The organism is Marinithermofilum abyssi (genome assembly GCF_014641195.1).
In the GTDB taxonomy this organism is placed as follows: Bacteria; Bacillota; Bacilli; order Thermoactinomycetales; family DSM-45169; genus Marinithermofilum; species Marinithermofilum abyssi.
The window spans coordinates 1-56212 of sequence record NZ_BMHQ01000001.1 but is presented as its reverse complement, the minus strand read 5'-3'; the positions used below and the strand labels follow the sequence as shown (position 1 = coordinate 56212).

Below are 56212 nucleotides of genomic sequence, written 5' to 3'. Positions count from 1 at the left end.
CCCCGTTTTTTTGCGTTTTTGTTTGCTGGAAGACGGGAACAATTTTGAAAACTCAGTCCGTCCTAATGCCCGGTTTGCAGCCGGTTGCGCCGGGAGACAAAATCATAGCACTGGTTCATCGTTCCCCGAAATTCCACCCGATGATCCCCTTTCATCGGGTTGTACCACTGGAAATATTGGTCCTCATGCAAGATGGACGGGGGATATTTGTCGGAATCCAGAATGACATAGTACATCCTGTCACACCTCCTATGGTGCAGTATTGTCTAAACAATCGAGAAATAACCTCCTTCTCCCGGAAATAATAAAAAACGTCCCGAAGAACGGGACGAGAAAATGGAATCAGTCTTCCGACTCCTCATGATCCAGCCATTGTTCCGCCCAAGCTTGCACTTCATCCATGGCGGGCTTCAAGGCGGCTCCTTTCTCTGTCAATTCATATTCGATCCGTACAGGTGTCTCCGGGTAAATATTCCGGGTCAAAATCCCGGCAGCTTCCAGCTCTTTGAACCGTTCCGCCAGCATTTTGTCGCTCATTCCCGGAATCATTGCGGATATTTCTTTGAAGCGTTTGGGACCGTCCAACAAGGCCCGGATAATGAGGCCTGTCCAACGTTTGCCGAGCAGTTCAAAGGCACTTTCAAATTTGGGACATAATTTATGGTTGATCATGGTTACCATCTCCTGCGGATATTTTACCACAAAACACTTGACAAAAGTAAGTGATTCTGCGTATGATTCAAACATAAAGTAAATGACTTACCTATTTATATTTCATATACAAAAGGGAGGATATTTATTATGGGAAGTGTTGTGGTGGCAAGTATCGGACTGTTCATCATTCGTCTGGTGGTAGGTTTGACTTTTGCCGGTCACGGAACACAGAAGCTGTTTGGATGGTTCGGAGGTCATGGATTGAAGGGTACGGGCGGCTTCTTTGAGTCGATTGGCATTCGCCCCGGCGTCACGATGGCGTTTTTGGCCGGTGCATCGGAACTGGTGGCGGGTTTGCTCTTTGCCGCAGGTGTATGGGTACCGGTTGCAGCAGCTTTGATCGTGTTGACCATGTTGGTTGCTATTGTGAAAGTACACGGTCAAAACGGCTTTTGGATTACGGAAGGCGGCATTGAGTATAATGTGATTCTGATTGCTGTGGCTGTGGGTGTTGCATTGACCGGCCCCGGCGAATATGTTCTCTTTTAATCATGCACAAAAACAGCCCTCCTGAATGGGAGGGTAGAGCTGTTGATAAAGGCTTTACAGATCGATAGGAATGGCTGATGCCCTTCTACCAACGACTTTTGACGACGTGTCCAGCGACAAAACACGGACCGAGAAAGCATTTCCTTCGGCTTGCGCCTCGGTCATGGACAGTCTCCCATCTGCGACGTCGGAAAGGGAGCGACGGGTAGAAGGGGTTTTTCTGCTTTTCTGGACAGGTCTGTCATCAAGCTGGCCTTCTCCTTGTTACTGGGGAGGGCTGTTTCTTTTTTGCACAATGGCTTCGATCTCGGACAATACCGGCATCGCTTCGCGCTCTTCTTGAGTGACTAAATGCCAGTCAATGCCGGAAGGCTTGGGATACGAAGTATTCGTTGCGAGGGTTTCTCCTTCTGTCACAATCCAGTCCACCGGCAGGTCGAAGGGGTCTGGTTCCCATTCCTCGTCTACGATTTGCATGGAATGGACGGTGGAGATCACAGGAACCTCTGGATTGCCCAGCTCCCGCAATATGGCATATTCCCGGTCGGCATAGCCCTCCCCTTTACCCAAGCGGCGCCCGTCGGGATGAATCGCTACAGCCCCGATCACGATGAGATCGATCGGGGGGAGCTCTGTTAACGGGATTTCTTTGCCGTAACGGAGAATATGGGACAGGCTGGCTGCTTTACGCTCTTCGCCCGGGGGGACACTTTCCGGATGTACCCGGATAAATCCGGCTCTTAAGCGCGGTGTGGGAACCAGGAGCGTTTTTCCGTCTTTAAGCACTTGTGCCCGCAACGGCAGCTGGGGAGAATCTGGGTTTACTTTGACGGTGCGTGCCTGTTGATACACGTCCATTTGGGTGACGCGGTTCGCTGCCCGTTCCGCTCCCTTGAAGTTGGGAATACGTCCCGTCAGGGGAAAAGGAAACCGGCCGACTTTTTCCCGGGTCATCCGATCCCATACTTGCTTACGGATCTTCGATTTTCGATCAGTCACAAGCGTCCCTCCCGATTACTCACCCATCGCAGGGCGTTTGATCGATCATCAGCCTGCCGATGGGGACGGCGGTTTTTATCCGTTCGGATTCCCAGTATCCCCACGCCATGACGCCGTTGAGATATTCCACAGTGAAGCGGTCATCCGTTCCTTCTGCCGGATAACTGCTCCCCGGCTGAACGGCATCGGTATCGACGAGATACGATTTGGCAAGAAGCCGCTTTTGCTGTAGGACATCCAAATGGCTTTGGTTGCCCCAACGCCGGGCATAAGTCATTTCTTCTTCCAGTTTGCGAATTTCTTGCTGCAGTTCTTCCCGGTCCATTTGACTGTATCTACCCAAATTAGAACCTCCTCAGGTTCGTAGGATTACCCGTATTATAACAACTTTCATGATAAGGATGCTCATCGACTGGGAGCTTAACGCCCTGGGGATTTCGGCTGTATTCTGGATGAGGAGAACTGCACTGTTGGCGTTTGGAGGAAAGATCCGTAGCAGGATGAGACGTTTGCCTATGTTACAATGAAAAAAGCGTTGCTCATTCGTACGGGAGTGATGTCTACTTGGCGGTCGTGCTACTGTTTATCGACGGAGTCGGTTTGGGAGAGGAACAAGACCATAACCCTTGGTTTGCCTGTCCAACCCCTCACCTCGAAGGCTTGCTCGGCGGGCGGTCTTTGGTAAGAGGAGCAACGGGACAACATCGTGAGGATGTTTGGCTTGTGGAAACCGATGCCCGGCTGGGTGTACCGGGCTTGCCGCAAAGCGCAACAGGTCAGGCGGCCATCTTTACCGGGAAAAACGCACCGAAGCTGATGGGAGAACACCAAAGCGGGCTCCCGTTTCAACGGCTGCGCCGGCTGGTTCGCGCAGATAATCTGTATCTGCAATGTGAAGCACGAGGTTATCGGGGAACCTTTGCCAACTGTTATACCCAGGATTATTTTGACCGGCCCTCCACCAAGCGGGGGTGGGTCTCTGTATCTACCGTAGCCATTCAAAGTGCACAGGAGCCGATTCGGATGATGCCGGATCTCCTTGCCGATCAGGCGGTTTACCATGATTTGACCCGATGGACGTTGGCGCGCAAGGATGCAGCGGTTCCGGAAATTCAGCCGGAGGAGGCTGCGGAACATCTGCTCTCCTTGGCGGCTACTGCCGATCTGGTGGTACATGAATACTTTCTCAGCGACTTGGCGGGACACCGGCAGGATCGGGAGTTGATTCGTCGGGTTATCCAGGATGTCGATCGCTTTATCGGTACGTTGGCGCAGTACAAACACCGGGAAGATGTGATCGTGCTGGTAAGTGATCATGGGAACAGTGAGGATTTTCGGGTTTCAACCCATACATCCAATCCGGTGCCCACATTGATCATCGGACCGGCGGATGTTCCGCAGTCAACAGAGGGATGGAATCTGACCTGTATTACACCATGGCTGCTGGAGCAAGTGGAACGGGATCGGAACCGAAAAGAGAAAAAGGGAGGAATTTCCCATGGCTGAACGTTATGTACCGCAAGTAACCGCCGCATCGATTCCGGAAGACGGCGGCTGGGTTGAACTTTCCGGAGAGAACGTGTTAATCTTGTCCATCCCCGAATGGAAGGAAGTAGTGGAGAAATCCGCCAAGGGATACCGATACGTGTGGATGTATGACAGAGAAGGAGACGCTTATATTTTTTGTTTCCGCTTGGCGGACGGAACGGAACGGGCCGTGGCTTTTGCCAAGGAACATGCGGGTGTAATGCTGCAAGACGGTCGGGCTTTTGATACCTTTGCCTTTTTGATCACCACAGAAGAACTGAACGAAGTCAAAGAAGATACGCCGATGCTGCTGCTGCAAAAGGTTCGCCTGAAGCGGCACCCCCAGGCAGGCTGGTAATCGGTATACGGTGATTACCTTAGCACCCTAGGCATAGGCAGAAAGAAGTACCCTTATGATGGATCACGGCCAACATGAAAAATTGGACTACTCCGTAGACGATGTGAAGCAACAGTTGCGCCAGCTGGGGTGGTTTGACATCGATAAAGTCCAGACAGCCATATTGGAACCCTACGGCGGTCTCAGCATACCGCCTAAATCGGATTACCGTCCGCTTACCCGCAAAGACTTCGGATCGCCTTATCCGATGAAGCATTACCCGGTAGAGTTGATTATTGAGGGAAAACTGTTGGAAGGTTCCTTGCAGGAACGGAAATATCAAAGGAATGGCTGATGGAGGAGCTGAAACGGCGGGGTTATCACTCATTGGATGAGGTGTTTTATGCGGTGATCGGTACGAGGTGGATGCGTATCGGGATGAGCTGAAACAGCCGGTGGATCGGGAGTGAAGGGGGAGGTGTGTCTGGACCGGCAACGGGGATTTTACTGGCGGATGATCACGATCGTCCCGATGCCTACACGTCGGGCGAGATCCTCCACATCTCTGTTGTACATACGTATACATCCTCTGGAAACCCTCTTTCCGATGGAAGAGGGCCTATTTGTGCCGTGAATGCCGTACCCTCTCCGGGAGAGCCCCATCCAGTAGGTGCCGTAGGGCGTCAGGGGACCACCGGGACGAGTATAGGGGTAGGGCACTTTATTGATGATGCGATAAATCCCGACCGGCGTTCTCGATAATATCTTTCCGATTGCAATAGGATAGGACCGCAACACACGATTTCCCTCCATCAAAAACAGACGGCGCTCGGACAAATCCACCAGGATATTAGGCAATGCTGCATCCTCCTTTCTTTCCCTATCCTATGGGGAATCGATGGATTTGTTGTAACCATACTATCTGAAAAGGAGGGAGAAGATGAACGGGGCTTTGAAATGGATCATGTATTGGACCGTGCTCAACTGCCTGTCTGTGGTTACCGGAGGCCTTACCTTCAGCAGTCCATGGGTGCCGGCAGGGGTGGCGGCATTTTGGGCGGTGGTCGGTCACCTGGCCGACCAGTGGATCGTGCCCCGTTGGGGAAATCTCCTCGCTACACTGGCCGGTGCCTCGTTTATGGCTGTCACTTTGTGGACGATACCCTGGTGGGTTGCTGGCACGGAAGTTCGATGGTGGGCTGTTCTGTTGACGGTTTTGATCTTGGGTACGGTGGAGCTTGTCATGCACCGGTACATTTTGCGATACCGGGTTTATTAGAAAAATCCGGAGAGAAGGAATGAAAACCCTTCATATCCTTTGAGGAAACATGGTTCAGCTTTCCTTAGAATGGGATCTGCCGGAAAAACCGATGTCAGCCGTCGTCACTCCCATTGCCTATATGGAAATGATTTCTATAAAATGAAATAGGAATGATGGAATCGCTGGCATAAAAAACGGATCCGAGGAGGAAGGCATGAATCAAAGCATACTGACATCCGTCAAGGAACTGGAATCGTGCAAAGTCGAAGTGGATCCCCATAACAGCCGCGTCAAGCTGCTGGAATATCCTAAACAAGAAGTCTCCCGTCTAAGTCGGGACCTGGTGGAGGAAGCGGAAGAAAAGCAATTGGGGAAAGTGATTGTGTATGCTCGGGAACAAGATGTGGAGGCATGGAAAAACGAAGGGTTTCGGTTGGAAGGAACCATCGACGGTTTTTTTAACGGAGATAGTGCGTGCATGATGGCCAACTTCGTGGAAAAAGAACGCGCCCTCTCCGAAAAGTGCGACGAATTGGATCGCATCGTCAAGCTGGCCGAGCAGACGAAAAAGATCGAGCAACCGCCTGAATTGCCTGCGGGGTATGCTTTGCGGGAGGCTCAACCGGAGGATGTTCCAGAGCTTGCCCGATTGTACCGGCAGGTGTTTACTACCTATCCGACTCCGATCCATCATGAAGATGACATACGAAGAGCAATGGAGGATGATGTCTACTTTTCAGTGGTGACACATGAGGAGTGGATCGTGAGCGCCTCCTCGGCCGATGTGTTTCCCGAGTATCAATGTGCGGAATTGACCGATTGCGCCACCGATCCGCAATACCGGGGCAAAGGGCTGGTCAGTGCCTTGTTCAGCCATTTGGAGCAAAAGCTGTCCAAGATGGGGATCGGTCACGCCTTTTCTCTGACACGGGCGATTTCAGCAGGAATGAATATTGTGGCTGCCAAACACGGCTATCGATACCGGGGACGGCTGGTTCAAAACTGTGAGATTGCCGGTGGCTTTGAGGATATGAACATCTGGGTGAAAGCTTTTTGAGACTCCACACGCCTGAAGGCGTAGGATTCTTGGGTAGTTAGCGTCCTCCATTCATTTCTGCTTCGGACAACTCCCAAGTTCAGGGCTGTCTCATCAGCCCATCCCATGCAGTTAGAAATGTACCCGCATGGGCGGCGTACCTGCGACCAACGGAAGTGCCCGTGGTATTACCAGTACGCTAGTTCCTTCATCTCACTCTCATGGTTTACCCAGCAGGAGAGATTGGTGCTTTCTTCTTTCCCGAAGATAAACTTTGGCAGAACCTCAGGGTGCCGTGCAGGCACCCCGTTTTTCATGAAAATGCATCACATTGGGGCGGCTGAATACCGGTGGACAGTGCCAGCTTGGTCAGGTAATAACACTCTTCACGAGCCATATGATCGGCCATCAAGGGAGTCAGCGTGCCCAATGCTTCCCGATCCAACCGCAGCTCTTCCAGTTCGTTCAGAAAGCGCCGAAACAGTGCCAATTCCAGTTTCACCTGACGGTTGAACCGGTGCAGGGCGGGAAACTGGGTTACGCAGGTACGTAAGTACCCCGCCATTTCCACTGCTTTCAGATAAAACTGTTCAAAGTGTTTGTTGAAGCGCATCCCCCGTTTTTTCAACTCTTTTTCCACTGTATCCATGGTATCGGTGATGGCACCGGCGTGACCTGCCGCGTCCAACAACCAAACGAAGTGGTGGTGCAGGGCATGTTCTGCCGGGGGGCATTTACCTTTCATTAAATAACACAACACACGCAAGTATTCTTCCGCTTCGTTCACCATGTGGTTGATAAAGGTGGGCGTAAAGCCGATCGAGATGGATGAAGTGAGTTGACGATGGAGCAGATACAGTTTGAAACTCCGGATCGATTGTGTCCATTGCCATGCTTGGCGGGACAGTAACATATAGGATTGGACGGAAGCGGCTTGTTTGGCTTCATTGCGCAGTTGGTCAAATACCTGTACGTATTGCACAGCTCGCGTCCATTCCCGCTGTTCTTTCGGAGCGAGAGCGTCAGCCAAAAAACGGCCGTGGTCCCCTAATACCTGCAACCAAAAGCGGTGTTCAAAAGCCGCACATGTTTCATAACCGGAACTATCCAAGGAGATCCCCCCTTCCAGGCAGTCACCAAATGGTATGACGGAAGGGTTCCGGTGTATGCCCACTCAGATGATGGATTTCTTCATACAGCCCCCCTCCCATTACAAGGGGCGGGCTTGGATCAATCCACTTCGGCGCCGACGATCTTCCAGTTGCCATCCTAGGTTGCCTGCTCCGAGTCTTTTTCGCGGGTTCGGTCATCGGCTCGAACACTTCCACATTGATACCCTTGACATCGGCTTCTTCTTTTTTCTTTGACCGTCGGTAAAAAATAGAGCCAGTGCCAAGGTTACCGACAGACACAACGCAGGAGTTCAAGGTTTTCTCCATAAGGCTATGCAGACTTTCCCCCTTTTTAAAGTAGACAAGCTAGGAATATTCCTTCCCTGTTTTACAAAATATGAAAGAAAAAACGGCCTTTCTTTCACGGATCAAGAAGGAATCCAGGCTTTTTATCTATAAGAGTAGGCAGAAACGAAAAGGTGATGGTGAAGGGATTCAAAACTTGGGCGAAATCGGATTGATTGACATTGCTCCGGTTTTTCGATAATCTGATACCTGGATATAGTAGCAGGTACTAATTTGACGAAACATGGCATTGAAACATCATTTGGAATTTACATAACGGAAGGGAGTCCAGACTAATGAAGTTGATGGAAGGCAAGCGCGCGCTGATCATGGGGGTAGCCAATAAACGGAGTATCGCGTGGGGGATTGCCAAAGCCCTTCATCGAGCAGGGGCGGAACTGGCTTTTACCTATCAAGGTGAACGTTTGGAGCAGATGGTGAAAAAGCTGGTGGAAGAGGAGATGCCGGGATCTCTCTGCATCCCCTGTGACGTGACATCTGACGATGACATTCAAAACGCCTTCGGCACCATCCGGGAAAAGTGGGGACGGCTGGATACATTGGTGCACGCCATCGCCTTTGCCAAAGGGGAAGATCTGGAGGGTCCCTTTGTGGAAACCTCCCGTGACGGGTATGCACTGGCCCACGATATCAGCTCCTACTCCCTGGTGGCTGTGGCCAATGCGGCCAAGCCCCTGATGACGGAAGGCGGCAGTATCATTACGATTACCTACATGGGAGCGGAGCGGGTTATCCCCAACTACAAGGTAATGGGCGTGGCCAAAGCCGCTCTCGAAACCAATGTGAAGTACATGGCGTATGAGCTGGGCGCCGACAACATCCGGGTCAATGCCATTTCTGCGGGTCCCATCCGCACATTGGCCGCCAAAGGGGTCAAGGATTTCAACCAGATCCTGCACATTATTGAAGAAAAGGCACCGCTGCGCCGTACGACCGATGTAGCGGAAGTGGCAGATACTGCCCTGTTCTTAGCCAGCGATATGTCCCGGGGCGTGACGGGCGAAGTGATTCACGTAGATTCCGGGTACAACATTATGGGAATGTAAATTTTTCTACGGCCTGAAAATGGTTATTGCAACCCGTAATAAAGTGTGATACGGTATTGTTTGTGAAATTGCGCTAGAAGGATCCAAGATTCACTTAAAGGGTTGGGACCTCTAAGGACTAACCTTCCCCCGTGGTGAACGAGCAGATCCTAGCGGAATATTGGCTTAACACCAAATATTTCCTAGGAAGGGGGCCGGAAGGGGATGGAATACTCTACTTTCGGACGGCATGTAGCCATGGATGCTTGGGGTGTCGATTTCGATCTGCTCAACGACGCCTCAAAGCTGGAGGAGCACATGAAGATCGCGGCGGAGAAGTGTGGTGCTACGGTTCTCTCGTCGCAGAAAAAGTCGTTTGAACCGCAAGGGGCCACTGTGTTGGTGCTGTTGTCGGAAAGCCATCTGTCGATTCACACCTACCCGGAAAAAGGATTCGCTGCATTGGACTGCTATACTTGCGGTTACGACGTGGATCCCATGGTTGCTATCCAGTATATGATGGAAGTACTGAAGCCCACGCAAGCTTTCCCGAAAGTGATGCGTCGCGGCGACGGTCCCATCGAGGTAGTCCAACCTGACGACAAACTGGTCAAAAGTGCAGTCTGACGACTGAACAAAATGACACCTCCGCTCATGCGGAGGTGTTTTTATGGGAAGAGCAAGCCAAAGGAAAGGGTTAGGGTGAAGAAGTCTGATACCTATATTCCCCGATTTCCGGGAGATGAAACCTTATAAAAGCTCCGACCTATTCGGTCGGAGCTTTTATTGTGGGTGGATTATTTTCCTTTTGCAGCGACGGTGCGCACTTCATCGGGATTTTCCCGAGTTAGGGCGTGGTCAGCCAGTTCGCGTGCATCCGTGGAGTTTACCCCACGCACTTGCTCTTTCACTTCCGGGATGGTTCCGGCGCTCATGGAGAGCTCTACCAGGCCCAGGCCGACCAGCACTTCCGTCATTTTGGGATCGCCGGCCAGTTCGCCGCACATACCGACGGGGATGCCTGCTTTTTGACCCGCATCGCAGGTTTGGCGCACCAAGCGCAAAACAGCGGGGTGAGCCGCATCGTACAGATGGGCCACGGCTTCATTGCCCCGGTCGGCAGCCAGAGTGTACTGGGTCAGGTCGTTCGTGCCGATGCTCATAAAATCCACTTCTTTGGCCAGGAGGTCGGCGGTAACGGCAGCGGCGGGCACTTCCACCATAATGCCGACCTTCAGCTGTTCAGCCGTTTGAACGCCTTCTTTGTGCAGCTCCTGACGGCACTCTTCCAACAGGGCTTTGGCTTCTTTCACCTCGGACACGTTCTCCACCATGGGGAACATAATCCACAGGTCTCCGTAGACACCGGCTCGAAGCAGGGCGCGGAGCTGGGTTTTAAAAATGTCTTTGTTGGCCAAACAGAAGCGGATGGCCCGGTGGCCCAAAAAGGGGTTTTCTTCTTTGGGCAGTTCAGCATAAGGGAGATCTTTGTCTCCGCCGATATCCAGGGTACGGATGATGACCGGGCGTCCGTCAAAAGCTTCCAGTACCTTGCGATAGGTCTGGTATTGCTCTTCTTCCGTCGGCCAGTGATCGTTTTCGAGGTAGAGGAATTCCGTCCGGAACAGGCCGACGCCTTCGGCGCCGTTGTTCAGCGCGGTTTCCACGTCGTTCAGGCTGCCGATATTGGCGAAGATCTGGATCCGTTTTCCATCTTGGGTAACGGCGTCTTCTCCGGCTTTTTGGAGTGCTTGATCCCGAAGCTCTTGTTGCCGTTTCATTTCCTTTTCGGCTTTGGCTTGGGTTTCCGCATCGGGATTGAGATCAATCCAACCCGCTTCGCCATCGGCAATGATGGTATCGCCGTCCTGCACCTGCTCGATGGCTTTGCCCAACCCAAGCACGGCAGGAATTCCCAGCGTACGAGCCATGATGGCTGCGTGGGCCGTTTTACTGCCCCGGGCCGTGATCATAGCCGCGATTCCGGGAGGAAACTGGGCGGTATCGGAGGGAGCCAGTTCTTCGGCCACCACTACGCTACCCGGTTGCAACAGGGAGGGATCAAAGGGCTGTTTGCCCGATAAAAGCAGCAGCAGACGATCGCCTACATCCCGGATATCATCTGCGCGGGCTTGCATATACTCATCCGGCAGGGAGGCCAGCATTTGGCTCATTTCATCCGTTACAGCGGAGCAGATGGATTCGGCGTTCTTCTTTTGCTGCTGAATCCGGTTTTTCATTTCCCCGACATAGGCGGGATCATCCAAAAAGGAGAGGTGGGCGTCAAAGATCCCGGCTTCTCCTTCACCCATCCGCTCGGCTGTTACTTCCCGCAAGCGGGAAAGTTGTTCTTTTGCTTGGCTGACCGCTTGTTCCAGGCGGCGGGTTTCTTGTTCTGTATCGGAAATGGAGCGGGTCTCCACAACGGGCCGTTCTTTGCGCCACCAAACAGCCTGTCCGATGGCCAGGCCGGGAGCGGCGCCCACTCCGTTCAGGCGAACAGTAGTAGTCATGGTCATGCTACCCCTCTTTCTGCAGTGCTCTCAAACTTACTCCAAACCGCTTTCAATCAGGCTGCGCAGACCGTTTACAGCAGCTTCTGCGTCGTTGCCCTCTGCGCGGATGGTGATTTCATCGCCTTTACGGACAGAGAGAGACATCACACCCAACAGGCTTTTGGCGTCCACTTGTTTGCCCGCTTTTATCAGCTGTACTTGGCTTTCGTATTTACCAGCTTCTTGTACCAACAGAGCAGCCGGACGAGCATGGAGTCCGCTTTCATTTTGAATGACGATGGTGGTTTCTTGCATAAGTATCCCTCGTTTCTTCTAAAATTTGCAGTCGTTGTTCCAGGTTCTGAATGGACTGTTGCTGATGTATGATGCGCCGGATCAAATTCAATTCGGCTTGGGCAGTCATCAGGTGGTCCTGGGCATGCATCATGAGCAGGCCGCTCAGCTGATCGTCACCCGATTGAAGAAGGGTGGTCAATACTTGATGTCCTTCACGAAAAGCGGCTTCCGCTTCTTTCAAATGCTTTTCGGCCGATTTGAAGTCTCCTGACTCTGCGGCATCCATTGCTTCATATGCACAAGATCGTGCATTACCGCCGTGCAGTACCAACTGCCACACCTGCTGTTCAAAATCCATGGATCTCTCTCCTTGTCAGGCATCCCGCTTCAGGAGGTCCAACATTTGTTGCAGCACCCGATCGCCGTTCATGGTGGCAAAAGCACGCGGCTCCACCACGGCCAATGGTAAACCGTAAAGAGCGGCCGTTTTTGCAAACGATTTTTGGTGGTGGCGCACCTGTGGCTCCAGTAATAGGACATCCAGTTCCGGAGCGATCTCCTCAAACTCCGCCACACTGGCAGCGGATATTTGCAAAGGAATCCCGTGGGCACCGGCAGCTGTCTGTATCTTTTCCGCGAGACAGCGGGAGGTGGTGCCCATCGTGCACAAGATGGCAGCTCGAATCGGTCGGTCCATGGCTGTAAAACGGTTTCCCCTTTCCACGAGGTGACTTGGCCAAGCCGGTTTGCTTCCGGCAAAATTTCAGTGCCCTATCTAATCCTAAGCAAAAAATATGCCAATGTACAAATGTATTGCCGGAAAAAATTGTGTGTATTTTTTTCTGCACAGTTTGCACACAAAGTTTGCCTTATTCATCTCATTCTTACCCTGTATAGGGCGGCTGACACAGGAAATATCAGGGGATTGCCGATGACAAGCCAGCCGAAAAATCGATCAGGAGTCTGACAAGGTGTCAGAACAGAGGAAGTCTGCCAAGTTATGAAGGCGGGTTTTACTTGACTGAACCGGTTTGTCATCAATCGGAATAAGAGGGCTCATGACACCCTTGTTCAAGTTTTTCCGAAGAGAGAAGGGCCAATTCTTGAGCGGTCCCCGCCGGAAATCGCAGGGCAAAGGTATTTTCCAAAACAAGCAGCAACTGTTGCCACAAGTGGAGTACGTGATCGGCAGGGTGCCGCTCATGATGGTTCCGGTCTGCAGACGTCTCGGATGAAAGGATATGCTCTTTCAGGGTGTTTTGCAACAGACGGTCCGTCATGACACCCAGGTGCATCCACAGTCCCAGTTCCCGCTCGGGATCCAGAGACAGGGCTTCACGAAGCGGTGGCATGTGTTCCTGCATGGTACGGCAAAACCGCCGTGGATTCAGATGAGTAACGGTTTCAGCCAATCCCTGTTCGACGAGGGTGGGAATTTCCGCGAAAGTGACCGGGAGCTCTTCCGATGCCAGTACCTCCGTCTCTTTGGCGTTGTGTCCCGGATGGCTGAGATCCAGCAGCCGTTGTAGACGGGCAATTCCTTCCGGTTGTAGCAACTCCCAGGCCGGCAGATAAGGAACGCCTTCCAAATCAGGTTCCACGGTGCCCACTACGGCAATCAAGTGATGTTCTTTTTTTAGATGATCGAGCAGGGGCGAGCTCCGGCTTTGCGGGTCGATGCGCACCGAACGGATCAACACATCGGGATTTTTCTGCTGTAAATGCTCCCGAAGCCAGCTTTCCAGGGTGACAGCTGCCCCTTCTCCGGTCAGACAGACGGTGGCGATTAGGCGCTTGCTGCCTTGTTTACTGGGGATTTTCCCTTGTGATGTGCCGGCAGTTTCGGAAGGAGAAGCCATCAGACGGGCGGCATCCGCAACCGATGACAGGTCATTTTCCGGAAGCAGAGATTTTCGGCCCGCTTCGATGACCATCGGGAGATTCACGTGGCTCAAGGTTTGGATGGGAATGCCGCAATCCCGGCTGAGCGCTTCTCCCATGGTGGTCAATGACCCGATGTCCACCAGCAGCAAGACCCCGGCACCCTCGTCCAGCTTCCGGACCATTTCTGCAACGCGTTGATAGGTGACGGCAGCGGGCTGGTTTAACGGCATATCGATCGCTTGAATCACGGGTGTGCCCAGCAAGGAATTGGTCACTTCCGCCATGGATCTGGCCGCAGATGGACCGTGGGTGACGACCAGCACCGCGACGCGCTTTCGATTTTGAGGCCGACGGGAACGGGAGGCGAGGAGCAGGGCGGTCAAATCGATCTCTTGCTCTGGCAAATCGATGTCCAATGCCCGCTTCAGTTTTTTGGAGATTTCCACCGCTGCCTCCCGGTATATCGGCTGTACGCCTTTTAAGTCGGGAAGGTGCTCCCTTCTGTCCATGCTTCTAGGACGCTGTAAAAAAGACTGGATGTGCAAGGCCAAAGCAGTCAGCTGATAGATACTCAAGGGCTCAGGAAGGCGCGGATTCAACCGTTCCGCTTCCTCTTGCAGTACAGACATCAATTCCGGCTGAATCAGCCAGACTTTATTCGGCATTTCTTCCACCTGTGTCCGGGAGGCTTGCAGAAGGTCTTCCACATAGTCATCCACGACTTGCTGCAATTGTTTCTGCATGTCCGCAGGAGTCATCCCCTTTTGTGCCAAGCGTGCTTTTTTCCGTGTCAGCTCTGCATACACATTGGGCACATCTTTCCCAGCCTGTCGGGCGGGATGGGGAGATTCCGCCTGAATAGAGGAAGATTCAGAGGAAGCATCGTCCGGGTGGTTTCCCTCCGTCTCCGGCAAGGCGCGGAAAACGGGCTCCGGCAGGTCTTCCGGCAGTACCAATACATGATCCTGTCGCTGATTCAGATGGCGCAAAAAAGCACGGGCGCAGGCAATCTGGATGTCGCTTTCCAGCTGTCCGATATTACCCGGGCAATCATAGGTGAGGAATGCTTGTCGGCAAGATTCCGTGATGGACAAGGGGACTCCCATTTGCTCGCCTTCCCGGTGGAAAAAATGGTCGAGCAGGCTGGCTCGCTCTTCTTGACTCCGCTGACGCAATGGAGGCAAGGAGAGTTTAACGGAAAAACGCCGATACAAGGTGGGCAACAGCGCTTCCTTGGGAGATTCCGTAGTGGCACCGATCAGCCGCACCCGTGCGGTTCGATCCATGGAAGACTCCCCCAAGCGCCGGTACATTCCCCGATCGATCAGATAAAACAACATTTCCTGTCCGGCAGGGGGAAGCCGGTGAATTTCGTCTAAAAACAAAATGCCACCGTCAGCCCTGTCCACCAACCCGGAACGGTGGTTAGTCGCCCCGGTAAACGCTCCTTTTTGAACGCCGAACAGCTGACCCATCAACAATTCGGGATTCTGGGCGTATTCGGCGCAGTTAAAGACTACATAGGGGGCATCCGGTTTCAATATGCCTTCTTCAGTCGCAGTTTGATACAGCATGTTCGCCAAATAACTTTTCCCTACGCCGGTTTCGCCGGACAACAGGATGGGTAGACCGTGAGGCGGGTAAAAAAGGGCGGCCAAAGCTTCTTCCAGCAAGGGTTTCAGGCTCTCTCCAGTACCGACAATATTGGAGAAGCGTCGGAACAAGCCGGAGTGATCGGTGATCCGACGGGGATGAGCTGACACCGGACTTCCCCCTTGGATGAGGATACGGTCATTCTGGTTTTCAGCGGTAGCGGGCAGGTATCGTACTGGTCTGCCCGGTACTTTGACAGCCTGTTCCGCCTTGACCAGCTCGTTTAGATAACGGCTGACTGTAGAGCGTTCCAGATATAAAACGCGGCCCATTTCACCGGCAGACACACCTTCCGGGTTGCGGCGGCATAGTTCTTGAAGGGTTTGAAACACATGATCCAACTTTTTCACGATGAATCCTCCATTTCTCCCTTTCTATGATACACACTTTGCACACAAACAGGGCAGTAAAATCCAGGAAAATGGAAGGAGAAACGTTGAGGATAAAAATCTGGAAAATGATAGCGTATTTTTCATAGTCCATACAGGGGAATGACGGGAGAAGCCTTTCGTTGAGCGTTTTTGCCGGAGAGCAGCCGAGTCGGAGAATGTCTGTTAATCTAGTATGTATAAAAATGGAATTAAATAGTCCTTTAGAACTATGTTAATATAACCATGTATTTCAATATCAAGCAAAAAAGGAGGATACGATGCGTACCAATCATAAATGGAAGAAAGTTGTTGTCGCTTCTGCAGCCTTGTTAATGAGCACTTCGATTTTGCCGCTGACCGGTCAAGCCGATGCAGCTGCTAAACCGGTTACCAGTTCCCAAGCTTACTCTATTGTCGATTCCATTTTCGGTAAAGTGGGACTGGAAAATCCGTTGAAATCCCAAAATACCCAAAACACTCAAAACACCCAAGACACCCAAAACATTGGTGTAAAAAAAGCTTCCGCTGCTTCGGAAGAGTCCAACACCTGGGGTGACAAAATCATCGCCACCGGTGAGAAATACTTGGGAACTCCGTATAAATTCGGTTCCCCTTCTACTACGACCAAAACCTTCGACTGCTCCTCGTTTACTCAGCGCGTCTTTGCTGAAAACGGGATCAAACTTCCCCGCACCGCAGAACCTCAAGCTGAAGTAGGCAAGGAAGTTTCCCGTGACCAACTGCAAAAAGGCGACCTGGTCTTCTTCAAGCTGAAAGGTAAAGAACACTTATATATCGAGCACGTAGGCATCTACGCCGGAAACGGCAAAGTGCTCCACACCTGGGGTCCCGGCGGGGTCCGCTATGATGATATGAGCGACAGATGGCTGGATTGGGGCTTTGTGAAAGCAACCCGTGTCACCCCGGAAACCGTGAACCAATAAAATGAGAACGGAATGAAAACCTGCTCTGCGGAGCGGGTTTTCTTTTTGTTAAAAAGTTGTATCTTCGCGGAGGGGGTTAAGTGAAGAGTTGCTTCTTTTTTTACCCAAACCTTTTGTTCGGGACGAACATAGACTATTGGGACGCGAGTGCTCGCACTTGCTAAGGTTCGGGAGGTGAAGAGGGTGAAACGCTGGATGTGTAAAGGAAAAGTTCATCGGGCTACCGTTACCGAGTCCGATCTGGATTATGAAGGAAGTATCGAAATTGACGAAACTTTGATGAAAGCAGCCCATATTCTGCCCTTCGAAATGGTCCAGATAACCAGCCTTCGCAATGCATCCTTGTGGAAAACCTATGCCATCCCATCGAAAGAAGAGGGGAAAATCGGGTTGAACGGACCCCCTGCACTCTTGTTCCAACCAGGGGATCAAGTGGTGATTTTGAGTATGTCTTTGGTGGATGAGGAGGAGGTGGAGCGCCTTCAGCCTCGGGTGGTGTGGGTTGATCAGCGCAATCGGATTGTGAAAATCAAGGAAATCAATAACCTGCTCAAGGACTGTGGTGGATTATGACTAAGATAGGGTACAAATGGGGGGTTCACCGGACGTTGATGGGGGACCGCCGGGTAAAATCGGCGTTGCCGGAAACTGTCTGGTTCAGTGAAGAAAATCTGTGGTCGATGCTAAAAAGGCACAAAACCGTAATTTTGAAGCCGTCGGGCGGGACTGGCGGATGGGGGGTCATCCGAGTGCGGGACTTGGGAGGCCATTGGTTCGAGATTCACTCCGGCCCGCGCAAAAGGATCGTTTCCAACAGGAAAACGGCATTTACATCGATTTCTTCCATTACCCGTTCAGCCTCCTCCCGATATTTGATTCAACGGTGTATCGATTTGGCTACCTTTCGCGGTGCACCCATCGATATCCGGGTGATGGTGCAGCGAAAGCGGAGTACCCCTTGGACCGTAACTGGGCACTTGGCTAAAATTGCCGGCAAAGGGTATATTGTGACCAATGTAGCATTGAGTAAAGGATTTGTTCTGCCGGTCCGACAGGCGCTGAAGGGCTCCAATATGTCCGGAAGGCCGGTTCAGGCTGTCATCCGGGACCTGTGTGATACGGCGCTGTGGTCCGCACAACGGTTGGGCCGGTTTAGTACAGTGGTCGGCTTTGACATGGGGGTGGATGTGAACGGGCGGGTGTGGATGATCGAAGCCAATCCCAAGCCAGCCATTTCCCTCTTTTTAAAACTGAAGGATAAGAGCATGTACCGAACGATTATGGCCTATATGAAAAGATGAGGCAAACCTCCCTTTGGTTTGCTCTTTTTACGTAAAAGGGCTGATTGCGTAGAGGGAGGGGATCGGCCATAATAAACCTACAAGATCAAGAGGAATTAAGGTAGTTTTTGATGTTGGTCTCTCCGTTTCTTTTGTAGTGCCAACCAATGGCTTGTTTTTCTCTCGATGACAGGGTCTTTGACCATTGCGTGTGAGCTGTTGCCATTGCCATTGGTGATCGGGGTGTATAGTCTGCTTTTAAAGCGTAATCCAGTAAAGTTCGTCCATTTTTGCGCCGGCCCCCTGCACCCTGTCCGATGGAGGACCCGGCCAGCAGCGAGGGGATTGCGGTCATTTGCCTTACGATCAGTCTGACGGCGTATTTGGCAGGCTGTATCATCATGGGAGACCTTTTTTCCCTGATGGTGGCCCTGGCATCCCTGATGGTCCTGTTCGGGTTTTGCATCGGATGTGTCGTACGTGAGCGCTGGCTGGAGTGGAAAGCTCGCTGTCGATTTGGTACGCTGTCAGCAGACGGCTGTGCTATAAACGAGCCTTCACTTTGAAATACGAGGGTGATTTTTGTGGCGCGAAGTGGGTCAGGATGCATCTGGGCTGCGATTTTTCTTCTGTTGGTCGGGGGGTGTTCCCTCAAAGGTGGTGAGCGGCAAGAAGTACATGTATTGGCGGCTGCCAGTTTATCACAAGGGATGAAACAGGCAGAGAGATTGTATGAAGCGAAACACCCCGATGTGGATCTGGTGTTCAGCTACGGATCTTCCGGACAGTTGCAACGGCAAATCGAGCAAGGAGCACCTTGCGATCTTTTTGTGTCCGCCGGCCAGAAGGAGATGCAAGCATTGGTCCGGCAGGGACGGATAGATCCCGACGATGTGGAACAATGGTTGCGAAACGACTTGGTGGTTGTCATACCCAAGGATCACAAAATCGATATCAACAGTATACGCTCCCTCGCTTTATTGTCAGGCAAAGTGGCAGTGGGACAACCGGAGACGGTTCCGGCCGGTACATATGCCCGCCAATCCCTTCAGCATTTCGGTGTGTGGAAACAGATGCAGGATCGCCTAATCTTTGGTAAAGACGCCCGTCAAGTATTGGCCTATGTAGAAACCGGTAATGTACAGGCGGGCCTTGTGTACCTCACGGATGCCCGTTCCACTTCCCGCGTTCGCATTGCTACCCATATTCCTTCCAACAGTCACCAACCGATTATTTATCCGATGGGTTTGATAAAAAACGGTGATCAGTCGGAACAAGTTCGTTCGTTTTACCGTTGGTTACAAGGGGAACAGGCAAAAGCGATTTTTTTGAGAGAAGGATTTAAAGGAGCGGCGAACCATTGATGACGGCGATGGAGTTTTGGTCACCGGTGACCGTTTCCTTGCAAGTTACCGTTGCGGCCAGTTGGTTCAGCTTTTTGCTGGCATTGGCGGCGGCTTGGGCGAGTACCAGGAGGCGGTGGGCCAACCATGTGGCCATGGAGACCCTGTTTATGCTTCCGCTGGTATTGCCGCCTTCCGTAGTGGGTTACGGATTACTGGTGTTACTGGGGAGAGAAAGCTGGTTTGGCCAGTGGTTGGAAACCCTTTGGGGACAACCTCTCGTTTTCACTTGGTGGGCGGCTGTGATCGCGGCAACCGTTGTGGCTTTTCCGCTGATCTACCAAACGTTGAAAAGCGGATTCCACAGCCATGATCCGGAACTGGCGGATGCAGCTCGGACCATGGGTGCACAAGAGTGGCAAATTTTCCGTTATATCATCTTGCCGTTATCCTGGCGCCATTTGGTTACCGGATATATCCTGGGTTTTGCCCGGGCCTTGGGTGAATTTGGTGCTACCTTGATGGTCGCGGGGAACATCCCCGGAAAGACGCAAACACTGCCTACAGCCATTTATCTGGCGGTGGAAGCGGGGCAGGAAGAAACGGCGTTATCCTGGGTGCTGATGGTTGTTCTGTTTTCATTCCTGCTGATGGCTGTATCCCGTGTGATGCTTCGAAAAGCATGAAAAAAGGGCTTGCGCCCAAAATTACATCAGCAGGTAGCGTCCGGCGGCCATCAACAGCAACAAGAATCCCAGCAGTACCAACAGGATGAAATAAATATTTTCACCGATAAAGCGTTTCATGTGTTTCCCCCCGGTAACCAAAGTCTAGGTGCTCTCTGTCTATCCTATCACTCTTGCCTGAGCGGAAGCGAGAGGAAGATGGAAATTGTTTCACAGCCGAAACTGTTACGGTTTTATGACATAGATCGCAATTCTTCTAAATAAGCATTATTTTCCTAGCCAGATCATAAGGGCATGTTACACTGAGGATGGAGGTGGTCTGTGTGTGGACCGAAATCGGAAACCAGCTCAGACAAGCACGCGAGTCCAAAGGAATTTCGCTCGATGAGATGAAAGATTTGATACAAGTAGATAAAGTATCGCTCCAATACTTGGAGAACGGCGAATTCGATAAAATTTCCAGTCCTTTCTATGTGCGTTCCTGGATTCGGGCGTATGCCAAGAAGGTGGATTTGGAACCGGCTCACCTGTTGAAAAAATACCGGCCGATACCCGCCGATGGGGATCATGCCGGTAAAGGGGACGGGGACTTTTCCCAAACGACAAAGATGTTGCCTGCATTACCCCAAGGGGATCAGGAGCCCTATGATCCCTATGCCACCCGTCGCTTCGATACCCATGCGCTTAGCAAGACTAGCAAGTTCAACACGCGGGCCATGAAGGCGCTGCAAGAGCCTTCGTCGCAAGCATCGGAAGCGGGAAAAGAGGCAGATCAAGGGGGATACGACCCGTACCGTTCCGCCGCTGATAAGGGGATGGGAAGATACGCTTCGTATTCTCCGGATGTGTCCGTTGAGAAAGAGGATTCCCATGATACCGGATCTTATTCCCGCAGCTCCCGGGTGACAGATCAGACTGGGCGGTATACCCCTGCCTCCCTTTCGGATGAGTATGACCCTTATCATTCCATGCAGGGGTCGATGTCGAAGGATCATGAAGAGTGGGATGACATAGAACCGGAAAGCGGGACATCGGAGGAATCGGCTTACGATGATGCGGGGCCCTCTCTTTCCCGTACGCAAACCTATAGTTCCGGCCGTCATCGCGCTCTGTCCCGCACTCGCAGCATGCGGGCGGTGGAGCTGGAGGAAGAGTCGGGACATACCCCGGATGCAACCGGAGTTTCGGCATTGCCGGCCACCTATGTGGGTAATCAAGAGCTTGGCAGGAGAAGCCGCCGTTTCACCCGCCGGAAGAAAAACGGCAAAGGCAGTTTGAGCTCCTGGGTTTCCAAACACGGTCTGAAATCCCGCTGGGCGCGTTTCGCTGTGGCCGGGGCGATTCTTTTGGTTCCGATGACCATTTTCAGCGCTTATGCGATGATGGATAAACCTGAATCCGCACATCAGACGAGCGGAGGTGCTTCCAACAATGAGCCCCAAGTGGGCATTCAAAGCCAAGGCGGCAGCGGTGGAAGCGCGGAACTGGTCCCCGTCAACCAAGGTTCCTCCCACGGGATCAGCGAATATGAAGTAAATGGCCGGGGAGACCTGAAATTGGAGTTTTCCGCCAAAGACACCTCCTGGGTACAGGTGCGGGAGAGCAACCAGCCGAATGCCGGTTATCTGAAGGATTTCACCCTGCACAAAGGGGAGAGCTATCCGTTTACCCATGCTGGGAATGTCACTACCGACTTGTGGATTACACTCGGAGTGCCGGACAATGTACATGTGAAAGCAAACGGTAAAACCCTGCGGTCCGCCAAGACGATTCATATCAAGAAGTAGGACAACACCCTCCCCAAAGCCGGGAGGGTGTTGTTCGAGCGAGGATATCGGAACATTCTTTCTTTTTTGACTTCCCTTCCTCCTGCGTGATATACTCATATCGTATTTGTTAACCGATTTATAAATAAGGTTAACATAAGGAGGGAGAGTGTATGAATCGGCAAGCTGCGGTACCCGCGGGAACGCGCTATGCAGAGCTATTGGAGAAAAATCGGCGTTATCTGTGGAATCCGTTTACGCAAATGCAGGAGTATCTTCGGGAAGAGCCTCTGATCATCGAGCGGGGAGAGGGGGTTCGGCTGATCGATGTGAACGGCCGAGCTTATTATGACGGCAATGCGTCGGTGTGGCTCAATGTACACGGTCACAACCGAAAGGAACTGAATGACGCAATTCAGGAGCAGCTGGGCAAAATTGCCCACTCCACTTTGCTGGGGATGGCAAACGTTCCGGCGATCGAGTTGGCGGAGAGATTGGTTCATATCACCCCGGAAGGGTTGGAGAAAGTTTTTTATTCGGACAGTGGGGCAGAGTCGGTGGAGATTGGCCTGAAAATGGCTTTTTTATATTGGAAGCACCGGGGACGTCCGGAGAAAAACACCTTTCTCAGCATGAAAAATGCATACCACGGGGACACCGTGGGAGCGGTCAGCGTCGGCGGAATCGACGTCTTTCACTCGGCCTTCGATTCGCTGTTGTTTCCCACGGAAAAGGTGACATACCCGCATCCCTATCGTTTTCCGGGAACAGAGGCGGAGTGTGCCCAGCATTGTCTGGATGAGCTGGAGCGAAAGCTGCAGGAAAAAGGGGACCGAATCGCCGGCTTGATCGTGGAACCTCTGGTGCAGGGTGCTGGCGGCATCATTACGATGCCGGACGGGTTTTTGAAAGAAACGGAGCGCCTCTGTCGCCAATACGATGTGCTGCTCTTGACGGATGAGGTAGCTACCGGGTTTGGGAGGACGGGTACGATGTTCGCCTGTGACCGGGAAGGAGTGAAACCGGATATCCTGATGGCAGCAAAGGGTATTACCGGCGGTTATCTCCCGATTGCCGTTACGTTGACCAAGGATGAGATTTATGAGGCGTTCCTCGGGGACTATGCCGAAGTGAAAACGTTTTTCCACGGACACTCTTATACGGGAAACCAGCTGGGATGTGCCGTCGCTCTGGCCAATCTGGATCTGTTTGAACAGGAGCGGTTGCTGGATCACATCCAGGAGAGCGACAGTTTCCTCCATACGGCTTTCCGTCCGATCGAGGATCTTTCCCACGTGGGAGAAGTGCGCCGCCGGGGATTGATGGCCGGGGTGGAGCTGGTGAAAGACAAGGATGAGAAAACACCCTATTCCTACGAGGAGCTGATCGGTGTCCGGGTTTGCCGCCGCGCGAAAGAGCTGGGACTGATTACCCGCCCCTTGGGCAATGTGATTACCTTTTTGCCGCCGTTGTGTGCGACGCAGGAGGAATTGTCCGCGATGCTGACGATCTTGCACCGGGCGATCCGTGAGGTGACCGAGCGATGAAGGGAAGCGGCTTCTTTATTACCGCTACCGATACGGAAGTGGGCAAGACGGTGGTGACAGCCGCATTAGCAACGGCCATGAAAGCCAAAGGGATAGATGTCGGAGTGATCAAACCGGTTCAAAGCGGCCATACAGCCGGGGATCCTGACGGAGATGCGATGCGGTTGAAGCGCTGGGCCGCGTTGGAAGAAACGGCGGATACCATTGCGCCATATAGCTTTCAAGCCCCATTGGCTCCCTGGATCGCAGCCCGGATGGAACAGCGGACGATCCCCAAGCAGCAACTGTTGGAACGGGTTCGAAATCATATGACCCGACATGCCGTCACTTTGGTGGAAGGAGCGGGCGGGTGGATGGTTCCGCTGGGAGAGGACTGGACGATAGCCGATCTGGCCCGGGAGCTGGAACTACCGCTTATCATTATCGCCCGTCCGGATCTGGGTACAGTGAACCATACCGTGTTGACGGTGCGGGCGGCCCGTGCCGATGGATTGACGGTAGCGGGTGTTGTTTTCAACGGATGCCGATCGGAAAATCAAGCCCGGATCGAGGAAAACGCAGCGATGATCCGGCGGTTTGCCGATGTGAAGGTGATCGGTAACCTGCCCTGGATCGATGGGCCTCTCGATGGAACGGGCTTGCGGGATGCGGCGGAAAACAGGGTGGATTGGGATGTTTTGCTTCATTTCATACAAAGAGAGGGGAACGTCCATGTCTGATATGACCGTGAAAAATACAGCCGTGCATCGATGGGAAGCCTTGGCGGACAAGGCGTTGGCGGGAGAGCGCCTGACTGTGGAGGAAGGAGTGTCGGTGCTACAAGCGCCGGACGAGGAGCTTCTGCCTCTGCTGTACGCGGCTTACCGGGTACGTCATCACTATTTTGGCAACAAAGTAAAGCTGAACATGATCATCAATGCAAAAAGCGGCTTGTGTCCGGAGAACTGCGGTTACTGCTCTCAGTCGATCGTATCGGAAGCTCCCATCGACAAGTACCCTTTGATGAAAAAAGAGGTACTGGTGGCAGGAGCCCGTGAAGCGTTGGAGCGAAAAGCGGGCACCTACTGCATCGTTGCCAGCGGCAGGGGTCCGACCGACCGGGAAGTAGCGGAGATCGCAGCAGCAGTCAAGGAGATCAAGTCGGAGCTGAAGATGAAAGTGTGCGCCTGCCTCGGCCTGTTGACGGAAGAGCAAGCCCGTCGACTGAAAGAGGCGGGAGTGGATCGATACAATCACAACCTCAACACCAGCCGGGACCATCATGCCAATATCACGACGAGTCACACTTTTGAAGACCGGGTGCGCACGGTTCAGGCGGCGAAAGCCGCCGGGATCTCTCCTTGTTCGGGTTGTATCGTGGGCATGGGAGAAACCGATGAACAAATCGTGGACATTGCCTATGAATTGCGGGAGCTGGATGCAGACTCGATCCCCGTCAATTTTTTGCATGCAATCCCCGGCACTCCGCTGGAAGGAATGGATGAGTTGAATCCGCGCCGTTGCCTCAAGGTGCTGGCTTTGTTCCGCTTTATTTGTCCCAGCAAAGAGATTCGTGTCTCCGGCGGACGGGAAGTCAACCTGCGCTCTCTCCAGCCGCTGTCTCTGTACCCTGCCAACGCGTGGTTTGTAGGGGATTATCTGACGACGGAAGGACAGGTGGCCGCGGAGGATCATCACATGCTACAGGATTTAGGATTTGAAATTGAGGAATGTGCGCTGGTATGAGCGAAGTCTGGCAGGCTCATCTGGAAAAAGAACTGGCACAGTTGGAGCGGGAAGGAAACTTTCGCTCCCTCCACCCGGTGGAGGAAGCCCAGCAACCGGTATTGATTCGCGGGGGGCGCCGCCTGGTTAACCTGTCTTCCAACAATTATCTGGGGCTGGCCGGACATCCGGACGTGATTCAGGCAGCGCAAACCGCTGCCCGGCGGGGAGCGGGATCGACGGCATCCCGTTTAATTACGGGGGATGACGAAGCGGTGGAATCCCTGGAACGGCGGCTGGCAGATTGGAAAGGTACGGAAGCTGCCATGGTGTTCGGTAGCGGATACATGGCCAATGTCGGGATCTTATCGGCGTTGCTGGGGCGGGAAGATATGGTGTTCAGCGATTGGCTCAACCATGCCAGCATCATCGACGGCATCCGGCTGAGCCGGGCCGCTTGCCATCGTTACCGTCACCGGGATCTGGATCATTTGGAGGCCGGGTTGAAGCGGGCCGTACAACAGGGAAAACGGCGGCTCTTGATCGTGACGGACTCTGTGTTCAGTATGGATGGGGATACGGCGCCGTTGCAGGATCTCGTGTTTCTCAAGGAAAAGTACGGTGCTGCGCTCATGGTAGACGAAGCCCATGGAAGCGGCGTTTTCGGCCCTCGCGGGGAAGGATTGGCCGCTTCCTTGGGACTGTCGGATCGGATCGATCTCCAGATGGGGACCTTCAGCAAAGCCTTTGGTGTTTACGGCGCTTATGCCGCAGGCAGGGAAACATGGATCCGCTATCTTGTGAATAAATGTCGCAGTTTCATTTTTACCACGGCACTGCCTCCGGCTGTGATCGGGTCGATACACGCTGCTTTGGACCATGTCATTCGCGGAACGGAACTGCGGCAGTCCCTGAACGAAAAAGCGAAACGATTTCGCGAGGGATTGCAGCAGCAAGGATGGGATACATCCGGGTCGGAAACACAGATTGTGCCGATCGTGATCGGAGGAAGCCGGGAAGCATCGGCATTCAGCCGCTACTTAGAAGAACGGGGGATTTTGGGAGTGGCGATCCGTCCGCCCACGGTGCCGGAAGGAACCTCCCGTATCCGATTCTCGCTGATGGCGACTCATCGGGAGGAAGATTTGGAGCAGGTGATAAATCTGTTGAAAGAGGCGCGAATCTCGTGGGAGGTGGGCCGATTTGCATAATCAAGCAAGCCCGCCTTGGGATATGTTGTGGATTCCCGGTTGGAGCGTGCCTCCTTCCGTTTTTCGGAACGTGCAGCAAGGGTTTCCCGCCCGACATCATGAGGTGAGCTTTTTGCACGCTGCACGGGGAGAGGAAATCCTCTCCACTGTCGTGGAAGCGGTGGAAAATGTAAAAGAGCCTGTCCATTTGGTGGGATGGTCCATGGGCGGGATGGCCGCATTGGCCGCGGCAGCATGCTTGCCAGAACGGGTGGCCTCCCTGTGCCTGATCGGCGCGGTTCCCCGGTTTGTGCGAACGCCGGACTCTTTATGGGGATGGGATCTGCGCGTGTTGGAGAGGATGAAGCAGCAGCTCCGGAGGGATGCGGCCGGAGTGTTGACCGCTTTTGATAAACGCATGTTTTCCCGGCAGGAGCGAGGGGAAGAAACGTACCGCCAGTGGCGGGAGAACCGTGAGCTTTTGCCTGTGGAATCGTTAGAAGCGGGATTAAACTTTTTAGAGCACTTTTTGTTGCCTTCCCATCTCCGCAGATGTGCCCTCCCCATTCATCTGCTGCACGGAGAACAGGATGGTGTTTGCCCCGTTCAAGGCGGAAAAGCTTTGGCGGATCTCCTGCCCCGGGTCACCTGGACGGTGTGGGAGGGGACGGGGCATCTTCCTTTTTGGACCCAGCCGGTCCGTTTTCAGCAATGGTTGAAGGAGAGAATGGAGGTTGGCATTGGACAAACAGAAAGTAGCCCGACAATTTAACCGGAATGTACATACCTATGATAATGTTGCCGTTGTACAAAAACGGATGGCTCATCGAATCATGCAGACGTTGGAAGAAAAGCGGGTCAGACCTGCAGAGATTTTGGAGATCGGCTGTGGGACGGGTTATCTCACGATGTTGTTGGCAGAGGCATTTCCCCTTGCCAAACTTACCGTGGTGGACCTGGCTGAGAACATGGTGGATATGACCCGGGAGCGGATGGGGGAAAAGAGCGTCCGCTATCTGGTGGGAGATGCGGAAACGATCACTTGGGATGCCAATCGCTATGATCTCATCGTTTCCAATGCCACCCTCCAGTGGTTTTCCAATCCGAAGGGCACGCTCCGGCGGATGTATGAGGCTTTGTCTCCCGGCGGTTGGTGGGTGGCTTCCACTTTTGGTTCAGATACATTCAAGGAACTCCATGCGGCATTTCGAAAGGTGGAAACCGAGTATGGCTATCCGGCTGTACAACATGGATTGCCGTTACGCTCGCCGGCTTCATGGGAGCAGAGTCTTAAGGAAGGCGGATTTTCCCGGGTTCACACCCTTACCTGCTGGCACCGGCTTTCTTATCCGGATTGTCGGTCTTTTCTCTATGCCGTTCGCTATATGGGAGCCAGCTACAGTGACTCCGGACATCTCAGTATCGGTGAGCAGCGACGTCTTCTTTCCGAAGTGATCCGGCTGTATGATCGCAGTTACCGCGAAAAGAGGAACGTGTTCGCCACCTACCAATTGGTGCAGATGTACGGACAAAAGGAAATGTAGAGCGGGTAGACGCCTTTCCTTTCAAAGGATCTCCGGCATAGTGTGGGGGATAAGAGGTGGATGAGGGAGGAATCCCCATGTTCCTGCCGGGGTGGGCGTGGCTCAAGGCATTGTTTATCGCTTTTTTTACCTGGCTGTCGTTAAAGACGATCGGTCCGTCTTTCCAGTGGTGGTTTTGAGAAGACGCCTCCAGCTTGCTAAGGTTTATCTGATCATTCGTTATAGGGGGTTCGGTGTGGGCGTCTCCAGAAGCTTGCTTCTGGAATTCGGACAGCAAGCTGTCCGACTCCACAATTTGTAATAATGGGGACGGAGGGAATCGAATCCTCACGCCTTAACCCCGAATCTGCAGGAAAAGACCGAACCCGATTAACAAAGTCCATTGTGCTGGCGATCCGTGAGCTGGCAAAACAGCAGGACGTGACAGACGAAGCCAGGGACTTGGCTGCCTTTATTTCCCTGGCGTTACAGACCATTTACGATGTGTCCGTGCTGGCGTGGGAGAAGCGCGGCTACTGGGTCAAAGCGGACCGCTTCCTCATGGAGTGGATGTGGACCGGGCAGTACGCCGATAAGATCAAGGTGGCTATCTTCACCAATGACTGGGGCACTATCGCCATGTCAATGCCTATATCGCACAGAAGTTGAGCAAAGTCGAGGTTTCTGATAATCACAGGCTGGGTAACAATGAGACTCAATAAAGAAAATCTCCGAATAATATCGGAGATTTTCTTTATTACTTCTCAGCGTTTTCCAGTAGCTTTGAAAGGTGTAATTCAGTGTTGTTCAATAACTGAATCATCATCTCACGGATGTGCCTATTGAGATAATGGTTTTCCAGTGTGGAAAGCGGTAGGAAGCGTGCACCCGCCACCACATGGATGCAGTTGGAGGATCCGCACAGGCAGATAAAGGGTGCATCCATTTCCCATTCAGTGGAGGGATAGAAGAAGGAAAGTTCCTCACCTTTATCAATATCGCGGCGGGCGACCATGATTAATCTTTCGGTGTCCAGAATCACATTGGGATCGCAGGAATGGTTGAGGGCGGAAAGTTTGCCGACTTCCGTGTGTTTGTCCTGCGCAATTTGAACCGTGTAACGGTTGGCTTTGTCAAACAGTTTCTCTGTTGGGATCTCGCAGATGATTTCCCCTTTGGAGTAGGCTTGTTTCGTGATCAAACTTCTAAATTTATTTTCAGTCTTAATTACAATCGTATCCATGGCAACCATATTAAAGCTCCTTTCCTGGGTATTGGAATTATTTTATATTATTGGCTCACATCTGTTCACATACCTACTTCAATGCAAACATGCCACACATTGAAAATCATCATGAGACGTATGTCACTTTCAAATCCAGTATCTTGGAGGACCCCTTGTTTCAGGAATTAAAGGGGATTCCACTGCATTTGTATTTGTTTATCAATTTGTATTCACCGAAAAAAAAACGGGGCAACCTATTCCCTTCGCCGATATGGTTACAATGCTGCCTTACTCAGAGAAAGAGATAAAAGGTGGGTTCAATGAATTATTCGAACTCTCGTCGAGATATAGACTAAGCGCGTTTAATCGAGGGATCACTTTTCAAGATAATGTTCCTCCGAAGTATTTCATGATAGATCGGGAAGAGGCAGCAAAGAAGCTAAAAGCAGAACAGACCCGTCAAGTTTTGCAAGAAGAATTTGAGGTGATGGCGGAATTACCACAATCTTCAGGAGACCTTTATGGAAGCAATGCGACTGAGTGCGATCAAAAATCCTATGCTCAAACAGTACTTCTTTGCTACTTCATAAAAACCAATCGATCGGTTCCCGTCTCATTTCCTGAAAAACCCTGCCAGATAGGCAGGGTTTTTCGGCTGTTGCTTTTCCTGTTGGTGATCGCAACCATTTTCGCCCTGGTCGGCGTCATTAATGGGTACTAATTTCTCGAAGGTGCCCTGTTGAAAGAGTGAATACCACTGGTGTAGATCCCCCCTTTTTCTCAAAAAATACAATCTTTTTACAACTTTTTCCTCCTTACTTTTCCGGAACAAATGTTCTCTGCATGTCATCATACAATGACATTGAAACGGCCACCAGGCTCATGTGAGATCACTACAACATTCCAGAAAACAATTTAGTAAGCTTCGAGGGCACGGAAAAGTTGACGACTTCGAGCCTTATGATTGGGTTAACAATTAACGCTCGGCCCCCTCTTGTGCACTTTGTTACACAAGAGGGCTTTTATTTTTTCACGTCCGGAGGGCGTCCCGCCGTACCCCTTTACGTCCAAATGATTACGATCGGGATATGTGTTTATATCAGGCCGGATATTTATTTTATATAAATATAGAAAGGATAGAAAGGAGTGTCAATCGATTGGCTGTCAAGACAAGTCAAACCAGAAGAGCCGTTTTTGGACGGACCCCCCGGCGCATCATCAATGTGCGTCCCGGCCGTACTTTCAGTCTCGCATGCGTCTTCTTCGGAATTCGGGTGGCTAGAATCCGGCTGAGGCCCGGTGATTTCGTCACAGTGACCTGTCGGGGAAGACGCGTGGTTGTGTTCAACTCTTTCTTCGCTTTCAACCGGGGTACTATCAATCTCCGCAGGGGTGAATTCGTAACCTTCTTCGGAACCTTCTTCTAGCGTGTTAAGGAGCGTTACAATGCTTCTCCATAACGAAGCCCCCAACTCTCTCATTCCGGATGGGCCCCTAAGGGGCCTTTTTATTTTGTTATAAGATACGATTAAAAAAAGCCCACGAATCGTGGGCTTCATATTAACTGTTTATAATAGAAAATAGTTGCATGTAATTCGCCATTTGCAGATTTCGCATAGTTAGGAATCCGTCCAGCCCGAATATAACCCATTGAAGTATAAAGGTGATTAGAAGGGTCTCCTTCTCTTGTATCAAGAACGAGTAACGACCTACCCTCCTGCTTTACTCTTTCTTCAGCCTTTTGCATTAGTGAACGACCGACTTCTACAACCTGTATCAGAAGTTCCGAAAGCTCATCGATATGTTCTTCAATTGATTTTAATTGTTCGATTTTCACATCACTAACCAACACAATCACCTCAATTAAGTATGTACCTTCCTTCATTTAAACGTAAAGAACTGTTTTCTCACTAACAACTTCCAAGCAGCCAAAGGCTGTTATTTCTACGCAAAAAAAGGCCCTCTTAATGAGGGCGATAGGTCAAGTAAGAGGTAATGATATGGATTCTCCTCTAATTTACAAGGGTGAGCTCGCTTGTACAATCCAACAAAAGTGGCGATTTTCATCCATTCCCATGGACTATTTACAGTAAGCGAATGGGTGAGAAATATTGATAAAACGGATTATTGTCCTATTGTTTACCCTAGTGACAGCTTCGGTGCGCCCATGAGGTCTGGATGTCTCTACTGCCGAATGGCAGTCTCACTGGAGTAACGTGAGTAAAGCAGCGTCTTACCTTNCGCAAGGGATATGGTCACGGAGCGGCCATAGTACCCAAACACCTGCCCTAACAGGTATGACACGGGGAAGGGCCGCAGGGAACAGCTTCTACGAGGAAGGGGGTAACCCGGATGGGGTCAACCAGCCCCCAAACGACTGGAAGTGCTACAACGGTTAATAACCGATGTAGGTTCCTGGAGAGCCGTATGCGGTGAAAGCCGCACGTACGGTTCGGGAAGGTGGGGTTGACGCGTCCCAGACGCTTGGCCCCCTACTTCACCTGACTGCTCTCGTCTAGCAATCCAGACAGTTTTTCAGGGCTTTAGCGACATAAAATAGCAAAAACCCCCCTTCAAGAAGGGAGGAGAGATAGGTAATAGGATCTTCCCAGTGGAGGCAACCACGGCGACACGGCAAATAAGCGGAGCTACGGTTATTTTATTCTTAGATAAATCAAAGGTGCCATGTTTTTTCCTAAAACAAATGAATCTCAAAGGATCATTTGGAGCTGTCAGCGGCCCTCAGAATTACTCTCAGTGGTTTCTTCACCCGCTACCAGCGAACGTCCCATCAGGGGGAAGTAAATCCCATTTAATGGCGTCTACCTTACGGTAAACGGAAGCTATGCTCTCTTTGGGCCAACATGGCTTCATTAGAAAAAAACCTGCTTTGGCAGGTTTTTTTCACTGTAAGAAAGATCGGTTGCTATCATTCTTATACAAGTTTTTAGTGGGTATGCTTTTTTGTTGAGTGTTTTCCCTCTCTCTATTTATAACTTAAACAACCCGTGACGGGCTGGGATATGGGGTAAGCATACAAGGAGGGGTAAGTAAGGATACAGAACATCGTTTGGCTTGATCTGTTGTTATCGTACAAAACACTAGCCATTTAACCAATCAACCAATGGATCAAATTTCTTTTTCCTACTTTCATATGTACGGTGGTCAGAAGAAGGGGCGGTACACCTGTAATGTTTGCATTGCCACTACCTTCATAGGTCGAGGCAAACGGGAACTCATCACATTGTTCGTTCAGAAGCGGGTATGGAATGCAGTATTCACTCAGCTAGGTCACCAATTGTCACCATCGAAAATGTAAGGGCATATAACTGGAAAAAAGATGTTGGCATAAAGAAAGGTGGGGTCCTGGTGTCCTGCTCAGGTTTGTGGAGTACCGGATGTCACCAGTAACTTTTTGCACCCCAAGTAAAATATCCATCTTATCTACGGTGGGTTTTTTATTTTGACGAATATTTTACATAAAAACGTTGAATCTGCTTCCATATGACCTCAAAGCACTTCACCGGCTTTTTTTCTGCTCCATCTGCATAAAAGTCAAGCAGTGGTACAATGGAGACAAAGCGTTGCCTTAGAAACCACGAAAAAACCCCGGAGTGCCGTCCGGGGAGATGAGAGATTTTCATCCGTCCTGGTCTTTCTTTTTGAGATAGGGAGTGATGTACCTCTTGAAAAAGAACGCTACAAAGTAGGTAGTGATTCCAACTTTGATAGTAAATGATACAAGATCAGCAGCCAACGGAATAATCAGCTGATTCAATAGATCCGGTTGTTGGATCATGAAAACTTCCTCCTCCATGATTTTCTGTTCTTCAGGGATCAAGCCTCCTCCCTTCACAGCTTGACCCAGACCGCCGCACATTCGACGGGTCTCTCGCCATACACCTTCGGGAGTTCGACTTTAAATCCCTGTAACGACCATGTAAGGGTTTTATAAAAAAAGAGGCGGTCAATTCATACGATCAAATTATGGATTGGAGGGGTTCTGTGTCTTGGACAACGGAGAAATTGGGGTCCCCGACGAAAAACCGTCCCAAACCCTTGGTATAGCAGGGGAGAGGGCGGTTTTTGCATAAGGTTTTATAAGACTTTGGAGTCTGGAACGATAGTCTGAAACAGATATCCGTCCCTGTACTGAAGCATAAAAAGCCTCCCCCTTCTACAATGAGAAAATAGAAGAAAGGAGGAGGATAAAATGCGTTTATTTGAACAACATCTTGTGGTGTCGGATCTAAAAAGGTCAGCGGTATTTTATGAAGAAATCCTTGGGTTTCAATTGGGTCTAAATGCTGGGGAAATCCTTTTTTATTGGATAGATCCTTCACACCATTCGATGTTGGGGCTATGGCAAAAAGGGAAATCTAATAACCCTTTTGGCCCGGATACAAGCCAGGTCCTTCGCCAGCACCTCGCGTTTGAAGTTCCCAAAGAACGCTTTCATGAAACAGTTCAAATGCTGAAAAATTCTAATGTTCAAATCAATGATTTTTTTGGCGAGGAAACGGAAGAAGGCTCGGTTCATCCGTGGACTCCTATCGTATCCGTTTATTTTTCCGACCCCGATGGACACGTATTGGAAATATTATCAAAACTTCCTGATGAACCACGGCCTAACTGGAATCCAATGAGTTTTTCTGAATGGCGACAGCGATTAGAAAGTGAGTAAGCTGCCACAAAACCCATTCCCTGTTCGAAAAAATATCCTGCTTATGACAAAATGGAGTAAAAAAAGAACAACAGAAGCGGAGGAATCGGTGTGGAACTGACCTTTTTAGGAACGGGGGCGGGGGTGCCATCCAAGGAGCGCAATGTCTCTGCCGTCGCCCTTCGGTTTACGGATGCGGGTGGAGAAACTTGGCTGTTTGACTGTGGAGAGGCGACACAGCATCAGGTGTTGTCTTCGCCCGTCAAGTTGACGCGGGTGACCCGGATTTGGATTACCCATTTGCACGGAGATCATATTTTTGGCCTGCCCGGACTGTTGGGCAGCCGGTCCTTTCAAGGAGCGGAGACCCCGCTGATCCTCTACGGCCCCGCTGGGTTGAAGGAGTATGTGGAGGTGTCGCTGAAAACGAGCGGCACTTACTTGCGTTACCCGCTCACAGTGGAGGAAGTAACGGACGGGAGGGTGCTGGAGGAACACAATGGCGTACGGGTGCGAGTGCAAGCATTGGATCACACCCTGCCGTGTTATGGTTATCGGGTGGAGGAGCCGGACCGTCCCGGCCGGCTGCAGGTGGAAAGGTTGAAGCGGGAAGGCGTGGCCCCGGGTCCGCATTTTCGTGATCTGAAAGCAGGCAAGGAGGTGATCCTGCCCGATGGACGCCGATTGTACGGCTCCGATTACCTGGAACCGAACAAGCCTGGCCGACAGGTGGTCATTCTCGGGGATACGCGGGCGGTGCCGGAGATCACCGACTTTGCCCGCGGCGCTGACGTGCTGGTGCATGAAGCCACCTTTGGCGAGGGCGAGGAGGAGATGGCCACGAGGCACGGCCACTCCACCACGGTACAAGCGGCGGAAATGGCAAAGCGTGCCGGAGTAAAGCGGTTGATACTGACCCACATCAGTGCCCGGTATCGATTGGCTAACGAGAAGGAGCTCCTGGCTCAGGCCCGGCGCGTGTTCCCTCACACGGAACTGGCACGGGACCACGAGGTTGTTGTTGTCTCGTCCCCGTGAGTCTGTTCGCGGATAAGGCAACAAAGAAGGTTGCTGAAGCTGCTGACAAAAGTCCCTCGTCGAGAAAGAGAAAGCAACTCTTTCCAGGAGCGACTTTTGAATAAGTGGGACCGGGGCAAAAAGCGAACCATAGCGCGACCGAGGAGTATAGCGACTAAGGCGGACGTGTGCCCTGCGGGCGCTTATGCCCGTAGGTGCAGAAAGATTTTCCCTTTGTCTCGCGTCTCGGTCATCGCAATTAAAGAGCACACGTCTGCTTTTTGTCGGACACACCGTTTGACATCCGTGACGTCGGAGAGGGAGCGGCGGGTAGAAAGGCATCTCTGCCGGAGTGCGGGTCTGTCCGGTTATCGTATCATTATTCGAAATTCAAAACCTTTTCAATCTGTAGTACCATATTGAAAAGGAGGGAAACCCATGAGCCGAGCTTTATTGGTGATTGATGTGCAACAGGAGTTTTTTACCGGAAAATTGCCGGTATCTTATCCCCGGGGAAGTTTACACCGGATCACGGAAGCGATGGATGCCGCACGTAAGAACGGAGTGCCCGTCGTCGTGATCCAGCATACGTCGCTTTATCCCGATTCTCAGACTTTCCAACGATGGTCGAACGAATGGGAGCTTCATCCGGAGATTGCCCGTCGCCCCCATGACCTGCATATCGAAAAAAACCGACCGGGAAGTTTTACCGATACTTCCTTGGAGGGATGGTTGCGGGAAAAGGGAATCGATACGGTGGCGATCACCGGATATATGACGCAGATGTGTTGTGATACTACGGCTAAGCAGGCACTCCATCTCGGGTTTCAAGTGGAGTTTTTATCGGACGCGACCGGCACCTTGTCTCTCGGCAACGCCTTCGGCAGCATCCCGGCCAAGGAGCTGCACCGGAACATTCTGATCATCCAATCGGCTTTCCGCTCCCGAGTGATGACGACCGCCGAGTGGATCAAACAACTGGGGGCAGAAGCAACTGTGCAGACAAAATAGGAAAAGTTTAGAAGCGGCTTTTCTGTGACACCGGTTAAGGAGTACGGGCAGAGTCAACCACCTGCTTTTTTGTTCGGCTTTCGATGATGAAGAGGAGAACATTCCTGATGGGGGTGAAGTTCACATCCGGATCGAATAGGCGAGAATAGATGAGAAGACGCCATCGCACGTGTTTGAACGGTATTACCCGGACCCGTACTGAAGAAGGGATATCGTTTAGTAAAAGCAAAAAAACACCCTTAGATCTCGAGGGAGGGATGAAGGGTGTTTGTTTTTCTTTTCTGAAATTTTTTCGCAAAGAAAAACAGGCGTATGGATGGAAAGTGTAAAAGGACGGATGATTTGCTGTAGTACTTTAACCGTTACGCACGGGATTCCGCCATTTCGGGCTGATCACCTTGTTTTGGAACGGGATTGTTCCATTTCCACATTTCGATTTCTTCTTTGACGAAACGGTAGGCGGCATATGCGATCAGGGAGAATACCAGGCTGAGGATACCGATTTCCAGAAGGAACATGGGAGAACCATCACCTTTCGTTCGTTTGGCCTAATCGTAACACAGAGGTTTTACAGCTTTATTGAGAGAGTGTTAAGAGGTTTTTATCCTTTTGTTGATCCGGCATATAGGATTAGGATGGCCTTTTGGCCCTTACGGTAATCATTACCCCTTTCATTATTCCAATTGTCTAAATATACTGTTGATAGGGGGGATTTTGCATAGGGTGAATCGAAGCAGTGTCTATTGATGGAGAGGGGGAATTGTGTGAGCGCTTCCATTGGAGGTAAATGTGCCGGCTTGGTCGCGGATATTCAGGAAATCGGCAGACGTTTGCACAACAAGGGATTCGTCGCAGCCAACAACGGAACGATCAGTGTCCGGTTGGGGGCGGATCGTTTTCTGATTACTGCCAGCGGAGTGAGCAAAGGGTATTTGACCGCTGAGGATTTGGTAGTGATCGACGGAGACGGACGGGTGCTGGAAGGAGAGGCAAAGCCGTCTTCGGAATACCGGATGCATTTGGGGATTTACCGGGAGAGGGAGGATGTGCATGCAGTGGTTCATGCCCATCCGCCTACTGCGACAGCCTTTACGGTAGCCGGTCTGTCCATGATGGATCCCGTATTGCCGGAGATGGTGGTTTTCCTGGGAGGAGTGCCTACTGTTCCCTTTGCCGTCCCAGGTACGGAGGATTTATCAGAAAAGATACGGCCCTACTTAGCGAAACATGACGCATTGCTTTTGGAAAATAATGGAGCAGTTACGATAGGGAGCCAGTTATTTGAAGCCTATTACCGGATGGAATCCGTGGAAATGACGGCCCAGATTCGGTGTATAGCCCGAGGATTGGGGGAGGAACGCAAGCTGTCCCGGGATGAAGTACGCCAGCTGATCGCGTCCCGAACCGCATTTCAGCTGACCGGACGCCATCCTGGCCAAGATTTGTTGAAACCGGGGATTATCGAACCGACCGAGAAATCCAAAGAACCGGGTGAAGGGTCGCCGGAAGTTCTGGGGTTGTATTTGGATTATTTGTGATTCTCTCAAGGGTTGTTTTGAGGAGAAAAACTTTCTGCTGTCCATGCAATAGGAGGTGATTCCCATTTCCATGCGAAATGTGCTGCCCCCGCCCGCTCACAGCGGTGATGAGCGTTAACGCGGGCGGGTCGAGCTGATAATCGTCGATCCCGCCTGACTATCCGAGGGGGGATCGAAATTGGATAAAGGACTGCGTTGGGTTTGTTTGGGAGCGATCCTGTGGGGGACAGCCGGTCTGTCGGCCAAGTGGTTGATCGATCAGACAGGGATGGACCCTTTGGCGATAGGGGCTTGGCGGCTGTTGTTAAGCTCCCCGATATTGTTGGCGGGAGCCTTTTGGGAATCGAAGCGTCGGCGTCTGCCATCTGCCCCGCCGATCGGACGGAACCGATGGGGGATTCTGCTGTTTGGAGCCGCCGTAGCAGGGTATCAGGCGGGGTACTTTTCGGCGGTAAAACAGACGATGGTATCCACCGCCACCTTGTTGGCTGTATGTACGGCTCCGTTGTTGGTAGCTGTGGTCGCCCGGACTTTGCTGAAGGAACGGTGGAGTCAGGGGACTGTCCCGGCGCTGGCATTGGGCGTAAGCGGTTCGGCCCTCCTGATCGGCATCGGGGGGCTGGCCGGGCTGGCAGATCCCCGGTATTGGGCAGGTAACGTCTTGGCTTTGGGGGCGGCGGTCTGCTATGGGGGATATACCTTGATCGGGAAAAAGCTCATCGGGGAACTGGCACCCTTGAAGGTTATCGGATGGTCTTTTTCAGCAGGGGCTGTCCTATCGTTGCCGGCGTTGGAACTGCCTCCTTTGACACATCCCGCAGCATGGCTGGCGTTATTGTATCTCGGCTGGGTTCCTACGGGTTTGGCTTATATGTTGTACATTCAGGGACTGCGGCATACGACGGCTACCCGTGCTTCCGTCGGAGCTTTGCTGGAACCGTTGACAGCTACGGTCCTGGCGGTGTGGCTGCTGGGAGAACGGTTAGGAAAGTGGGAATGGCTGGGAGCGGCTCTGTTGCTGTCTTCCCTGTTTATTCTATCCCGGCCTTCTCGGGAGAAGTTTTCTCAACAGGCAAGCAAAGCGTAATCGTGTTGTTTAGCTTGGAGAATCTTGCAACGTAAAAGGGTTACCATGAAACTCCTCCAAACGAAGCCGTTTACTTTTTGCCTGAAAATGGGTATAACAGAAATAGGTACGTAAAGTACCGAAATATTTGTCAAATCTCCCTTGAAGGAGGCATTCTCTTTGGCCTACGTAATCACTTCTCCGTGCAAGGATGAAAAAGCGGCCGAATGCGTAGAAGTCTGTCCGGTGGACTGTATCCATGGAGATGACGAAATGTACTACATCGACCCGGATACCTGTATTGAATGCGGGGCATGTGAACCCGTCTGTCCGGTTGAAGCCATTTACCAGCAGGATCTGGTGCCAGATGAGGAAAAAGAATACATTGAGATCAACGCCAACTTCTATAAGTGAGGTTGCTGACAAAGTCCTACGGTAGGTTTGTCATCCAGTCCGGAGCGCGAAGCTCCGGTTTTTTTATGAGAGGAGTGTCCTTTAGTTTCCATCTCCGTCGGTAAATAAATTGAAAAGTGAAAGTGCAATTTAAAATTAAGACCATGATGGAAGGGGGGAAATGATATGCCTCGTCAAAGCAATCGTCTGTTGGTTCCTGGTTGTGCTCAAGCCATCAACCAAATGAAGACGGAAATCGCTGGTGAGTTTGGTGTCCAATTGGGAGCCAATACCACTTCCCGTGCCAACGGCTCTGTTGGTGGTGAAATCACCAAACGTTTGGTTTTCATGTCTGAATCCGGTATCTAAACAACGGATGGTAAAGTCGACCCTCGGGATATCCGGGGGTTGATTCTTTTGCGGGTTCCCTGTTTTCAAAATAAACAGGCAGATGCGGTTTTTTAAAAAACTTCGTGAAGGCCCCTTGACGAAAGAGGGGATTGGATCAATAATGATAGATGAAAAGGTTGTAGTCGTCCTAGGACAATGGATGTTGGTTTGGAACAATGGAATAATGGGATCTCTGCCTATCCGAGATGGAGAGGTTTTTTTCTACCCACTAAATGAATGACTATTCATTCAACACCTGTCCCTCTGTCACACCTTGGATGGTACATACGAGAGGAGGAGTTGGCTATGTCGAAGATCATGCAAGCGGCACCGAATACCCAACGAGCGGTGCCCAAGATCAAGCAGGCCGCCGTAATCGGTGCAGGCGTCATGGGTGCGGCGATTGCCGGCCATCTTGCCAATGTGGGAATCCGGACAACCTTATTGGACATTGTTCCCAGGGAACTGTCGGACAAGGAGAAAGCCAAGGGCTTAACCCTGGAAGACCGCGCAGTTCGCAACCGTTTGGCCCAGGCGGGGAAAGACCGGTTGCAGAAAGAGAAACCGTCCCCTTTGTATCACAAGCGGGTGGCGGATTTGATCACTGTCGGCAACCTGGAAGATGATCTGGACCGTTTGAAAGAAGCGGACTGGATCATTGAAGCTGTTGTGGAAAACCTGCAGATTAAACAATCCCTCTTTTCACAAATTGAAAAGGTGTGGACACCTGGAACGGTGGTAAGCTCCAACACTTCGGGGATCTCCATCGAAAAGATGGTATCCGGTTGTTCCGAAGATTTCCGGAGCCATTTTCTCGGCACGCACTTCTTTAACCCGCCCCGGTATATGAAGCTGTTGGAGATTATCCCGACTTCAGATACCAAACCCGAGATTGTGGACGAAATGAAAGCGTTTGCTGAGTCGGTGCTGGGGAAAGGCGTCGTGCTGGCCAAAGATACACCCAACTTCATTGCCAACCGGATCGGGGTATACGGTTTGCTGATCACGCTGCAAAAAATGATGGAAGAGGGCTTGGGACCGGATGAAGTGGATGCAGTTACCGGTCGGGCTATGGGACGGCCCAAAAGCGCCACTTTCCGCACCCTGGATCTAGTGGGACTGGACACCTTTGTCCATGTGGCTGACAACGTTCGGGAAAACGTGGACGATCCGGAAGAGCAAAAAGCCTTTGAAGTGCCGGAAGTGCTCCGCAAAATGGTGGCAAACGGCTGGCTGGGCACCAAGAGCGACCAAGGCTTCTTTAAGAAAGTCAAGGGGGAAAAGGGTAAGGAAATTCATGCCCTCGATCTTCAGACCATGGAGTATCGTCCCCGCAAAAAGCTGAAAGCGCCGTCCCTGGAGATGGCCAAGCGGGCCAAGTCCTTGCCGGAACAGTTGAAAGCCCTTGTCTATGCCAAGGACCCGGCCGGAGAACTGGCCTGGTACATTACCAAAAAAGTGCTCCTGTACTCCGCGGCGCGGATTCCGGAAATCGCCGACGATATCGTCAGTGTGGACCGGGCGATGAAATGGGGATTCAACTGGGAATTGGGTCCCTTCGAAATATGGGACGCCATCGGGGTGGAAAAATCCGTTGCCCGCATGCGGGAAGAAGGCGAGACGATCCCGCTGCTGGTGGAAGAGCTGTTGGCTTCCGGAGCCAAGTCCTTCTATGAAAAATCCCCGATGGAGGTGAAGGCTTTCCAGATCGGCGGTCGGTTCAGCGAAGTGGAAGAGCACGAAAAAGTGATCTCCCTGGCTCAATTGAAAGAGCAAGGAAAAGTGATTCACTCTAACCGCGGTGCCAGCTTGATCGACATCGGCGATGATGTAGCCTGTTTGGAGTTCCACTCTCCCAAAAACGCCATTGCCGGCGATATCATTCAGATGATCAACACCGCTGTAAAAGAAGTTTCCGCCAACTACCGTGGATTGGTGATCGGAAACCAGGGCGGCAACTTCTGTGTCGGTGCCAACCTGATGCTCATTTTAATGGAAGCGCAGGATCAAAACTGGCCGGAGCTGGACCTAATGGTGCGCCAATTCCAGAAAACGATGGGTTCGCTGCGTTATATGGATAAACCGGTGGTCGCCGCGCCTTTCGCTATGACTTTGGGCGGCGGAGTGGAAATTTCTCTCCCTTGTGACCGTATCCAAGCGGCGGCAGAAACCTATATGGGACTGGTGGAACCGGGTGTGGGCCTGATTCCGGGCGGCGGAGGCAACAAAGAGATGCTGATCCGCTGGACGGAAGGCATCGATCCCAAAGACACGATGGCGTTGCGGTCCGTTGTAAACAAAATCTTTGAAATCATCGGAACAGCTAAAGTGGCTACCAGCGCCATGGAAGCCAAGGAATACAAATTCATCCGGGAATACGACGGCATTACCATCAACCAGGACCACCTGATTTATGACGCTAAGCAAGTGGTGCTGGCTCTGGAAAAAGCGGGGTACCGTCCGCCGCTGCCGAAGAAGATCCCGGTGGTGGGCGAAACGGGCTACAACACCCTGCGATTGGGTGCCTACGGATTGCTCCAATCCGGCTACATCTCCGATCACGATTACAAAATCGCCACCAAGCTGGCCTATGTGCTCGCCGGCGGTACATTGCCGGAAGGAACACTGGTGGATGAACAGTATCTTCTGGACATCGAGCGGGAGGCCTTCCTGAGCTTGGCGGGTGAACCCAAGTCCCAGCAACGGATGCAATATATGTTGGCCAAAAACAAACCTCTGCGCAACTGATGTGAAACTACACCCCCGAAGGAGGAGAGATCCATGCGCGAAGCAGTGATCGTGGCCGGCGCCCGTACCGCGGTGGGCAAGGCGCGCCGCGGTTCCCTCAGAAACACTCGGCCGGATGATTTGGGCGCTGCCGTTGTGAAGGAATTGTTGAATCGGGTGCCGCAACTGGACCCCAAAGAAGTGGAGGACGTGGTCATGGGGTGTGCGTTCCCCGAAGGAGAACAGGGCATGAACGTTGCCCGGGTAATCGCCATGCGGGCGGGTCTTCCCACTGACGTGCCGGGGATGACTGTGAACCGGTTTTGCGCTTCGGGTTTGCAAACCATCGCCATTGCGGCGGAGAAAGTGATGAGCGGCATGGCGGACACCGTCATTGCCGGCGGAGTGGAATCCATGAGCCTGGTGCCGATGGGTGGAGCCAAACCGGCGCCGAATCCGTACCTGATGGATCATATGCCGGAAGTATATATGTCCATGGGGCACACAGCGGAAGAAGTGGCGAAGCGCTTCGGTGTCTCCCGGGAGGACCAGGACCAGTTCGCCCTGCGCAGCCATCAAAATGCCGCCCGTGCCATTCAGGAAGGCAAGTTCAAAGAAGAAATCGTTCCGGTCCATGTGAAAGAGCGCTATATCGGTTCGGACGGCAAGCTGAAGGAGAAAGAGTTTGTCTTTGATACCGATGAAGGTCCTCGGCCGGATACCTCTTTGGAAAAGTTGGCCCAACTGAAGCCGGTCTTCCGGGTGGGCGGTTCCGTTACGGCGGGGAACTCCTCTCAGACGAGTGACGGCGCCGCAGGCGTTATCGTGATGTCCCGGGAAAAAGCGGAGGCCTTGGGCATTGAACCGATCGCCGTCTTCCGCTCCTTTGCCCTCGGCGGGGTGGATCCGGACATCATGGGAGTCGGTCCGGTGGTGGCGGTGCCAAAAGCCTTGGAAAAAGCCGGAATCACTCTGGATCAGATCGACTTGGTGGAGCTGAACGAAGCGTTTGCTTCTCAATCCATCGAAGTGATTCGCCGACTGGAGATCAACCCGGACATCGTCAACGTCAACGGCGGGGCCATCGCCTTGGGTCACCCGCTGGGGTGCTCCGGTGCCAAGCTGACTGTCAGCATCTTGAATGAGCTGAAACGCCGCGGCGGTAAATACGGTTTGGTCACGATGTGTATTGGCGGCGGCATGGGTGCGGCAGGGGTCGTCGAAATGTGCGGATAAGCCAGCGGGAAAACCAAAGGGCTCTGCTGCTGATAAAGTTTCCCATGCCCGAGCAGCGATTTTTGACGACGAACTCGGCGACACGAGAGAAAACGGGACAAAAAAGCGGCACATAGCACGACCTGGGACCTTGGGGTCAAGGCGTACCCCGCTTTGTGCCGCGTCTCGTGGAATCTCTTGGAGCGGACCGTAGGGACTTCTGCGTCGGAGGAAAGGGACCGAGGGCAAAAGAGTCGAAGCCATCCTATAGGTTTGGCATCACGGTATGTTGCTTTGTTAAAAAGAAGCAAGGCAAATTTATCAAGCCGGATTGCGGCGATAAGCGCACGAAGGAGGATTCGGAAGATGGCTGAAGAAAAAACGATCACCAAAGGCGGCAGCTTCCTGATCGAAGATCACTCCCCGGAGGAGATTTTCACCCCGGAAGAGATCAATGAAGAGCAAAAGATGATTGCCAAGACCACCGAAGATTTCGTCAAAGATAAAGTGTGGCCGGTGTTGGGAGAAATCGAGCAGCACAATTTTGATCACAGTGTCCGTCTGTTGAAGGAAGCTGGTGAGTTGGGCCTGTTGGGAGCCGACGTTCCGGAAAATTACGGGGGACTGGGCTTGGACAAAATCAGTTCCACCCTCATTACGGAAAAGATTTCGTTGGGCCGTTCCTTTGCTTTGAGCCACGGGGCTCACGTGGGGATCGGGACGCTGCCGATTGTCTTTTTCGGTACCGATGAGCAAAAGAAAAAGTATTTGCCGGCTCTGGCCACAGGAGAAAAATTCGCTGCCTATGCTTTGACGGAACCGGGTTCCGGGTCGGACGCCCTGGGGGCCAAAACCGTCGCCAAACTGTCCGCAGACGGCAAATACTATCTCCTCACCGGGGGAAAACAGTGGATCACCAACTCGGCTTTTGCTGATGTATTTGTGGTTTATGCCAAAGTGGACGGGGACAAATTTACCGCTTTCATCGTAGAGAGAGAATTCCCGGGGGTTTCTACCGGTCCGGAAGAAAAGAAAATGGGAATCAAGGGCTCTTCCACCCGAACACTCATCCTGGAAGAAGCTCGGGTGCCGGTGGAAAATGTGTTGGGTGAAATCGGAAAAGGGCACCTGATCGCTTTCAACATCCTGAATATCGGACGGTACAAACTGGGGGCGGGTTGTATGGGCTCCGCCAAGCGGGCCATTGAGATTTCCGCCAAATACGCCAATGAGCGGACCCAGTTCAAGACCCCGATTGCTAAGTTTCCGTTGATTCAGGAGAAGCTGGCTACCATGGCCGCCAAAACCTATGCTTTGGAAAGCGCCATCTACCGGACTGCCGGGCTGTTTGAAAAGGGGCTGGCTCACCTGGACAATGCGGAAGGCGCAGAAGCAGCCAAAGCGATCGCCGAGTATGCGTTGGAGTGCTCCATTACCAAAGTCTTCGGTTCCGAAGTGCTGGACTACGTGGTGGACGAAGGCGTGCAGATCCACGGCGGTTACGGCTTCATGCAAGAGTATGAGATTGAAAATATGTACCGGGATTCCCGGATCAACCGAATCTTTGAGGGAACCAACGAAATCAACCGCCTCCTGATTCCGGCTACCCTGATGCGCAAAGTGATGAAAGGCGAACTGCCGGTGATGGAGAAAGCGGCCGGATTGCAGGAAGAACTTCTGATGTACATGCCGACCCTGCCGGAAGAAGCGCCGGCTCCGTTGGAAGAAGAAGCGAAGCTGATCGACAACGCGAAGAAGATTTTCCTCATGACTGCCGGTCTGGCTGTCGAAAAGTATCAGATGGAACTGGAAAAGCAGCAAGAGATCTTGCGGGATGTCGCCGATATCGCCATTGAGATCTTCGCCATGGAAAGTGCTCTGCTGCGGGCCAAAAAGTCCTTGGAGAAGGATGGACTGGAAAAAGCTCAAGCCAAGATCGATCTGACCACCGCTTATGTATACGAAGCCTTTCCGCGAATCGAGCAAAAGGCGAAACACACCCTCTCCGCTATGGAAGAAGGGGACACCTTGCGCACGCAGCTTTCCATCCTGAAGAAGCTGACCCGCTTCGAGCCGATCAACGAGGTGAAGCTGAAGCGGACCATCGCCAAGCGCGTATTGGGAGAAGAGAAATACGTGGTGTAATTTCTTTATAAAAAAAGCATCGCCCCCACCGCCCGCCGGAACGCCCGGCGGGCGGCTGTTGTTTTTAATTAAAAAGATTGAATTCATCCAGTCCTTTTGCCTCTGCCTCATCAAAGAGGGTATTATCGAAATAAAAAGCCCCTTTAGGGAAAGAGACTGCTGACAAAGTTTCTCGAAATGAGCTGAGGAACTCTTTTGCCCGAGCAGCGACTTTTGACGACGAACTTAGCGACAAGAGAGGAGATGAGACAAAAAGCGGCGCATAGCACGACCTGGGAGCTTGCGACCAAGGCGTGACGTGTGCCCTGTGGGTACTTGTACTTTTTGAGTGCACTCCGCATTGTGCCGCGTCTCGTTGAATCTCGGAGGAAAGGGAGCAATGGGCAAAAGAGTCGAATCTATCATAAAAATTTGTCATCTTCTGCCCTTTGGGGCAAAGGCGCAGAGGGCTCAATTTTCTCTCATGGATTGTGAAGAGGAGGTTGGTTTCAGTCGTGTGTACAACAAGTGATATAACTCTCCGTAAAAAAGGTATTGAACACTGCTGAGCAACCCTGAAATAAAGTAGTCAATAGCATCGAAGGCGGTCAGGTAATCCCCGGACGAAGCTTCCGCCAAATCGTAGATGAACGTGATGAAGCTCCACAAAGCGGAAAAGATGGCTATCCCCCAAAAGATGTAACGGATTTTCGCCAACATGTTCACCCTCCTTCCTTCTCACCTTATGCGGGATACGACCGGTTTAGGTGTGGCTGGGACAAGAAAAAATTTTGCGATGGGAAGCTTTTTCGTTTTCCATTTTCAGGGTTGCGAAAGTTTTGCAAATGGGGTTAAAATTAAATTCAATATTTTTGTAGATTGGGACGGATATTGGTTCATCTGCAGAGGAGGATGCGGCTTGAATGGACGGATGATGGTGCAGATGGTGATGGTGGCGTTATTTTGGGCGGGAGTTTTTCCCATCGGTCAGTGGACCGTTCATACGATCCACCCGGTGTTGGTTGCCTTTTATCGGTTTGTCTTAACCGCTGTGTGCCTGATAGTTCTGCTGCGAATCCGGGAGCCGGATACCTGGAAGATCGGGAAAGAAGAGTGGATTCCGTTCCTATTGCTGGGTGCTACGGGGATTTTCGCATACAACTGTTTTTTCTTTTTTGGGCTGAAGTGGGCAGGAGCGGTTAAATCTTCGGTCATCATTGCTTCCGTTCCGATGGTAACCGCTGTGCTTAGTGTCTGGCTGTTTCGGGAACGATTGACTCTCCTGCAGTTGGTCGGAGTGCTGCTCTCTTTTTGCGGAGTTGTCACGGTGGTAACGGAGGGGCACTTGCAAACGCTGGGTCATTTGTCCTTGGGGGACCTCTGTGTGTTCGGCGCTGTCGCTTCATGGACCGCATATACTTTGTTGGGCAAGCGTTGGATGACTACAGTGTCCCCGTTAAAAGCGACGGCTTACGCTTCCCTGTTCGGCAGCGGGATGCTGGCGCCCTTTGCTTGGATCATGTCAGGCAGTTGGAAGGTTCCTCCAACGGCAACCTGGCTCCATGGAGCAACCATCGTGTATATGGCTTTGTTCGCCACGGTGCTTGCCTTTGTGTGGTGGAATGACGGTGTCCGGCAGTTGGGGGCGGGACGTGCGGCCATCTTTTTAAATTTGGTTCCCGTGTTTGCTCTGACTATTTCCACAGTTTCCGGTCATCCGCTGCTGCCTGTGCATGTGGCCGGGGCTGTGCTGGTGATTACCGGGGTGAGCATGACGACGCTGTTGAAAAAAGAGGAAGCGGTAGGAGAAAGCCGCCCAGTCTAAAGATTTGTTTTTCCATCGTTGGAAGAAAAGGCGCGCCAGGTATTATTTTCTGAACAAGGCAAGGGTAAAAAAGAATCCGGAGGCTCCTGGAGGTGGAGGGATGATTCACCGGATCGTGGGCTGGTGGCTGACGCTGATTTTGGGGCTGCCGATGGCAGCGGCACTGGTGTACGTGGCGGCATATCAGGGGCTGTTGGATTCAAAGGAGTTCTATCCATTCTGGTTGGGAGAAGTTTTTTTCTACATGGCGTTGCCGATGGTGGCATTGACTGCTGTCCGGATTCATTGGGGGAAACGGAATCCGATCGCCTACTGGTTACTGTCGGTGGTGTTGATCGGGGCGATGGGATTCATGGGCTGGCAGAATTGGAAGAAAAACATCGGTGTTGTGGATAAAGTTACCTTGTATCCCATGGGGGTGGCGGGAACAGAGCTGTTGACCCAGGAGAAAACCACCTATCGCATTCCTTACTATCCACTAAACACGGAGCGGGTATTGGAAACGATCCGTACAGGGAAGGGAGTGGAGGTGTACCGGGTTCGGGACAAGCCGATTATCCTTGCTTTTAGAGACCCGGCCTTTTCCGGATATACACCGGAGCAGCGGCTGATCAATCTCGCCATCGGATTGTTGGCCGCCCTGGTATTTGCGGTATTTTTCTGGATAGTCGCAGGAGTTTGGTGGAAATCGGTGTCCGTTGGTGAACGAGAGATTGTGTTGCGAAATTGGGGGAGGCGGACCTATATTCCGCTGGCCGACGTCATTCACGTGTGGATTCGAAAAGATGAAGAAGAAATATGGGTGGAAACGGATCCGGCAGCGTGGGTGTTTCCCTATGACGCCGATACGTCCCGTTTAATGGCTGCAGTAGCGGAGCGGGAAGGGCTGGATGAGCTGAAACCGAAAGAACGATGGGTACGGCGTGTGAAATGGGATGAGGTGCGTCTTTATGAAAATCACCTTCGGTTGATACGCGGGGAGCAGGAACGGCGGTTGTCGTATGGGGAAATCGAAGAGATCCATTGGGACGGCCTCCTTCACATCCTGTTGCGGGATGAGGAAGAGGATATCTTGATAACGGATGATCGATATACCGACTGGATGTGGTTTGATGAGCTGGCCGCTCTGGTCTCGGCTGTATGGGAGCAGGAAGGAAAGGGCTATATGAAAGAGGTGGATCCGGAAAGCGGAAGCATCTCTTTCGCGGTTACTTTGTTGGAGGAAGGCGGAGGGGGGCATTCGTTGGGCCGAAGGTTGTGAAGGAGCGGGGATCCTCTTAACTCCGGTTGCGAAAGACCCGTTCCACCAGGCGCCGCATCCAATCACGGGGCAGGATGCGGGGGAGGCATACGGCCAATTGGTTGGCCCAACCGGTTACCACAACAGGCCGTCCCCGCTCCCAGGCACGCAATCCTCGTTCGGCCACTTCCCGCGCTGCCATGGGCGCATGCTGCCGAATACCCGTTTTTTGAGCGAATTCACTCTGCGTGCTGCCGGGACACACGGCGGTGATCCGTACCCGGGAGTGTTTCAGCTCAGCGGCCAGTGCTTCACTGTAGTGGAGGACGAAGGCTTTGGTTGCTCCGTATCCCGCCATGTAGGGCGTAGGCAAAAAGGAAGAAGTGGATGCCACCTGGATGATGCCCCCGTCGTTTCGTTCGATCATTTGGGGCAGAGCCGCCCGGGTCAAGGAGACGAGCGCGTTCACATTGAGCCGGATCATCGATTGCTCCTGTTCCGGATCGGTTGCCGCTACGGGACCGTACAATCCGAACCCCGCATTGTTGATAACAAGGTGCACGGTCCGGTGCTGAATGGCTTCCACGGTTCGCTGCAAATCCACCTCTTGGGTGAGGTCGGCGGGAAACGATTCGGCCGTCCCGCCCATATCCCGGATGCGGCCGGCAATCTCCTGCAAACGTTTTTCTCTTCGGGCGGTCAGCACCACATGATATCCTTTTTCGGACAACAAGAAGGCAAACGCCTCACCGATGCCGGAAGAGGCGCCGGTAATCCATGCTGTCGGCAATACACATTCCTCCTATTCCCACGTCTGATCCAGCTTGTCCGCATAAAAGGAGAGGGCGCGTCGGTACTTCAAAATCGAGGGGTCCTGCGTGGTTTCCAGCAACTGATTCAACAAGATTTCCACTGCTTGGTCGGCTTTTCCTCGATTGTACAAGGCCAAAGCGAGAAAGACTCGCATCCCGCGATCCTCCGGAAACAGGGCACATCCTTGGCGCAACGTCGTGACTGCTTCTTCATAGCGCCCCAGACATCGATAGGTGCTGCCCAATCCCAGATACGCTTCTTGCAAATCTTCTCTTTCAAGGCCCTGATCGATGGCCTGTTGATAATAGGGGACTGCTTTCTTTTCCTGACCGAGGCTGTCGCATACAAAAGCGGATTCCAACAGCACCGTCGCATTGTCGGGAAATTGAAGCCGTAGCTGTTCCAGCAATTCGTTTGCTTCTTCCAACTGACCACTGATCCGCAGCTGTCGGGCTCGTTCCAAGTTCAATGCCGGACGACTCCTTTGTCAACGGGCATCCACGCCCGTTGGTTAGTCCTTGAAAAAACTCTTCAGCACAAACAGTGCGTTGGCCGGGCGTTCCGCAATCCGGCGGGTAAAGTAAGGATACCAGTCTTTTCCGTACGGTGTATAGACCCGCACCTTGTACCCCTCCGCTGCCAGTGTGCGCTGCAATCCGCTGCGGATTCCGTACAACATTTGAAACTCGTAAAGGTCGTCGGGGATATCGTTTTCTTTGACGAAGGTCTTGGTCCACTCGACGATGTTTTCATCATGGGTGGCTACGGCGGTATAGCAGCCGTTTGTCAGATGCATTTCCACCAGGCGGAGGTAGGCGTGATCCACCACTTTTTTATCCGGGTAAGCCACTTTTTTGGGCTCTTTGTATGCACCTTTGACGATCCGCAGGTTGGCACCCAGTTTGCCCAGTTCCTGAACGTCTTCTTCGGAACGGTAGAGATAGGATTGAATCACCAGCCCGATATGCTCCTTGCCGTACTTTTGCAGTAAATGTTTAAATATATCGATGGTAACATCCACACGAGGAGAGTCTTCCATATCGATCCGAACGAAGTTGTTTTTTTCCTTTGCTTTGGCAGTGATGCGATCCATGTTTTCCAGGCAGAATTCCCGGTCGATGTCCAGCCCCAATTGGGTTAGCTTCACCGACACATTGGAATCCAGCCCCTGTTCCGCGATAGCGTCATAGGTCGTGATGGCGGCTTGGGCAGCGGCCCGCGCCTCATCGGGTGTGGTGATGCTTTCTCCCAGCAAGTCCAAGGTGACGGCTAACCCATCGTGGTTCAGTTTTTTGACCATCTCCAGGGTTTCTTGCAAATTTTCCCCCGCTATAAAACGGGAGGCACCCAGCTTCATGCCGTATTTGGATACCAGCCGGTTGACCAAAGGATTTGAAGATATGGTAAGAACTGCTTTGCGTATGAATGACATCGGCCATCCCTCTCCATCATGCAGATGTACCTTTAGGCTAGGGCGTGTCTGATCATTTGTTATAGGGGTCCGGTGTCGCCGTCTCCGATCTCTTGCAAAAAGCGCATAGCGAGACCAGGGAGCGGAGCGACCTTGGCGAGACTTGTACTTTGTGAGTGCAAAGGATCTTCGCCGATCACACCGACCTCCCCATCTATCGAAGAAGCTTGAATTAACAGACACGCCCTAGGGACCATCGTCGATATCCCCTTCAGATTCCCCTGTTGTATGGATAAATCGCTTTCATTATACATTACTTTTCGAAAAGGGGAGTACCATTCCTTTTATGTTATGCAAGATGGCTCTGCTTGGTAATCCCAGAAAAAATGATCGATTCCACGACTCGATAAAAAGGATTCGAAAAATTTGAAGGTTTCTTGCTGCTACGTTACAATGGTGTCGGGTCATCAGGTAATGAAGGAGGCATTTGCAATGGGTGTGACCGAATTTCGCAACGAACCTTTTACTGATTTCTCACAGCAGGAAAACCGGGAAGCCTTTGAGGCCGCACTGAAAAAAGTCCAGGGTCAGCTGGGCCGACACTATGATCTGATCATTGGCGGGGAGAACATCGCCACCGAGTCCAAGATCCAATCGATTAATCCTTCCGATGTGGATGAAGTGATCGGGTATGTGTCCAAAGCGGACAAAGAGCTGGCGGAAAAAGCCATCCAAAAGGCTGCTCAAACCTTTGAATCTTGGAAAGCGGTTTCTCCGGATGCCCGGGCACGTATTCTGTTTAAAGCGGCTGCCATCCTGCGTCGCCGTAAACACGAATTTTCCGCCTGGATGGTTCATGAAGCGGGAAAAAGCTGGCCGGAAGCCGATGCCGATACGGCGGAAGCCATCGATTTCATGGAATATTACGGCCGTGAAATGATCCGGCTGGCCGGTTCGGCCCGCTTGATTCACCATGTCGGGGAAGATAACAACCAATACTATATCCCGCTGGGTGTAGGGATTGTGATTCCGCCGTGGAATTTCCCGCTCGCAATAATGGTGGGTATGACCACTGCCTCCCTCGTTGCCGGGAATACGGTGGTGTTGAAACCGGCCAGCAACACCGCGGTGATCGCCTATCAGTTTATGAAGATTCTTGAAGAAGCCGGCCTGCCGGAAGGTGTGGTCAACTATCTGCCGGGCCCGGGCGGCGAAGTGGGGGAATACCTGGTGCAACATCCGCTGGCCCGCTACATCGCCTTTACCGGATCCCGGGAAGTGGGGCTACGCATCAATGAGCTGGCCGCCAAAACCGCACCGGGTCAAAAATGGATCAAGCGCGTCATCGCCGAAATGGGCGGCAAAAATTCCATCATCGTGGATAAGGATGCGGATCTCGACCTGGCAGCCCAGGAAATCGTCAAGTCTGCTTACGGTTTCTCCGGTCAGAAATGCTCCGCCTGTTCCCGTGCCATCGTCCATCAGGATGTCTATGATGAAGTATTGGAAAAAACAGCAGCCCTGACAAAAGAACTGAAAGTGGGCGAAGCCAAAGAGTTGGGAATCGATCTGGGTCCGGTGACCGATAACAATGCCTTTGAAAAAATTCTGGATTACATCCGGATCGGAAAAGAAGAAGGACGTCTCATCGCCGGCGGGGACAAAGCCAAAGGCAACGGCTATTTTATCCAGCCGACCCTGTTTGCCGATGTGGAACCCGACGCACGGGTGGCTCAGGAGGAAATCTTCGGACCGGTGCTCTCCTTCATCAAGGCGAAGGACTTCGATCACGCATTGGAGATTGCCAACAATACCGAATACGGGTTGACCGGTTCCGTCTTCAGCCGCAACCGTGCCCATCTGGAAAAAGCGCGTACCGAATTCCATGTGGGGAATCTCTATTTTAACCGCAAAAGTACAGGCGCTTTAGTGGGCATTCACCCCTTCGGCGGGTTCAACATGTCCGGTACCGACACCAAAGCAGGTGGCCCCGAGTACCTGTTGCAATTTACCCAAGCCAAAATGGTGTCCGAGATTTTCTGATCGGTATCATAAGAAAAACGCACGGAGCAGCCCGGCTCAGTGCGTTTTTCATCTAATCAATGGGAACTGTGATCGTTGGTATCGTTCATTTCCTTGTCGTCCATGTTGTCCATCGACTTGCCGTCATTCATTTTTTCGCCGTCCATGCTGTCCATCGACTTGCCGTCATTCATTTTTTCGTCGTCCATGTTGTCCATCGACTTACCATCATTCATTTTTTTCTCCATCTTTTGCTCATTAGACGTGCCCATCGTGTCCGAGCACCCTGTCAATAATACATTGACCCCGATCAGCATCGTTGCAATCAGTCCAAGTACTCCCCATTTTTTCATGCTTTTTTCCTCCTATCATGGCGGTGTGGTAACAAGATTCAGCTTAATGGGTAAATCTAACGCCATACGAACAGAATCCTTTCAAAACTATTGCAGTTTCCTATTATTTTTTAAAGGAGGATCAATGGGAAGTCGAAACCAAAATTCGCTGCCTTGTTTCCCATCCGACCTGGTACGGACACCGATACGTCCCCCGTGCAAATCGACAAGCGAACGGGCGATAGCCAAACCGAGGCCGGCTCCGCCTGATTCCCGATTGCGTGATTGATCCGTACGGTAAAACCGCTCAAAAATGCGGGAGCGCTCATGTTCTGGAATGCCCGTGCCCTGGTCGAGCAAACGAATTTCCACCATTTGCTCCTCCGTCAACAGGCGGACGTCCAGCTCAATCAAACCGCCTGGCGGCGAATAACGAATCGCGTTTTGCAGGAGATTGCTGATGATGCGGGCGACTTTATGCGGCATGATGGAAAGGCGGGGCAAATGTCTGTCCACCTCGACGTTCAGGTGCAAGTTTTTTTCGCGCAACAGCAGTTGGTGACTGTCCAGGACATCGATCAACAGCTGATCCAAATATGCGGGAACTGGCTGAAAGGGCTGCTGTCCGGCTTCCAGCAAGGATAACTCGAATAAATCGTTGATCATGGCGCTTAATCGCTTGGTTTCCGAACGGATCGTGAACAGATATTGTTGCAGGATGTCCGGGTCTTGCAAGACGTCATCCTGCAACGCTTCTACAAAGGATTGAATTGAAGCGAGCGGGGTGCGCAAGTCATGCGAGACATTGGCTACCAATTCCCGATGAGCTTTTTCACTTTGTTTAATTTGCGCAATGCTGGCTTGCAATCGTTCGCTCATGACCAAAAAAGAGTGGGCCAATTGGCGAAGTTCCGTCGGGCCGGTAACCTTCTGCTTGCTTTTGATGAATCGATGTTCTGCCATCTGTTCTGTCATCGTGATCAATCGCTTCAGTGAACGTGTGATGGGAATCGTCATGATCCAGTAAGCCGTAACAGAGACCCCCCCGGCCACCAACGTGAAAGCGGTAAGCCACTTTGTTTGTTCCAAGGTTAAGAACATCTTTTGGTAACCGATGACCAAAGCAATTAGCAATAGTAGCATGCTAATGAAATTGATCAGCAACAATTGGCTGCGCAACTTCATACGTTACGGCCTCCCTGCAGGTTCAAAGCGATAGCCAATTCCCCAAACGGTATGAATCCAATACGGTTCAGAAGGATTATCTTCGATTTTTTCCCTTAATCGTCGAATTAGCACAGTCACGACGCTAGTATCCCCGTCATACAACAAACCCCAAACCATATCGAGCAGTTGCATTCTAGAAAAGACTTGTCCTGGCCGTTTGGCCATCAAATAGAGCAATTCAAATTCTTTCAGTGTCAACTCCACCTGTTTTCCATTGACAATGACGCGACGGGAGAGGGGGTCAATCGTCAGGCTCTCAAACGTTAGTACTTTGTCCCCCGTTGTTTCATCCTGTTGCTTTGTCCAATAGCGGCGGCGTAAAATCGCTTTGACCCGCAGCACCAGTTCGCGAGGAGAAAAGGGTTTGGTCAGGTAGTCGTCGGCCCCAATCGTAAGGCCCATCAGTCGATCACGTTCTTCGCCGCGCGCAGTCAGCATGATGATGGGAACATCTGATTCATTCCGTATTTCTTCACATAATGCCCATCCGTCTTTTTTGGGCATCATCAGGTCAAGGATCAGGAGGGAGGGATTTGCCGTTCGGTACATTTTGTATCCCTCTTCGCCGTTTAACGCGGTAAACACCTCATAACCATCCTGCTCCAGATAACGGCGGCAGACATCGATGATGTTGCTGTCGTCATCAACGATGAGAATCCGTGGTTGCATCGTTTTTTTCTACCTCCTCCAGCCACAGGGAATGGTGGGTATTGGCCCAACTCCGTTTGACTTTGCCGCGAATGATCCCCTTAAAAGCATGGCGGGTCGGCGGATGGAGAACGGAAAGGTAGAGATGGCCCATCAATTGGATGCTTATGAGCCAAAAAAGAAGGCGGTGCCAAGAGTAAAGGAATTCTCGGATTTGCTGAGTGATGAAAGGTTGTTTCCAGATCAGAAAACCGGTCACGGCAAGGCCCATCAACCAAATGAGGGTGAACAGGAAATTTAGTTTTTGCCCGCCGTTAAATTTATGGGCGACCTTTGATTTGCCAGTAAGCCACTCTACATCACCAGCACGCCAATGCGTCATTTCCCGTAAAAAGGGCTTGAGCGCAGGAAAGAACATAGTAATAAAGAGGGGCGGGATGACCATCAACGCCAATCCCGCATAGTGATGGAGTGTTCGGACTTGAAAACGCAGACTGCCCAATTGTTCCCTCGATCCATCCGCATACAAGCTTACGCCGGTAATCAACAACGTTAACACCAATAGCGCAGTGATCCAGTGCAATATCCGTTCTGCTAGGTTAAAACGTTGTACCCATTTCATCGTGGGGGAGTCACCCCATCCACATTATAACCGTATTGTTCCCAATAGCCTAAGTGCTGGTGATCGGTAAACTCAATCCGGTGAAGCCATTTGGCTCCTTTATAACCGTACATGCGCGGGATGATGACGCGCAGCGGAAAACCTTGCTGTCTGGGCAAGGGTTTTCCGTACAAGCCATAAGCCAGCAATGTTTCGTCTTCCGCCGCTTCGTCAAGGGACAGGCTTTCAGTATACACCCCTCCCAGCGAGTAAAAGGTGAGATGGGTGGCGGTCGGTTTCGGCTTGACGGTTTCGAGCAATTCTTTCATCTTGATGCCAGTCCAACGTACATTTTTGACACCCCAGCCCTCAACGCAGTGAAAGTCGGATATTTGCTCCACTTCGGTAAGGGATTGTTTTAATTCGGAAAATGACCACTTGACCGGTTGCTTGACGAGCCCGTCTACAATAAGGCGGTACTGGTTTAGGTCGACATGGGGCGTTTCTTCCACACTGTTGATACGGAATTTGGTGAACGGTTGAAACGCGGGGGACGATGAAGGAGTAGCGGTGTTAAGAATGTCAAGCGCCCGGCTGGAGCCGAACAGGTAGGTTAAGAAGCCAGTTGTCGACAACCCGGCCAAACCCAGTCCAAACGCTTTTAAAAATCGCCGCCGAGTGATTTTGGGATCTTCAGTCACCATTGGTTGATCACCCTCTTTTTTTTAACAGGATAACAATCAACGGTTGTGCAATTCTTTTAAAAAGCTTGCAAAAGAATTACATTCGAATAAAGAACCCTTGTCCAAATAAAGGCTGAGGACGCTTATGACGATGAAAGAAGACCGATTAAAAAGGTTAGACAAGGACCACTATCTGGTGAAAGTAAATCGAGAAGCTTTTGTGACACGACTCGTTTACGATGCGTACGGTTAAAGACACAGGTTTTTGTAGATGGGAAGGTGATCCGTAATGGATCGCCAAAAGGCTTTTTCACACATTGCACGGAGATGTGCGTGAAAGAAAGCGTTGGAGTATGAATAAGGGGTGTCGGGTAGGGCAGGCCCCTTACGGGGCCGTTCCCCCCTAAGAACGGATCGTGCGAGTTTCCCCGCAATCCGCTCAAGCCTCTCAAACGCCCTGTGAGGGACGCGGCTTTTCAACGGTTAAATTTT

62 protein-coding genes are annotated in these 56212 nt (G+C 51.8%); 36 read left to right on the top strand and 26 right to left on the bottom strand.

The window, feature by feature from the left end:
• Positions 1 to 62: 62 nt before the first annotated feature.
• Both IEW70_RS00305 and IEW70_RS00300 read right to left on the bottom strand, forming a co-directional pair.
• Positions 63 to 236, bottom strand: a complete 174-nt coding sequence (locus IEW70_RS00305) for a hypothetical protein (RefSeq protein WP_188645947.1) — start codon at positions 234 to 236, stop codon at positions 63 to 65.
• A 106-nt stretch (positions 237 to 342) separates the two neighbouring features.
• Complete coding sequence (locus tag IEW70_RS00300) at positions 343 to 672, bottom strand: winged helix-turn-helix transcriptional regulator (protein ID WP_188645946.1); 330 nt, start codon at positions 670 to 672, stop codon at positions 343 to 345.
• 129 nt (positions 673 to 801) lie between these two features.
• Here IEW70_RS00300 and IEW70_RS00295 point away from each other — a divergent pair, with 129 nt between their 5' ends.
• Complete coding sequence (locus IEW70_RS00295; protein ID WP_373285880.1) at positions 802 to 1203, top strand: DoxX family protein; 402 nt, start codon at positions 802 to 804, stop codon at positions 1201 to 1203.
• Between the two features lie 264 nt (positions 1204 to 1467).
• Here the strand turns inward: IEW70_RS00295 and IEW70_RS00290 are convergent, their stop codons facing one another.
• Together IEW70_RS00290 and IEW70_RS00285 are read right to left on the bottom strand one after the other, a co-directional pair.
• Entirely contained in the window at positions 1468 to 2202 is a 735-nt protein-coding gene (locus tag IEW70_RS00290) for a 5-formyltetrahydrofolate cyclo-ligase (RefSeq protein ID WP_188645945.1), read from the bottom strand.
• Positions 2203 to 2221: 19 nt separating this feature from the next.
• The gene (locus IEW70_RS00285) at positions 2222 to 2545 is read right to left on the bottom strand and encodes a DUF1811 family protein (RefSeq protein WP_188645944.1); all 324 of its coding nucleotides are present in this window, start codon (positions 2543 to 2545) and stop codon (positions 2222 to 2224) included.
• A 230-nt stretch (positions 2546 to 2775) separates the two neighbouring features.
• On the opposite strand from IEW70_RS00285, the gene IEW70_RS00280 reads away from it, so the two are divergent.
• Genes IEW70_RS00280 through IEW70_RS00270 form a run of 3 tightly spaced genes read left to right on the top strand, consistent with a single transcriptional unit; the run spans position 2776 to position 4421 of the window.
• The gene (locus tag IEW70_RS00280) at positions 2776 to 3708 is read left to right on the top strand and encodes an alkaline phosphatase family protein (protein ID WP_229751742.1); all 933 of its coding nucleotides are present in this window, start codon (positions 2776 to 2778) and stop codon (positions 3706 to 3708) included.
• Entirely contained in the window at positions 3701 to 4087 is a 387-nt protein-coding gene (locus IEW70_RS00275; RefSeq protein ID WP_188645942.1) for a hypothetical protein, read from the top strand. Before IEW70_RS00280 ends, IEW70_RS00275 begins: the two co-directional genes overlap by 8 nt.
• A 55-nt stretch (positions 4088 to 4142) precedes the next feature.
• Positions 4143 to 4421 (top strand): YetF domain-containing protein, encoded by a 279-nt coding sequence (locus IEW70_RS00270; RefSeq protein WP_188645941.1) that lies wholly within the window; start codon positions 4143 to 4145, stop codon positions 4419 to 4421.
• Positions 4422 to 4570: 149 nt separating this feature from the next.
• Here IEW70_RS00270 and IEW70_RS00265 read toward each other — a convergent pair whose 3' ends face one another.
• Positions 4571 to 4924, bottom strand: coding sequence for a L,D-transpeptidase (locus IEW70_RS00265; RefSeq protein ID WP_188645940.1), 354 nt, complete (start codon positions 4922 to 4924; stop codon positions 4571 to 4573).
• Between the two features lie 82 nt (positions 4925 to 5006).
• Here IEW70_RS00265 and IEW70_RS00260 point away from each other — a divergent pair, with 82 nt between their 5' ends.
• Both IEW70_RS00260 and ablB read left to right on the top strand, forming a co-directional pair.
• Positions 5007 to 5345, top strand: coding sequence for a DUF2512 family protein (locus IEW70_RS00260; protein WP_188645939.1), 339 nt, complete (start codon positions 5007 to 5009; stop codon positions 5343 to 5345).
• Positions 5346 to 5541: 196 nt separating this feature from the next.
• Positions 5542 to 6384: a putative beta-lysine N-acetyltransferase gene (gene ablB, locus IEW70_RS00255; RefSeq protein WP_188645938.1), complete on the top strand. Its 843-nt coding sequence runs from the start codon at positions 5542 to 5544 to the stop codon at positions 6382 to 6384.
• A gap of 292 nt (positions 6385 to 6676) precedes the next feature.
• Here ablB and IEW70_RS00250 read toward each other — a convergent pair whose 3' ends face one another.
• Complete coding sequence (locus IEW70_RS00250; RefSeq protein WP_229751696.1) at positions 6677 to 7474, bottom strand: DUF2935 domain-containing protein; 798 nt, start codon at positions 7472 to 7474, stop codon at positions 6677 to 6679.
• A 642-nt stretch (positions 7475 to 8116) separates the two neighbouring features.
• Between IEW70_RS00250 and fabI the strand changes: the two genes are divergently transcribed.
• Together fabI and speD are read left to right on the top strand one after the other, a co-directional pair.
• The gene (fabI, locus tag IEW70_RS00245) at positions 8117 to 8887 is read left to right on the top strand and encodes an enoyl-ACP reductase FabI (RefSeq protein ID WP_188645937.1); all 771 of its coding nucleotides are present in this window, start codon (positions 8117 to 8119) and stop codon (positions 8885 to 8887) included.
• 204 nt (positions 8888 to 9091) lie between these two features.
• A complete protein-coding gene (gene speD / locus IEW70_RS00240; protein ID WP_188645936.1) occupies positions 9092 to 9493 on the top strand; it encodes an adenosylmethionine decarboxylase in 402 nt (133 codons plus the stop codon).
• A 170-nt stretch (positions 9494 to 9663) separates the two neighbouring features.
• Here speD and ptsP read toward each other — a convergent pair whose 3' ends face one another.
• The 5 genes from ptsP to IEW70_RS00215 form a co-directional block, all read right to left on the bottom strand.
• Positions 9664 to 11385: a phosphoenolpyruvate--protein phosphotransferase gene (gene ptsP, locus IEW70_RS00235; RefSeq protein WP_188645935.1), complete on the bottom strand. Its 1722-nt coding sequence runs from the start codon at positions 11383 to 11385 to the stop codon at positions 9664 to 9666.
• Positions 11386 to 11415: 30 nt separating this feature from the next.
• Positions 11416 to 11676 (bottom strand): HPr family phosphocarrier protein, encoded by a 261-nt coding sequence (locus IEW70_RS00230; protein ID WP_188645934.1) that lies wholly within the window; start codon positions 11674 to 11676, stop codon positions 11416 to 11418.
• Positions 11645 to 12016, bottom strand: a complete 372-nt coding sequence (locus IEW70_RS00225) for a PTS lactose/cellobiose transporter subunit IIA (RefSeq protein WP_188645933.1) — start codon at positions 12014 to 12016, stop codon at positions 11645 to 11647. The genes IEW70_RS00230 and IEW70_RS00225 overlap by 32 nt, the downstream gene beginning before the upstream one ends.
• Positions 12017 to 12031: 15 nt before the next feature.
• Positions 12032 to 12355, bottom strand: coding sequence for a PTS sugar transporter subunit IIB (locus tag IEW70_RS00220; RefSeq protein WP_188645932.1), 324 nt, complete (start codon positions 12353 to 12355; stop codon positions 12032 to 12034).
• 340 nt (positions 12356 to 12695) lie between these two features.
• Positions 12696 to 15545, bottom strand: coding sequence for a sigma-54-dependent transcriptional regulator (locus IEW70_RS00215; RefSeq protein WP_188645931.1), 2850 nt, complete (start codon positions 15543 to 15545; stop codon positions 12696 to 12698).
• 299 nt (positions 15546 to 15844) lie between these two features.
• Here IEW70_RS00215 and IEW70_RS00210 point away from each other — a divergent pair, with 299 nt between their 5' ends.
• From IEW70_RS00210 to IEW70_RS00145, 14 genes are all read left to right on the top strand, one after another.
• Complete coding sequence (locus IEW70_RS00210; RefSeq protein WP_188645930.1) at positions 15845 to 16510, top strand: C40 family peptidase; 666 nt, start codon at positions 15845 to 15847, stop codon at positions 16508 to 16510.
• Between the two features lie 183 nt (positions 16511 to 16693).
• Positions 16694 to 17083, top strand: coding sequence for an aspartate 1-decarboxylase (locus IEW70_RS00205; RefSeq protein WP_188645929.1), 390 nt, complete (start codon positions 16694 to 16696; stop codon positions 17081 to 17083).
• Positions 17080 to 17811 (top strand): YheC/YheD family protein, encoded by a 732-nt coding sequence (locus tag IEW70_RS00200; RefSeq protein ID WP_188645928.1) that lies wholly within the window; start codon positions 17080 to 17082, stop codon positions 17809 to 17811. The genes IEW70_RS00205 and IEW70_RS00200 overlap by 4 nt, the downstream gene beginning before the upstream one ends.
• 269 nt (positions 17812 to 18080) lie before the next feature.
• The gene (locus IEW70_RS18325) at positions 18081 to 18356 is read left to right on the top strand and encodes a DUF4395 family protein (protein WP_188645927.1); all 276 of its coding nucleotides are present in this window, start codon (positions 18081 to 18083) and stop codon (positions 18354 to 18356) included.
• 18 nt (positions 18357 to 18374) lie between these two features.
• Positions 18375 to 19154: a molybdate ABC transporter substrate-binding protein gene (gene modA, locus IEW70_RS00190; RefSeq protein ID WP_188645926.1), complete on the top strand. Its 780-nt coding sequence runs from the start codon at positions 18375 to 18377 to the stop codon at positions 19152 to 19154.
• A complete protein-coding gene (gene modB, locus IEW70_RS00185) occupies positions 19154 to 19819 on the top strand; it encodes a molybdate ABC transporter permease subunit (protein ID WP_188646273.1) in 666 nt (221 codons plus the stop codon). Before modA ends, modB begins: the two co-directional genes overlap by 1 nt.
• A 323-nt stretch (positions 19820 to 20142) precedes the next feature.
• On the top strand, positions 20143 to 21606 hold the full coding sequence (locus tag IEW70_RS00180; protein ID WP_188645925.1) for a helix-turn-helix domain-containing protein: 1464 nt from the start codon (positions 20143 to 20145) through the stop codon (positions 21604 to 21606).
• 152 nt (positions 21607 to 21758) lie between these two features.
• On the top strand, positions 21759 to 23132 hold the full coding sequence (gene bioA / locus IEW70_RS00175; RefSeq protein ID WP_188645924.1) for an adenosylmethionine--8-amino-7-oxononanoate transaminase: 1374 nt from the start codon (positions 21759 to 21761) through the stop codon (positions 23130 to 23132).
• A complete protein-coding gene (gene bioD / locus IEW70_RS00170) occupies positions 23129 to 23851 on the top strand; it encodes a dethiobiotin synthase (RefSeq protein ID WP_188645923.1) in 723 nt (240 codons plus the stop codon). Before bioA ends, bioD begins: the two co-directional genes overlap by 4 nt.
• Positions 23844 to 24857 carry a biotin synthase BioB gene (bioB, locus tag IEW70_RS00165; RefSeq protein WP_188645922.1) on the top strand — a complete coding sequence of 338 codons (1014 nt, stop codon included), beginning with the start codon at positions 23844 to 23846 and terminating at the stop codon, positions 24855 to 24857. The genes bioD and bioB overlap by 8 nt, the downstream gene beginning before the upstream one ends.
• Positions 24854 to 26047 carry an 8-amino-7-oxononanoate synthase gene (bioF, locus tag IEW70_RS00160; RefSeq protein WP_188645921.1) on the top strand — a complete coding sequence of 398 codons (1194 nt, stop codon included), beginning with the start codon at positions 24854 to 24856 and terminating at the stop codon, positions 26045 to 26047. Before bioB ends, bioF begins: the two co-directional genes overlap by 4 nt.
• Positions 26040 to 26798 (top strand): alpha/beta fold hydrolase, encoded by a 759-nt coding sequence (locus tag IEW70_RS00155; protein ID WP_188645920.1) that lies wholly within the window; start codon positions 26040 to 26042, stop codon positions 26796 to 26798. The genes bioF and IEW70_RS00155 overlap by 8 nt, the downstream gene beginning before the upstream one ends.
• On the top strand, positions 26761 to 27570 hold the full coding sequence (gene bioC, locus IEW70_RS00150) for a malonyl-ACP O-methyltransferase BioC (protein ID WP_188645919.1): 810 nt from the start codon (positions 26761 to 26763) through the stop codon (positions 27568 to 27570). Before IEW70_RS00155 ends, bioC begins: the two co-directional genes overlap by 38 nt.
• A gap of 384 nt (positions 27571 to 27954) precedes the next feature.
• Complete coding sequence (locus tag IEW70_RS00145; RefSeq protein ID WP_188645918.1) at positions 27955 to 28218, top strand: hypothetical protein; 264 nt, start codon at positions 27955 to 27957, stop codon at positions 28216 to 28218.
• An 88-nt stretch (positions 28219 to 28306) separates the two neighbouring features.
• On the opposite strand, the gene IEW70_RS00140 is transcribed toward IEW70_RS00145, so the two are convergent.
• Positions 28307 to 28801, bottom strand: a complete 495-nt coding sequence (locus IEW70_RS00140) for an SET domain-containing protein-lysine N-methyltransferase (RefSeq protein ID WP_188645917.1) — start codon at positions 28799 to 28801, stop codon at positions 28307 to 28309.
• Between the two features lie 382 nt (positions 28802 to 29183).
• Between IEW70_RS00140 and IEW70_RS00135 the strand changes: the two genes are divergently transcribed.
• On the top strand, positions 29184 to 29495 hold the full coding sequence (locus IEW70_RS00135; RefSeq protein WP_188645916.1) for a hypothetical protein: 312 nt from the start codon (positions 29184 to 29186) through the stop codon (positions 29493 to 29495).
• Between the two features lie 391 nt (positions 29496 to 29886).
• Here the strand turns inward: IEW70_RS00135 and IEW70_RS00130 are convergent, their stop codons facing one another.
• The 4 genes from IEW70_RS00130 to IEW70_RS00120 form a co-directional block, all read right to left on the bottom strand.
• Positions 29887 to 30255 carry a hypothetical protein gene (locus IEW70_RS00130; protein WP_188645915.1) on the bottom strand — a complete coding sequence of 123 codons (369 nt, stop codon included), beginning with the start codon at positions 30253 to 30255 and terminating at the stop codon, positions 29887 to 29889.
• A gap of 74 nt (positions 30256 to 30329) precedes the next feature.
• Positions 30330 to 30659: a GNAT family N-acetyltransferase gene (locus IEW70_RS00125; RefSeq protein ID WP_373285879.1), complete on the bottom strand. Its 330-nt coding sequence runs from the start codon at positions 30657 to 30659 to the stop codon at positions 30330 to 30332.
• Positions 30660 to 31883: 1224 nt separating this feature from the next.
• Positions 31884 to 32030: a NucA/NucB deoxyribonuclease domain-containing protein gene (locus IEW70_RS18660; RefSeq protein WP_444543234.1), complete on the bottom strand. Its 147-nt coding sequence runs from the start codon at positions 32028 to 32030 to the stop codon at positions 31884 to 31886.
• Positions 32031 to 32414: 384 nt separating this feature from the next.
• Positions 32415 to 32573 (bottom strand): hypothetical protein, encoded by a 159-nt coding sequence (locus IEW70_RS00120; protein ID WP_188645913.1) that lies wholly within the window; start codon positions 32571 to 32573, stop codon positions 32415 to 32417.
• 414 nt (positions 32574 to 32987) lie between these two features.
• Here IEW70_RS00120 and IEW70_RS00115 point away from each other — a divergent pair, with 414 nt between their 5' ends.
• From IEW70_RS00115 to IEW70_RS00105, 3 genes are all read left to right on the top strand, one after another.
• Complete coding sequence (locus tag IEW70_RS00115) at positions 32988 to 33458, top strand: VOC family protein (protein WP_188645912.1); 471 nt, start codon at positions 32988 to 32990, stop codon at positions 33456 to 33458.
• Between the two features lie 90 nt (positions 33459 to 33548).
• Complete coding sequence (rnz, locus tag IEW70_RS00110; RefSeq protein ID WP_188645911.1) at positions 33549 to 34475, top strand: ribonuclease Z; 927 nt, start codon at positions 33549 to 33551, stop codon at positions 34473 to 34475.
• A gap of 417 nt (positions 34476 to 34892) precedes the next feature.
• Positions 34893 to 35465 carry a cysteine hydrolase family protein gene (locus IEW70_RS00105; protein WP_188645910.1) on the top strand — a complete coding sequence of 191 codons (573 nt, stop codon included), beginning with the start codon at positions 34893 to 34895 and terminating at the stop codon, positions 35463 to 35465.
• A gap of 362 nt (positions 35466 to 35827) precedes the next feature.
• Here IEW70_RS00105 and IEW70_RS00100 read toward each other — a convergent pair whose 3' ends face one another.
• Positions 35828 to 35983: a hypothetical protein gene (locus IEW70_RS00100; RefSeq protein WP_188645909.1), complete on the bottom strand. Its 156-nt coding sequence runs from the start codon at positions 35981 to 35983 to the stop codon at positions 35828 to 35830.
• Between the two features lie 246 nt (positions 35984 to 36229).
• Between IEW70_RS00100 and IEW70_RS00095 the strand changes: the two genes are divergently transcribed.
• The 7 genes from IEW70_RS00095 to IEW70_RS00065 all read left to right on the top strand — a co-directional run bounded on the left by IEW70_RS00095 (position 36230) and on the right by IEW70_RS00065 (position 44939).
• Positions 36230 to 37003: a class II aldolase/adducin family protein gene (locus tag IEW70_RS00095; protein ID WP_229751694.1), complete on the top strand. Its 774-nt coding sequence runs from the start codon at positions 36230 to 36232 to the stop codon at positions 37001 to 37003.
• A gap of 178 nt (positions 37004 to 37181) precedes the next feature.
• Entirely contained in the window at positions 37182 to 38090 is a 909-nt protein-coding gene (locus IEW70_RS00090; protein ID WP_188645907.1) for a DMT family transporter, read from the top strand.
• A 159-nt stretch (positions 38091 to 38249) separates the two neighbouring features.
• Positions 38250 to 38483: a ferredoxin family protein gene (locus tag IEW70_RS00085; RefSeq protein WP_188645906.1), complete on the top strand. Its 234-nt coding sequence runs from the start codon at positions 38250 to 38252 to the stop codon at positions 38481 to 38483.
• A gap of 165 nt (positions 38484 to 38648) precedes the next feature.
• Entirely contained in the window at positions 38649 to 38831 is a 183-nt protein-coding gene (locus IEW70_RS00080) for an alpha/beta-type small acid-soluble spore protein (protein ID WP_188645905.1), read from the top strand.
• A 327-nt stretch (positions 38832 to 39158) separates the two neighbouring features.
• The gene (locus IEW70_RS00075; protein WP_229751692.1) at positions 39159 to 41600 is read left to right on the top strand and encodes a 3-hydroxyacyl-CoA dehydrogenase/enoyl-CoA hydratase family protein; all 2442 of its coding nucleotides are present in this window, start codon (positions 39159 to 39161) and stop codon (positions 41598 to 41600) included.
• A gap of 33 nt (positions 41601 to 41633) precedes the next feature.
• Complete coding sequence (locus IEW70_RS00070; protein ID WP_188645904.1) at positions 41634 to 42815, top strand: acetyl-CoA C-acetyltransferase; 1182 nt, start codon at positions 41634 to 41636, stop codon at positions 42813 to 42815.
• A gap of 345 nt (positions 42816 to 43160) precedes the next feature.
• Positions 43161 to 44939 carry an acyl-CoA dehydrogenase FadE gene (locus IEW70_RS00065; RefSeq protein ID WP_188645903.1) on the top strand — a complete coding sequence of 593 codons (1779 nt, stop codon included), beginning with the start codon at positions 43161 to 43163 and terminating at the stop codon, positions 44937 to 44939.
• A 450-nt stretch (positions 44940 to 45389) separates the two neighbouring features.
• Here IEW70_RS00065 and IEW70_RS00060 read toward each other — a convergent pair whose 3' ends face one another.
• The gene (locus IEW70_RS00060) at positions 45390 to 45638 is read right to left on the bottom strand and encodes a hypothetical protein (RefSeq protein ID WP_188645902.1); all 249 of its coding nucleotides are present in this window, start codon (positions 45636 to 45638) and stop codon (positions 45390 to 45392) included.
• A 199-nt stretch (positions 45639 to 45837) separates the two neighbouring features.
• On the opposite strand from IEW70_RS00060, the gene IEW70_RS00055 reads away from it, so the two are divergent.
• Both IEW70_RS00055 and IEW70_RS00050 read left to right on the top strand, forming a co-directional pair.
• On the top strand, positions 45838 to 46743 hold the full coding sequence (locus IEW70_RS00055) for a DMT family transporter (protein ID WP_188645901.1): 906 nt from the start codon (positions 45838 to 45840) through the stop codon (positions 46741 to 46743).
• Positions 46744 to 46843: 100 nt separating this feature from the next.
• Positions 46844 to 48004, top strand: coding sequence for a hypothetical protein (locus IEW70_RS00050; protein ID WP_188645900.1), 1161 nt, complete (start codon positions 46844 to 46846; stop codon positions 48002 to 48004).
• 16 nt (positions 48005 to 48020) lie between these two features.
• On the opposite strand, the gene IEW70_RS00045 is transcribed toward IEW70_RS00050, so the two are convergent.
• Genes IEW70_RS00045 through IEW70_RS00035 form a run of 3 tightly spaced genes read right to left on the bottom strand, consistent with a single transcriptional unit; the run spans position 48021 to position 50228 of the window.
• Positions 48021 to 48773 carry an SDR family NAD(P)-dependent oxidoreductase gene (locus tag IEW70_RS00045; protein WP_188645899.1) on the bottom strand — a complete coding sequence of 251 codons (753 nt, stop codon included), beginning with the start codon at positions 48771 to 48773 and terminating at the stop codon, positions 48021 to 48023.
• 12 nt (positions 48774 to 48785) lie between these two features.
• Positions 48786 to 49265, bottom strand: a complete 480-nt coding sequence (locus tag IEW70_RS00040) for a tetratricopeptide repeat protein (RefSeq protein WP_229751690.1) — start codon at positions 49263 to 49265, stop codon at positions 48786 to 48788.
• A 42-nt stretch (positions 49266 to 49307) separates the two neighbouring features.
• A complete protein-coding gene (locus IEW70_RS00035) occupies positions 49308 to 50228 on the bottom strand; it encodes a proline dehydrogenase family protein (protein ID WP_188645898.1) in 921 nt (306 codons plus the stop codon).
• A 471-nt stretch (positions 50229 to 50699) separates the two neighbouring features.
• On the opposite strand from IEW70_RS00035, the gene pruA reads away from it, so the two are divergent.
• A complete protein-coding gene (gene pruA / locus IEW70_RS00030; RefSeq protein ID WP_188645897.1) occupies positions 50700 to 52250 on the top strand; it encodes an L-glutamate gamma-semialdehyde dehydrogenase in 1551 nt (516 codons plus the stop codon).
• A 56-nt stretch (positions 52251 to 52306) separates the two neighbouring features.
• On the opposite strand, the gene IEW70_RS00025 is transcribed toward pruA, so the two are convergent.
• From IEW70_RS00025 to IEW70_RS00005, 5 genes are all read right to left on the bottom strand, one after another.
• Positions 52307 to 52582 (bottom strand): hypothetical protein, encoded by a 276-nt coding sequence (locus tag IEW70_RS00025; RefSeq protein ID WP_229751688.1) that lies wholly within the window; start codon positions 52580 to 52582, stop codon positions 52307 to 52309.
• Between the two features lie 87 nt (positions 52583 to 52669).
• Entirely contained in the window at positions 52670 to 53746 is a 1077-nt protein-coding gene (locus IEW70_RS00020) for a sensor histidine kinase (protein ID WP_188645896.1), read from the bottom strand.
• Positions 53747 to 53749: 3 nt separating this feature from the next.
• The gene (locus tag IEW70_RS00015) at positions 53750 to 54457 is read right to left on the bottom strand and encodes a response regulator transcription factor (protein WP_188645895.1); all 708 of its coding nucleotides are present in this window, start codon (positions 54455 to 54457) and stop codon (positions 53750 to 53752) included.
• Positions 54432 to 55058, bottom strand: a complete 627-nt coding sequence (locus IEW70_RS00010) for a cytochrome b/b6 domain-containing protein (RefSeq protein ID WP_188645894.1) — start codon at positions 55056 to 55058, stop codon at positions 54432 to 54434. The genes IEW70_RS00015 and IEW70_RS00010 overlap by 26 nt, the downstream gene beginning before the upstream one ends.
• On the bottom strand, positions 55055 to 55741 hold the full coding sequence (locus tag IEW70_RS00005) for a molybdopterin-dependent oxidoreductase (protein ID WP_188645893.1): 687 nt from the start codon (positions 55739 to 55741) through the stop codon (positions 55055 to 55057). Before IEW70_RS00005 ends, IEW70_RS00010 begins: the two co-directional genes overlap by 4 nt.
• Positions 55742 to 56212: the final 471 nt, after the last annotated feature.

What these genes read in the sequence shown, in the direction of transcription:
- IEW70_RS00295 (WP_373285880.1), top strand. Translation starts at nt 802, where the DNA reads ATGGGAAGTGTTGTGGTGGCAAGTATCGGACTGTTCATCATTCGTCTG.
- speD (WP_188645936.1), top strand. Translation starts at nt 9,092, where the DNA reads ATGGAATACTCTACTTTCGGACGGCATGTAGCCATGGATGCTTGGGGT.
- IEW70_RS00060 (WP_188645902.1), bottom strand. Translation starts at nt 45,638, where the DNA reads ATGTTGGCGAAAATCCGTTACATCTTTTGGGGGATAGCCATCTTTTCC.
- bioD (WP_188645923.1), top strand. Translation starts at nt 23,129, where the DNA reads ATGAAGGGAAGCGGCTTCTTTATTACCGCTACCGATACGGAAGTGGGC.
- IEW70_RS00115 (WP_188645912.1), top strand. Translation starts at nt 32,988, where the DNA reads ATGCGTTTATTTGAACAACATCTTGTGGTGTCGGATCTAAAAAGGTCA.
- IEW70_RS00120 (WP_188645913.1), bottom strand. Translation starts at nt 32,573, where the DNA reads ATGATCCAACAACCGGATCTATTGAATCAGCTGATTATTCCGTTGGCT.
- IEW70_RS00270 (WP_188645941.1), top strand. Translation starts at nt 4,143, where the DNA reads ATGATGGATCACGGCCAACATGAAAAATTGGACTACTCCGTAGACGAT.
- IEW70_RS00075 (WP_229751692.1), top strand. Translation starts at nt 39,159, where the DNA reads ATGTCGAAGATCATGCAAGCGGCACCGAATACCCAACGAGCGGTGCCC.
- IEW70_RS00220 (WP_188645932.1), bottom strand. Translation starts at nt 12,355, where the DNA reads ATGGACCGACCGATTCGAGCTGCCATCTTGTGCACGATGGGCACCACC.
- IEW70_RS00105 (WP_188645910.1), top strand. Translation starts at nt 34,893, where the DNA reads ATGAGCCGAGCTTTATTGGTGATTGATGTGCAACAGGAGTTTTTTACC.
- IEW70_RS00050 (WP_188645900.1), top strand. Translation starts at nt 46,844, where the DNA reads ATGATTCACCGGATCGTGGGCTGGTGGCTGACGCTGATTTTGGGGCTG.
- bioB (WP_188645922.1), top strand. Translation starts at nt 23,844, where the DNA reads ATGTCTGATATGACCGTGAAAAATACAGCCGTGCATCGATGGGAAGCC.
- ablB (WP_188645938.1), top strand. Translation starts at nt 5,542, where the DNA reads ATGAATCAAAGCATACTGACATCCGTCAAGGAACTGGAATCGTGCAAA.
- IEW70_RS00140 (WP_188645917.1), bottom strand. Translation starts at nt 28,801, where the DNA reads ATGGTTGCCATGGATACGATTGTAATTAAGACTGAAAATAAATTTAGA.
- IEW70_RS00135 (WP_188645916.1), top strand. Translation starts at nt 29,184, where the DNA reads ATGATAGATCGGGAAGAGGCAGCAAAGAAGCTAAAAGCAGAACAGACC.
- IEW70_RS00300 (WP_188645946.1), bottom strand. Translation starts at nt 672, where the DNA reads ATGATCAACCATAAATTATGTCCCAAATTTGAAAGTGCCTTTGAACTG.
- IEW70_RS00260 (WP_188645939.1), top strand. Translation starts at nt 5,007, where the DNA reads ATGAACGGGGCTTTGAAATGGATCATGTATTGGACCGTGCTCAACTGC.
- IEW70_RS00080 (WP_188645905.1), top strand. Translation starts at nt 38,649, where the DNA reads ATGCCTCGTCAAAGCAATCGTCTGTTGGTTCCTGGTTGTGCTCAAGCC.
- IEW70_RS00025 (WP_229751688.1), bottom strand. Translation starts at nt 52,582, where the DNA reads ATGAAAAAATGGGGAGTACTTGGACTGATTGCAACGATGCTGATCGGG.
- IEW70_RS00225 (WP_188645933.1), bottom strand. Translation starts at nt 12,016, where the DNA reads ATGGATTTTGAACAGCAGGTGTGGCAGTTGGTACTGCACGGCGGTAAT.
- IEW70_RS00210 (WP_188645930.1), top strand. Translation starts at nt 15,845, where the DNA reads ATGCGTACCAATCATAAATGGAAGAAAGTTGTTGTCGCTTCTGCAGCC.
- IEW70_RS00020 (WP_188645896.1), bottom strand. Translation starts at nt 53,746, where the DNA reads ATGAAGTTGCGCAGCCAATTGTTGCTGATCAATTTCATTAGCATGCTA.
- IEW70_RS00200 (WP_188645928.1), top strand. Translation starts at nt 17,080, where the DNA reads ATGACTAAGATAGGGTACAAATGGGGGGTTCACCGGACGTTGATGGGG.
- IEW70_RS00065 (WP_188645903.1), top strand. Translation starts at nt 43,161, where the DNA reads ATGGCTGAAGAAAAAACGATCACCAAAGGCGGCAGCTTCCTGATCGAA.
- pruA (WP_188645897.1), top strand. Translation starts at nt 50,700, where the DNA reads ATGGGTGTGACCGAATTTCGCAACGAACCTTTTACTGATTTCTCACAG.
- fabI (WP_188645937.1), top strand. Translation starts at nt 8,117, where the DNA reads ATGAAGTTGATGGAAGGCAAGCGCGCGCTGATCATGGGGGTAGCCAAT.
- IEW70_RS00125 (WP_373285879.1), bottom strand. Translation starts at nt 30,659, where the DNA reads ATGAAGGAAGGTACATACTTAATTGAGGTGATTGTGTTGGTTAGTGAT.
- IEW70_RS00305 (WP_188645947.1), bottom strand. Translation starts at nt 236, where the DNA reads ATGTACTATGTCATTCTGGATTCCGACAAATATCCCCCGTCCATCTTG.
- modB (WP_188646273.1), top strand. Translation starts at nt 19,154, where the DNA reads ATGACGGCGATGGAGTTTTGGTCACCGGTGACCGTTTCCTTGCAAGTT.
- IEW70_RS00100 (WP_188645909.1), bottom strand. Translation starts at nt 35,983, where the DNA reads ATGTTCCTTCTGGAAATCGGTATCCTCAGCCTGGTATTCTCCCTGATC.
- IEW70_RS00070 (WP_188645904.1), top strand. Translation starts at nt 41,634, where the DNA reads ATGCGCGAAGCAGTGATCGTGGCCGGCGCCCGTACCGCGGTGGGCAAG.
- bioA (WP_188645924.1), top strand. Translation starts at nt 21,759, where the DNA reads ATGAATCGGCAAGCTGCGGTACCCGCGGGAACGCGCTATGCAGAGCTA.
- IEW70_RS00275 (WP_188645942.1), top strand. Translation starts at nt 3,701, where the DNA reads ATGGCTGAACGTTATGTACCGCAAGTAACCGCCGCATCGATTCCGGAA.
- IEW70_RS00015 (WP_188645895.1), bottom strand. Translation starts at nt 54,457, where the DNA reads ATGCAACCACGGATTCTCATCGTTGATGACGACAGCAACATCATCGAT.
- IEW70_RS00230 (WP_188645934.1), bottom strand. Translation starts at nt 11,676, where the DNA reads ATGCAAGAAACCACCATCGTCATTCAAAATGAAAGCGGACTCCATGCT.
- IEW70_RS00005 (WP_188645893.1), bottom strand. Translation starts at nt 55,741, where the DNA reads ATGGTGACTGAAGATCCCAAAATCACTCGGCGGCGATTTTTAAAAGCG.
- ptsP (WP_188645935.1), bottom strand. Translation starts at nt 11,385, where the DNA reads ATGACCATGACTACTACTGTTCGCCTGAACGGAGTGGGCGCCGCTCCC.
- IEW70_RS00010 (WP_188645894.1), bottom strand. Translation starts at nt 55,058, where the DNA reads ATGAAATGGGTACAACGTTTTAACCTAGCAGAACGGATATTGCACTGG.
- bioF (WP_188645921.1), top strand. Translation starts at nt 24,854, where the DNA reads ATGAGCGAAGTCTGGCAGGCTCATCTGGAAAAAGAACTGGCACAGTTG.
- IEW70_RS00130 (WP_188645915.1), bottom strand. Translation starts at nt 30,255, where the DNA reads ATGAGAGAGTTGGGGGCTTCGTTATGGAGAAGCATTGTAACGCTCCTT.
- IEW70_RS00035 (WP_188645898.1), bottom strand. Translation starts at nt 50,228, where the DNA reads ATGTCATTCATACGCAAAGCAGTTCTTACCATATCTTCAAATCCTTTG.